52 protein-coding genes, 1 tRNA gene and 1 pseudogene (2 of these 54 cut by a window edge) are annotated in these 57,231 nt (G+C 72.7%); 36 read left to right on the top strand and 18 right to left on the bottom strand.

Annotation, left to right across the window (positions count from 1 at the left end):
* From ER308_RS21330 to proB, 5 genes are all read left to right on the top strand, one after another.
* Positions 1 to 583, top strand: partial view of an Rne/Rng family ribonuclease gene (locus ER308_RS21330; protein WP_165491776.1) — the final stretch only. 1,538 nt of this gene lie to the left of the window's left edge; the window shows 583 of its 2,121 coding nt (coding positions 1,539–2,121); its start codon lies beyond the left edge, outside the window; the stop codon is at positions 581 to 583.
* A 246-nt stretch (positions 584 to 829) separates the two neighbouring features.
* Positions 830 to 1,141, top strand: coding sequence for a 50S ribosomal protein L21 (gene rplU, locus ER308_RS03165; protein ID WP_131153653.1), 312 nt, complete (start codon positions 830 to 832; stop codon positions 1,139 to 1,141).
* A 70-nt stretch (positions 1,142 to 1,211) separates the two neighbouring features.
* Positions 1,212 to 1,463 (top strand): 50S ribosomal protein L27, encoded by a 252-nt coding sequence (gene rpmA, locus ER308_RS03160; RefSeq protein ID WP_131153652.1) that lies wholly within the window; start codon positions 1,212 to 1,214, stop codon positions 1,461 to 1,463.
* Between the two features lie 404 nt (positions 1,464 to 1,867).
* Positions 1,868 to 3,388: a GTPase ObgE gene (gene obgE / locus ER308_RS03155; RefSeq protein WP_131153651.1), complete on the top strand. Its 1,521-nt coding sequence runs from the start codon at positions 1,868 to 1,870 to the stop codon at positions 3,386 to 3,388.
* On the top strand, positions 3,385 to 4,488 hold the full coding sequence (gene proB / locus ER308_RS03150) for a glutamate 5-kinase (RefSeq protein ID WP_240731945.1): 1,104 nt from the start codon (positions 3,385 to 3,387) through the stop codon (positions 4,486 to 4,488). Before obgE ends, proB begins: the two co-directional genes overlap by 4 nt.
* Positions 4,489 to 4,608: 120 nt before the next feature.
* Here the strand turns inward: proB and ER308_RS03145 are convergent, their stop codons facing one another.
* Positions 4,609 to 5,139, bottom strand: a complete 531-nt coding sequence (locus tag ER308_RS03145) for a hypothetical protein (protein WP_131153650.1) — start codon at positions 5,137 to 5,139, stop codon at positions 4,609 to 4,611.
* A gap of 306 nt (positions 5,140 to 5,445) precedes the next feature.
* On the opposite strand from ER308_RS03145, the gene ER308_RS03140 reads away from it, so the two are divergent.
* The 7 genes from ER308_RS03140 to ER308_RS03110 are packed head-to-tail and all read left to right on the top strand — an operon-like array spanning position 5,446 to position 12,086.
* Entirely contained in the window at positions 5,446 to 6,705 is a 1,260-nt protein-coding gene (locus ER308_RS03140) for a glutamate-5-semialdehyde dehydrogenase (RefSeq protein ID WP_420826241.1), read from the top strand.
* On the top strand, positions 6,702 to 7,649 hold the full coding sequence (locus ER308_RS03135; RefSeq protein ID WP_205745872.1) for an AAA family ATPase: 948 nt from the start codon (positions 6,702 to 6,704) through the stop codon (positions 7,647 to 7,649). The genes ER308_RS03140 and ER308_RS03135 overlap by 4 nt, the downstream gene beginning before the upstream one ends.
* Positions 7,646 to 9,031 (top strand): vWA domain-containing protein, encoded by a 1,386-nt coding sequence (locus ER308_RS03130; protein ID WP_131153648.1) that lies wholly within the window; start codon positions 7,646 to 7,648, stop codon positions 9,029 to 9,031. Before ER308_RS03135 ends, ER308_RS03130 begins: the two co-directional genes overlap by 4 nt.
* A 41-nt stretch (positions 9,032 to 9,072) precedes the next feature.
* On the top strand, positions 9,073 to 9,699 hold the full coding sequence (nadD, locus tag ER308_RS03125) for a nicotinate-nucleotide adenylyltransferase (protein ID WP_205745871.1): 627 nt from the start codon (positions 9,073 to 9,075) through the stop codon (positions 9,697 to 9,699).
* Between the two features lie 7 nt (positions 9,700 to 9,706).
* Positions 9,707 to 11,014: an LCP family protein gene (locus tag ER308_RS03120; protein WP_131153646.1), complete on the top strand. Its 1,308-nt coding sequence runs from the start codon at positions 9,707 to 9,709 to the stop codon at positions 11,012 to 11,014.
* Positions 11,011 to 11,442, top strand: coding sequence for a ribosome silencing factor (rsfS, locus tag ER308_RS03115; protein ID WP_205745870.1), 432 nt, complete (start codon positions 11,011 to 11,013; stop codon positions 11,440 to 11,442). Before ER308_RS03120 ends, rsfS begins: the two co-directional genes overlap by 4 nt.
* Positions 11,439 to 12,086 (top strand): histidine phosphatase family protein, encoded by a 648-nt coding sequence (locus tag ER308_RS03110; RefSeq protein WP_131153645.1) that lies wholly within the window; start codon positions 11,439 to 11,441, stop codon positions 12,084 to 12,086. The genes rsfS and ER308_RS03110 overlap by 4 nt, the downstream gene beginning before the upstream one ends.
* 203 nt (positions 12,087 to 12,289) lie before the next feature.
* On the opposite strand, the gene ER308_RS22685 is transcribed toward ER308_RS03110, so the two are convergent.
* Positions 12,290 to 12,421, bottom strand: coding sequence for a hypothetical protein (locus ER308_RS22685; protein WP_276319866.1), 132 nt, complete (start codon positions 12,419 to 12,421; stop codon positions 12,290 to 12,292).
* A 161-nt stretch (positions 12,422 to 12,582) separates the two neighbouring features.
* A tRNA-Ala gene (locus tag ER308_RS03105) sits at positions 12,583 to 12,655 on the bottom strand.
* A 156-nt stretch (positions 12,656 to 12,811) separates the two neighbouring features.
* On the opposite strand from ER308_RS03105, the gene leuS reads away from it, so the two are divergent.
* From leuS to holA, 5 genes are all read left to right on the top strand, one after another.
* Complete coding sequence (gene leuS / locus ER308_RS03100; RefSeq protein ID WP_205745869.1) at positions 12,812 to 15,358, top strand: leucine--tRNA ligase; 2,547 nt, start codon at positions 12,812 to 12,814, stop codon at positions 15,356 to 15,358.
* A 283-nt stretch (positions 15,359 to 15,641) separates the two neighbouring features.
* A complete protein-coding gene (locus ER308_RS21940; RefSeq protein WP_205745868.1) occupies positions 15,642 to 16,427 on the top strand; it encodes a ComEA family DNA-binding protein in 786 nt (261 codons plus the stop codon).
* Entirely contained in the window at positions 16,424 to 19,090 is a 2,667-nt protein-coding gene (locus ER308_RS03090; protein WP_131153644.1) for a ComEC/Rec2 family competence protein, read from the top strand. Before ER308_RS21940 ends, ER308_RS03090 begins: the two co-directional genes overlap by 4 nt.
* A 602-nt stretch (positions 19,091 to 19,692) precedes the next feature.
* Complete coding sequence (locus ER308_RS03085) at positions 19,693 to 20,469, top strand: inositol monophosphatase family protein (RefSeq protein ID WP_131153643.1); 777 nt, start codon at positions 19,693 to 19,695, stop codon at positions 20,467 to 20,469.
* 13 nt (positions 20,470 to 20,482) lie between these two features.
* Positions 20,483 to 21,436, top strand: coding sequence for a DNA polymerase III subunit delta (gene holA, locus ER308_RS03080; RefSeq protein ID WP_131153642.1), 954 nt, complete (start codon positions 20,483 to 20,485; stop codon positions 21,434 to 21,436).
* 158 nt (positions 21,437 to 21,594) lie between these two features.
* Here the strand turns inward: holA and ER308_RS03075 are convergent, their stop codons facing one another.
* Positions 21,595 to 22,413, bottom strand: coding sequence for an HAD-IIA family hydrolase (locus ER308_RS03075; protein WP_131153641.1), 819 nt, complete (start codon positions 22,411 to 22,413; stop codon positions 21,595 to 21,597).
* Positions 22,414 to 22,455: 42 nt separating this feature from the next.
* A complete protein-coding gene (gene rpsT, locus ER308_RS03070; RefSeq protein ID WP_131153640.1) occupies positions 22,456 to 22,722 on the bottom strand; it encodes a 30S ribosomal protein S20 in 267 nt (88 codons plus the stop codon).
* Positions 22,723 to 22,898: 176 nt separating this feature from the next.
* On the opposite strand from rpsT, the gene lepA reads away from it, so the two are divergent.
* The 8 genes from lepA to ER308_RS03030 all read left to right on the top strand — a co-directional run bounded on the left by lepA (position 22,899) and on the right by ER308_RS03030 (position 33,940).
* Positions 22,899 to 24,749: a translation elongation factor 4 gene (gene lepA / locus ER308_RS03065; RefSeq protein WP_131153639.1), complete on the top strand. Its 1,851-nt coding sequence runs from the start codon at positions 22,899 to 22,901 to the stop codon at positions 24,747 to 24,749.
* Between the two features lie 12 nt (positions 24,750 to 24,761).
* Positions 24,762 to 26,018, top strand: coding sequence for a radical SAM family heme chaperone HemW (gene hemW, locus ER308_RS03060; RefSeq protein ID WP_165491775.1), 1,257 nt, complete (start codon positions 24,762 to 24,764; stop codon positions 26,016 to 26,018).
* 215 nt (positions 26,019 to 26,233) lie between these two features.
* Positions 26,234 to 27,301, top strand: coding sequence for a heat-inducible transcriptional repressor HrcA (hrcA, locus tag ER308_RS03055; protein ID WP_131153637.1), 1,068 nt, complete (start codon positions 26,234 to 26,236; stop codon positions 27,299 to 27,301).
* Between the two features lie 164 nt (positions 27,302 to 27,465).
* Positions 27,466 to 28,599: a molecular chaperone DnaJ gene (gene dnaJ, locus ER308_RS03050; protein ID WP_131153636.1), complete on the top strand. Its 1,134-nt coding sequence runs from the start codon at positions 27,466 to 27,468 to the stop codon at positions 28,597 to 28,599.
* Positions 28,596 to 29,351 carry an RsmE family RNA methyltransferase gene (locus ER308_RS03045; protein WP_131153635.1) on the top strand — a complete coding sequence of 252 codons (756 nt, stop codon included), beginning with the start codon at positions 28,596 to 28,598 and terminating at the stop codon, positions 29,349 to 29,351. Before dnaJ ends, ER308_RS03045 begins: the two co-directional genes overlap by 4 nt.
* A 40-nt stretch (positions 29,352 to 29,391) precedes the next feature.
* Complete coding sequence (locus tag ER308_RS03040) at positions 29,392 to 31,488, top strand: prolyl oligopeptidase family serine peptidase (protein ID WP_131153634.1); 2,097 nt, start codon at positions 29,392 to 29,394, stop codon at positions 31,486 to 31,488.
* A gap of 7 nt (positions 31,489 to 31,495) precedes the next feature.
* A complete protein-coding gene (locus ER308_RS03035; RefSeq protein WP_131153633.1) occupies positions 31,496 to 32,053 on the top strand; it encodes a MarR family winged helix-turn-helix transcriptional regulator in 558 nt (185 codons plus the stop codon).
* Positions 32,054 to 32,182: 129 nt separating this feature from the next.
* On the top strand, positions 32,183 to 33,940 hold the full coding sequence (locus ER308_RS03030; RefSeq protein ID WP_131153632.1) for an acyl-CoA mutase large subunit family protein: 1,758 nt from the start codon (positions 32,183 to 32,185) through the stop codon (positions 33,938 to 33,940).
* 54 nt (positions 33,941 to 33,994) lie between these two features.
* Here ER308_RS03030 and ER308_RS21325 read toward each other — a convergent pair whose 3' ends face one another.
* Together ER308_RS21325 and ER308_RS03010 are read right to left on the bottom strand one after the other, a co-directional pair.
* On the bottom strand, positions 33,995 to 35,962 hold the full coding sequence (locus tag ER308_RS21325) for an HNH endonuclease signature motif containing protein (protein ID WP_165491774.1): 1,968 nt from the start codon (positions 35,960 to 35,962) through the stop codon (positions 33,995 to 33,997).
* A gap of 335 nt (positions 35,963 to 36,297) precedes the next feature.
* Positions 36,298 to 36,660, bottom strand: a complete 363-nt coding sequence (locus ER308_RS03010) for a histidine triad nucleotide-binding protein (RefSeq protein ID WP_131153631.1) — start codon at positions 36,658 to 36,660, stop codon at positions 36,298 to 36,300.
* Positions 36,661 to 36,893: 233 nt separating this feature from the next.
* On the opposite strand from ER308_RS03010, the gene ER308_RS03005 reads away from it, so the two are divergent.
* The 7 genes from ER308_RS03005 (at position 36,894) to ER308_RS02975 (ending at position 43,931) form a co-directional block, all read left to right on the top strand.
* Positions 36,894 to 38,531, top strand: a complete 1,638-nt coding sequence (locus tag ER308_RS03005; protein ID WP_131153630.1) for an acetolactate synthase — start codon at positions 36,894 to 36,896, stop codon at positions 38,529 to 38,531.
* Positions 38,532 to 38,976: 445 nt separating this feature from the next.
* A complete protein-coding gene (locus ER308_RS03000) occupies positions 38,977 to 39,927 on the top strand; it encodes a PhoH family protein (protein ID WP_131156870.1) in 951 nt (316 codons plus the stop codon).
* On the top strand, positions 39,920 to 40,549 hold the full coding sequence (gene ybeY, locus ER308_RS02995) for an rRNA maturation RNase YbeY (RefSeq protein WP_205745867.1): 630 nt from the start codon (positions 39,920 to 39,922) through the stop codon (positions 40,547 to 40,549). The genes ER308_RS03000 and ybeY overlap by 8 nt, the downstream gene beginning before the upstream one ends.
* Complete coding sequence (locus tag ER308_RS02990; protein ID WP_131153628.1) at positions 40,546 to 41,829, top strand: hemolysin family protein; 1,284 nt, start codon at positions 40,546 to 40,548, stop codon at positions 41,827 to 41,829. The genes ybeY and ER308_RS02990 overlap by 4 nt, the downstream gene beginning before the upstream one ends.
* Before the next feature lie 68 nt (positions 41,830 to 41,897).
* Complete coding sequence (gene cdd / locus ER308_RS02985; protein ID WP_131153627.1) at positions 41,898 to 42,320, top strand: cytidine deaminase; 423 nt, start codon at positions 41,898 to 41,900, stop codon at positions 42,318 to 42,320.
* A gap of 52 nt (positions 42,321 to 42,372) precedes the next feature.
* Entirely contained in the window at positions 42,373 to 43,122 is a 750-nt protein-coding gene (locus tag ER308_RS02980; RefSeq protein ID WP_131153626.1) for a class I SAM-dependent methyltransferase, read from the top strand.
* Between the two features lie 146 nt (positions 43,123 to 43,268).
* Entirely contained in the window at positions 43,269 to 43,931 is a 663-nt protein-coding gene (locus ER308_RS02975; protein ID WP_131153625.1) for a class II aldolase/adducin family protein, read from the top strand.
* On the opposite strand, the gene ER308_RS02970 is transcribed toward ER308_RS02975, so the two are convergent.
* The 5 genes and pseudogenes from ER308_RS02970 to ER308_RS23050 form a co-directional block, all read right to left on the bottom strand.
* Positions 43,928 to 44,710, bottom strand: a complete 783-nt coding sequence (locus tag ER308_RS02970; RefSeq protein WP_131153624.1) for an exodeoxyribonuclease III — start codon at positions 44,708 to 44,710, stop codon at positions 43,928 to 43,930. The genes ER308_RS02975 and ER308_RS02970 overlap by 4 nt on opposite strands.
* Before the next feature lie 3 nt (positions 44,711 to 44,713).
* Entirely contained in the window at positions 44,714 to 45,160 is a 447-nt protein-coding gene (locus tag ER308_RS02965) for a hypothetical protein (protein WP_131153623.1), read from the bottom strand.
* Positions 45,161 to 45,351: 191 nt separating this feature from the next.
* Positions 45,352 to 47,604: a putative bifunctional diguanylate cyclase/phosphodiesterase gene (locus ER308_RS02960; protein WP_165491773.1), complete on the bottom strand. Its 2,253-nt coding sequence runs from the start codon at positions 47,602 to 47,604 to the stop codon at positions 45,352 to 45,354.
* Positions 47,601 to 48,143 (bottom strand): FIST C-terminal domain-containing protein, encoded by a 543-nt coding sequence (locus tag ER308_RS21320; protein ID WP_165491772.1) that lies wholly within the window; start codon positions 48,141 to 48,143, stop codon positions 47,601 to 47,603. Before ER308_RS21320 ends, ER308_RS02960 begins: the two co-directional genes overlap by 4 nt.
* Positions 48,131 to 48,598: pseudogene (locus ER308_RS23050) on the bottom strand (FIST N-terminal domain-containing protein); the annotation flags it as partial. The gene ER308_RS21320 and the pseudogene ER308_RS23050, both read right to left, overlap by 13 nt.
* Between ER308_RS23050 and ER308_RS22225 the strand changes: the two are divergent.
* Positions 48,543 to 48,821 carry a hypothetical protein gene (locus tag ER308_RS22225; RefSeq protein ID WP_240731936.1) on the top strand — a complete coding sequence of 93 codons (279 nt, stop codon included), beginning with the start codon at positions 48,543 to 48,545 and terminating at the stop codon, positions 48,819 to 48,821. The pseudogene ER308_RS23050 and the gene ER308_RS22225 sit on opposite strands and share 56 nt — an antisense overlap.
* Before the next feature lie 167 nt (positions 48,822 to 48,988).
* Positions 48,989 to 49,891, top strand: a complete 903-nt coding sequence (era, locus tag ER308_RS02950) for a GTPase Era (protein ID WP_131153620.1) — start codon at positions 48,989 to 48,991, stop codon at positions 49,889 to 49,891.
* Here the strand turns inward: era and ER308_RS02945 are convergent.
* Positions 49,888 to 50,418, bottom strand: a complete 531-nt coding sequence (locus ER308_RS02945) for a hypothetical protein (protein ID WP_131153619.1) — start codon at positions 50,416 to 50,418, stop codon at positions 49,888 to 49,890. The genes era and ER308_RS02945 overlap by 4 nt on opposite strands.
* A 314-nt stretch (positions 50,419 to 50,732) precedes the next feature.
* On the opposite strand from ER308_RS02945, the gene recO reads away from it, so the two are divergent.
* Entirely contained in the window at positions 50,733 to 51,455 is a 723-nt protein-coding gene (gene recO, locus ER308_RS02940) for a DNA repair protein RecO (RefSeq protein ID WP_131153618.1), read from the top strand.
* Complete coding sequence (gene uppS / locus ER308_RS02935) at positions 51,452 to 52,204, top strand: polyprenyl diphosphate synthase (protein WP_131153617.1); 753 nt, start codon at positions 51,452 to 51,454, stop codon at positions 52,202 to 52,204. The genes recO and uppS overlap by 4 nt, the downstream gene beginning before the upstream one ends.
* A 392-nt stretch (positions 52,205 to 52,596) precedes the next feature.
* On the opposite strand, the gene ER308_RS02930 is transcribed toward uppS, so the two are convergent.
* The 5 genes from ER308_RS02930 to ER308_RS02910 all read right to left on the bottom strand — a co-directional run.
* Positions 52,597 to 54,204 (bottom strand): hypothetical protein, encoded by a 1,608-nt coding sequence (locus ER308_RS02930; protein WP_131153616.1) that lies wholly within the window; start codon positions 54,202 to 54,204, stop codon positions 52,597 to 52,599.
* Positions 54,195 to 54,968: an ABC transporter ATP-binding protein gene (locus tag ER308_RS02925; RefSeq protein ID WP_131153615.1), complete on the bottom strand. Its 774-nt coding sequence runs from the start codon at positions 54,966 to 54,968 to the stop codon at positions 54,195 to 54,197. The genes ER308_RS02930 and ER308_RS02925 overlap by 10 nt, the downstream gene beginning before the upstream one ends.
* A 105-nt stretch (positions 54,969 to 55,073) precedes the next feature.
* The gene (locus ER308_RS21315; protein ID WP_165491771.1) at positions 55,074 to 56,543 is read right to left on the bottom strand and encodes a fused MFS/spermidine synthase; all 1,470 of its coding nucleotides are present in this window, start codon (positions 56,541 to 56,543) and stop codon (positions 55,074 to 55,076) included.
* Between the two features lie 98 nt (positions 56,544 to 56,641).
* Positions 56,642 to 56,926: a EutN/CcmL family microcompartment protein gene (locus ER308_RS02915; RefSeq protein WP_131153614.1), complete on the bottom strand. Its 285-nt coding sequence runs from the start codon at positions 56,924 to 56,926 to the stop codon at positions 56,642 to 56,644.
* A gap of 70 nt (positions 56,927 to 56,996) precedes the next feature.
* On the bottom strand, positions 56,997 to 57,231 hold the 3' portion of the coding sequence (locus ER308_RS02910) for a EutN/CcmL family microcompartment protein (RefSeq protein WP_131153613.1). 50 nt of this gene lie beyond the right edge of the window; 235 of the gene's 285 nt are visible here — the last part of the coding sequence; its start codon lies beyond the right edge, outside the window; its stop codon occupies positions 56,997 to 56,999.

Here is a 57,231-nt window from a genome sequence, read left to right as displayed (position 1 = left end):
TGAGTACACCGAGTTGGTCGTCGACGACCGCGAGCTCGCCGAGCAGGTCCGGACGTACCTGGCCGACGTCAGCCCGGAGCACGTGGACAAGGTCCGCGTCGAGGAGCCCGACGACGGACTGTTCGAGGCCTACCAGGTCACCACCCAGATTCGTCGCGCGCTCGAGAAGAAGGTGTGGCTGAAGTCCGGCGGCTACCTCATCATCGAGAAGACCGAGGCGATGTGGGTTATCGACGTGAACACCGGCAAGTTCGTCGGGAAGTCGAACCTCGAGGAAACGGTGCTGCGCAACAACCTCGAGGCCGCCGAGGAGATCGCCCGCCAGCTGCGGCTGCGGGACATGGGCGGGATCATCGTCATCGACTTCGTCGACATGCTCGTGCCCGCCAACCGCGACGAGGTGCTCAAGCGCTTCAAGCGCGCGCTGGCACGAGACAAGACCAAGTCCCGCGTGATGGAGATCTCCAAGCTCGGCCTCGTGCAGATGACCCGCAAGAACGTCAGCCAGGGCCTCACCGAGTCGTTCACCGTCGAATGTGACTGCTGTGACGGCCGGGGTGCCCAGATCGTCGATCTCGGGTGAGGTGATCCCGCTGTCTCGCCACATTGACGTCGTGAACTCGACAACATAGTCTTAGCGGTCGGTGCGCTGCGCGCCCGTGTGCATTCATGCCCGCGGCGTGGACCGTGCCGCACCACTCTCACTACCCGCCGCGAACCCGCTCGCGCAGCCGCGCCCGGGCCGCTGGTGGACCGTGCGACGCCGCCGGCGCCGCGCGCGGCAGGAAAGCGACGCAGCCGCCCCGCAGGGACCGAGGAGACGCGCCCGATGTACGCCGTGATCCAGACCGGTGGCAAGCAGTACCGGGTTCAGGAGGGTGACACCCTCGACGTCGAGCGGATCGACGTGGGCCCCGACGAGACGGTGTCACTCACCCCGGTCATGGTCGTGGGCGATGGGGGCGCGGTCGCCGCGACCCCGGACCAGCTGCGCGGGGCCGAGGTCGAGGCGACGGTGGTGGAGCAGATCAAGGGACCGAAGATCACGGTCCAGACCTACCGCAACAAGACCGGGAACCGGCGCAAGCTGGGCCACCGGCAGCACATCACGCGAGTCCGCGTCGACCGGATCGCCGGCTGACCCGGTCGCGCGGCGGCCGAGGGCCCGCGGGCGACGGAGACCCCGCTGACTGATTGAGGAGCGAAGAGCGATGGCCACCAAGAAGGGCGGCGGCTCGACCGACAACGGGCGCGATTCGAACGCGAAGCGGCTCGGGGTCAAGCGCTTCGGCGGACAAGACGTGAACGCCGGGACGATCATCGTGCGCCAGCGCGGCACGCGCATCCACCCCGGTCGCAACGTCGGGCGTGGCAGGGACGACACGCTGTTCGCGCTCGCCGGCGGGACCGTGTCCTTCCGCGACTCGGGCAAGCGCAAGTTCGCCGAGGTCCTGACCGAGTAGCAGCGCCGACGTCCCCGGCAGGGGACACGTGCGAGTCATGATGATGCCCGGGCGCACGCCGCCCGGGCATCAGGGCGTTCGCGGGGGGATCTTCCGTGCGCGACGGACCCGCGGCAAAGGTTCCCAGCCACCGGGCGGCACGAGCGAGGGTCCTACCCGCGCGAGGGACCCGGGCCCTCGCGCAGGACCGGACGCCTGCTGGCCGGAGCGAGGCGCGCGCCAGAGGCAGCGAGGTGCGCGCGAGAGGCACGTGAGGCGCGCGCCAGAGGCAGCGAGGTGCGCGCGAGAGGCACGTGAGGCGCGCAGCAGAGGCAGCGAGGCGCGCACCAGAGGTAGTGAGGCGCGCACCGCGACGCGACCGCCGAGTGTGGGGCCCGCCGCGCTCGGTGGATAGGGTGAGAACGATGTTCGTCGACGAGGTGACGGTCCACGCTGCCGGAGGGCGCGGTGGCAGCGGCGTCACATCGTTCCTGCGGCAGGCGTACGAGCCGAAGGGTCCTCCTGACGGAGGCGACGGGGGACACGGCGGCTCGGTGCGGGCGCGCGCCACCGAGAACGTTCGTTCGCTCGTGGACTACCACCATCGGCCGCACCGACGTGCGGAACGGGGGCGCCACGGCCAGGGGGACCGCAAGCGCGGCGCCGACGGCGAGGATGTCGTGCTCGCCGTCCCGGTCGGCACCGTGGTGCGGGATCGGGACGACGGGGCGCTGTTGGGCGATCTTGTTCGACCCGGCGACGAGGTCGTGATCGCTCGTGGGGGTCGCGGGGGTCGGGGCAACGCGGCCTTTCGGACCCAGCGTCGGCGCAGTCCGGGCTTTCACGAACTCGGTGAGCCCGCCGAGGAGCGCAGCGTCGTCCTCGAGCTCAAGCTCGTAGTGGACGTCGCGCTCGTCGGCTATCCGAACGCCGGCAAGTCGTCGCTGATCGCCCGCCTGTCCGCCGCGAAGCCGAAGATCGCCGACTACCCCTTCACGACGCTCGTGCCGAACCTCGGGGTGGTGCGCACCGACCCCGTCGACATCGTCGTCGCCGATGTCCCCGGCCTCATCCCGGGCGCCAGCGACGGTCGCGGCCTCGGCCACGACTTCCTGCGCCACGTGGAGCGCGCCCGCGTCCTCGTCCACGTACTCGACTGCGCCAGCTGGGAGCAACGCGATCCGCGCGAGGATCTCGCCGCCCTCACAGGGGAACTGCGGGCGTACCGATCCGAGCTGCTCGACCGACCTGCCCTCGTGGCCCTGAACAAGGTGGACGCCGACCCGGAGACCGCCGAGATCGTGCGTCCCGATCTCGAGGAGGCCGGGTGGGAGGTCCTCGAGATCAGCGCCGTCACGGGACAGGGCACCGAGCAGCTCGCTCGCCGCATGGCCGAGCTCGTCGCCGCGAGCCCGTCCCAGGAGGCCGAGGTGGCCCCCGAGCCCCGGCCCGTGCTGCGGCCCACCTCGGCGCGGGACGATCTCGAGGTCGAGACCACCAAGGACGGCTTCCGCGTCGTCAGCCCGCGCGTGGACCGTTGGGTCGCGATGACCGATCTGGACAACGAGGAGGCCGTGGCTCACCTGCAGCAGCGTCTCGCCCGAGCCGGTGTCGAGCGCGCCCTGGTCGCGGCCGGGGCCCGGGCAGGCGATCCCGTCGAGATCGGCGGCATCGAGTTCGACTTCTCCCCCGAGCTCGCCGATCTGCCCGCCGACGAGCGTGCCGCTCTCGCCGCGGAGCTCGACGGGGACGCCTCTCTCGAGGATCCCGACGATCCCGACGGGGACGCCTCTCCCGACGATCCCGACGATCCCGGCGGGGACGCCTCTCTCGAGGAGCCCGAGGAGCCCGAGGAGCCCGACTATCCCGACGTGGGCGAGGAGCTGGAGTTCGGGGCTGTGACGGACGACGGCGACTCGGGGGCCGCGGGTCGGGGGCGGGCGTGAGCGGTGTGCGGTTCTCCCCGCCGACCCGTGCGGTCGTGAAGGTCGGCTCGTCGAGTCTGCGGACCGCCGAGGGGCGCCTCGACGCGGATCTCGCCACCCACCTGATCGATGCCGTGGCCGATCTTCGCGAGCGCGGCGTTCAGGTGGTGTTCGTGTCGTCGGGGGCGGTCGCGGCCGGTCTCGCGCCGCTCGGCCTGCGGCAGCGGCCGATCGATCTGCCGCGGCTGCAGGCTGCGGCCAGCGTCGGCCAGGGGCTGCTGGTGCACACGTACCAGCGGCGCCTCGCGGCCCGCGGTCTCGCTGGTGGGCAGGTCCTGCTCACGCCCGACGACGTCGTCGAGCGGGCCCGCTACCTGAACGCGCGGGGCACCCTCGAGACCTTGCTCGGCCTCGGCGCCATCCCGCTGGTCAACGAGAACGACACGATCGCGACCGAGGAGTTGCGCTTCGGCGACAACGACCGCCTCGCCGCGCTTGTGGCGAGCATGCTCGGCGCGCAGCTGCTCGTTCTGCTCACGGATGTGGACGGGTTCTACGAGGGCGGCGAGGTCGTGCCCCGGCTCACCGAGCTGAGTTCTGCGATCGCCCGGCACTCCCGCCGACCCGGGTCCGACGTCGGCAGCGGCGGGATCGCGAGCAAACTCGAGGCGGCCCGGATCGCGGCGTTCAGTGGCGCGCACTCGGTGATCGCGCACGCTCGCGCCGAGAACGTCGTGCATCGGACGGTCTTGGGCGAGGAGATCGGGACCTGGTGCCCGCCGTCCCGGCATCGGCCCGAGAGTCGGAAGCTGTGGATCGCGTTCGCGCGGACCCCGCGGGGCCGCATCGTCGTCGACAAGGGGGCAGCCAGGGCCCTCATCGAGCGCGGCTCGTCCCTGCTCGCCGTGGGGGTCGAGGAGGCCGAGGGAGCGTTCACGGTCGGGGACGCCGTCGACGTGGTCCACGACGGTCGGGTGCTCGGTCGCGGGCTGAGCGGGCTCGATCGCGAGACCGTGGAGCGGGTCCGCGGTCGCCCCACGGAGGACCTCGCCGAGGCGGGCGAGCCGACCCGTGCGGTCATCCACCGCGATTCGCTCGTCGTGCTCCCCCACGTGCCCTGAGCGGCCCGTTCGTGCTTCGACCGATCTGGGTCGTGCCCGGACTGACCCCCGGGTCGTGCCCTGACGGATCCGGGTCATGCCCTGACCATCCGGGCCGCTGGACCCGAACAGCGGTCGAGCTCAGCCGGGAGCGTCCGTGCGCTCGCCGTCCTCGGCCGTCGGGAAGGCCGGCGGCCGCGACACCGTCCGCCACAGGTCCTGGTCGGCCACCTGCAACACGAGCTGGTCGAGCATCCCGGGCTCGCACTCCAGCAGACGCCAGAGCTCGAGGCTGTTGCCGAGGTCGGAGTGCCAGCGTGCGAGGACCTCGTCATCGTCCCGGTCCAGTTCCACGAGCAGGGACCGCGCCGGACTCAGCTGGCGGGAGGTGATCTTGGCGATGAACTCCTCGCCCGACGCCGTCCACCCCATCCGGACGACGAAACTATCCGGGCTCGCGGCCTTGAGGGCGTTGGCGGCCTCCCGCAATCGAGCCACGAGCTGTTCGTGGCGCTCGGCGGCCGCCCGCTGGTAGGCCGCACGCTCCTCCTCGGCTCGGCGCTGAGCCTCCTGCTGGGCGCGGTCCATCTCCTGCTCGGCCTGGGCCCGCTCCTCGGCCAATTCGGCGTTGCGCGAGAGCTTCTCCCGCAGTGCCGCCTCGAAGTCGCTCACTCGGCTACTCCCATGGTCGTCTCCCGCACACGGTGCCCGCCCGCGACAGGGCTCATGCGGTCTCGTGCATCGGTGTCGGCACCTCCCGGTACCATGCCACGTGTGCGAGGTCGTGCAGGCTCGCGGCCGGTGCGGTCGCTGCCCAGAGGTCACGACCACCTCGCCGCGTCGGTACCCGTGCTGGCCCCGAGAGTGCTGGCTCGCTCCGAGGAGGAAGCTGTGTCCGGATCCGTTGCGCCTGCAGACCCCCCACGCGACGCCGAGCACGAGGGGCGCGTCCGTGGGGACCGTGACCCCGACGAGTCCGTGTCCGCAGCCGGCACCAGCGAGACCCTCGCCGTCTGCTCGGCCGCCAAGTCGTCCGGGCCCGCGATCGCGCGCGCGACGACGGCTCGCAAGAACGCGGCCCTCAACGCCATGGCCGACGCGCTCGACGCGCACCAGGACCGGGTGCTCGAGGCGAACGTCACCGACCTGGAGCAGGCTCGGGCCGAGGGGGTCTCGTCGGCCCTGCAGGATCGCCTGACCCTGACGCCCGAACGGCTCACCAAGGCCGCCGACGGCCTGCGTGAAGTCGTCGAGCTCGCCGACCCGGTGGGTGAGGTCCTGCGCGGGTGGCGTCTGCCGAACGGCCTCGAGGTGCGTCAGGTCCGGGTGCCGCTCGGTGTCGTCGCCATGGTCTACGAGGGGCGCCCCAACGTGACCGTCGACGCGGCGGGGCTGGCGATCAAGTCGGGCAACGCGTGCGTACTGCGCGGCTCGTCGAGCGCCATCCACTCCAACACCGCCCTCGCCGACCTGCTGCGCGAGGCCCTGGTCGAGCAGGGCTTCCCGCGCGACGTCGTGGGGCTGATCACCGACACCCGTCGCGAGTCCGTGCGCGAGCTCGCCCACGCCCGCGGCCTCGTCGACCTCCTGATCCCGCGCGGCGGTGCCGGGCTCATCCAGGCGGTCGTGACCGACAGCAGCGTCCCCGTCATCGAGACCGGCGTGGGCAACTGCCACGTCTACGTGGACAGCGGCGCCGAGCTGAGCAGGGCACGGCGCATCGTGGTCGACGCCAAGACCGACCGCCCGAGCGTCTGCAACGCTGCCGAGACCCTGCTGGTGCACCGCGACGTGGCGGAGGCCTTCCTCCCCGAGGCCGCCGCCGCGCTCGTCGCCGCCGGGGTCGAGCTACGAGGCGACTCGACGGCCCAGGCCATCGCCGAGATGAACGGTGCGACCCCGGAGGACTGGGACACCGAGTACCTCGACCTCGTGCTCGCCGTGCGCGTGGTCGACGGGCTCGACGACGCGATCAGCCACATCGCGGCGCACGGGACGAGCCACACCGAGGCGATCGTCACCGAGGACCGGGCCGCGGCACGCCGCTTCGTCGGTGAGGTCGACGCGGCCGCGGTCATGGTGAACGCCTCGACCCGCTTCACCGACGGGGGCGAGTTCGGTTTCGGCGCCGAGATCGGCATCTCGACCCAGCGGTTGCACGCCCGCGGCCCGATGGCCCTGCCCGAGCTCACGACCTCGAAGTATCTCGTCGACGGTGACGGGCAGGTGCGCGGGTGAGCGAGCTGGCTCACGCGCCGGTCGCCGAGGCCTTCACCGACCCGGCCGAGGCGGCCGCCAGGCTCGAGGAGGCGGGCTACCTCGCCGACGACGCGGCCAGCACCGTGGCCTACCTCGCGGACGCCCTCGGCAAGCCGATCCTCGCGGAGGGGCCGGCCGGGGTGGGCAAGACCGAACTCGCGCGGGCGGCCGCGATCGCCCGCGACGCGCGACTCGTCCGCCTGCAGTGCTACGAAGGGCTCGACGAGGCGAGTGCGCTCTACGAGTGGGACTACCGCAAGCAGCTCCTGGCTGTCCAGGCGCAGCCCGACCGGGACTGGGACGACGCGAGCGCCCACATCTACGGGGAGGCGTTCCTGCTCGAGCGCCCGCTGCTTCGGGCATTGCGATCCGACGAGCCGACCGTCCTGCTCATCGACGAGGTCGACAAGGTCGATGTCGACTTCGAGGCCCTCCTGCTCGAGATCCTCGACGACTACCAGGTGTCCGTGCCGGAGCTGGGCACCGTCACGGCACGGCGCCGACCCTACGTCGTGCTCACGTCGAACCGTACCCGCGAGCTGTCCGAGGCCCTCAAGCGGCGTTGCCTCTACCTGTCGCTGGACTATCCCGACCCCGAACGCGAGGCCGCGATCGTGCGGGCGCGTGTCCCCGACGCGACCGCGGCGCTCGCGGACCGGCTCGCCGCCGTCGTGCGGAGCCTGCGCGAGCTCGACCTGCGCAAGCCGCCGTCGATCGCCGAGACGATCGACTGGGCCCGGACGCTGCTCGCGATCGCCGAGGGCGAGGCCGACCCACAGCGCCTCGCGGCCACCGCCGGGGTCGTGCTCAAGCACGACGACGACCTCGAGGCCGGCGTCGCGCACCTGCGCGGGCAGTCGGCCTCCCGGGTGGGCGACGGGACCCCGAACCCTCGCGGTGTCGCGGGGCCACGCCCGCGATGACGGTCGGCACCGTGACCGGGGACCCCACTGGCCGCATCGATCCCGGCCAGCCCCTGGTGGAGCGCGTGCTCGGGCTCACCCGGGCGCTCCGCGCGGGCGGGGTTCCTGCGAGCACCAGCGACGGCATGGACGCGGTCCGTGCGCTCGCGTCGGTCGATCTGGCCGACCCGCGCCGGGTCCGCGAGGCGCTCGCGGCGACCCTGTGCAGCTCGGTGACCCACCGCCCGCTGTTCGACACGCTCTTCGACGTCCACTTCGCCGGGACCGCCGCCCCGCCCGAGGTCGACGCCCCGCGCGGGGCACCGGCGTTCGTCGCGGACCTCGCCGGCCGGGTCGCTCGCGGCGACGACGTGGCGGTCGCGGCGCTGGCTCGGGAAGCGGTCGGGGCGTTCGGACGTGTGCAGGGCCGTCACGGTCAGGAGGCCCACTACGCGTCGCGGGTGTTCGCGGAGGTCAATCTCGGAGGATTGCTGCGTCGGCTGCTGGATGCCCACGGCGACGACGAGGACGCGTTCGAGCGGCGGCTCGCGGAGGACGTCTACGTCGCGCGCCTGCGGCGATTCCGCGAGGAGGTCGAGGCCGACGCTCGTCGCCGCGAGGTCGCCCGCCGCGGGGCCGACGCCGTCGCACGGGGCGCCGTCTCGCCGCTTCCCGAGGACGTGGACCTCCTTCGGCTGTCGCCCGGCCAGGAGGCGGAGCTGCGGCGCGAAACGAGGGCGCTCGCTCGCCGGATCGCGACGCGCCTCGCCCGGCGTCGACGACGCGCCGCCGACGGGCGGCTGGATGCTCGCCGCACGCTGCGCCGCGCGGCCGGCACCGGCGGAGTGCCCGTCGCGCCGGCCTTCGCGGCGCGGCGGCGGACCCGTCCGCGGCTGGTCGTCCTCGCCGACGTGTCGGGCTCGATGGCCCGGTTCGCGCGCTTCACCCTGCTGCTCTGCCACGCCCTGTCCGACCAGTTCGCGGACGTGCGGAGCTTCGCGTTCGTCGACGCGCTCGACGAGGTCACGGATCTGCTCGCCGAGCCCGACCCCGTGGCCGCGATCGCCTCGCTCGACGCCTCTGCCCGAGTGGTGCGCCTGGACGGTCACAGCGACTACGGCGCGGCCCTCGAAGGGCTCGCCACCGGCTATCCGGACGCGGTCGGCCCGAGGACCACCCTGCTCGTCCTCGGCGACGCCCGCGGCAACTACCGGCCGAGCGGCGAGACCCGCCTCGCCGACCTCTGTCGTCGCGCTCGTCGTGCCGTCTGGTTGAACCCCGAGCCGGCCACCCAGTGGGGCACCGGGGACTCGTACGCCGCCCGCTACACCCGACACGTCGACCTCATGGCCGAGTGCCGGACGCTCCGCCAGCTCGAACGGCTCGTGCCCCGACTCGCATGAGCGCCACGGCCCCGTCCCGATCGATCGCTACACTGCCGCCCATGGGGCGTCCCAAGCGGCTCGGGATCATGGGCGGCACCTTCGATCCCATCCATCTCGGCCACCTCGTGACGGCGGAGCAGGCGCGCGCCGACCTCGGGCTCGACGAGGTCGTGTTCCTGCCGGCCGGCCAGCCGTGGCAGAAGGACGACGACGCCACCAGCGCCGAGCACCGCTATCTCATGACCGTGCTCGCCACGGCCGGCAATCCGTCGTTCAGCGTGAGCCGCCTCGAGGTGGATCGTGACGGCCCGACGTACACGGTGCAGACGCTCCGGGAGTTGCGCGCGGCCCTTCCCGAGACCGTGCTGTACTTCGTGACCGGCGCCGACGCGATCCTCAACATCCTGACGTGGAAGGACGCGGACGAATGCCTCGAACTCGCCGTGTTCGTCGCGGCGACGCGTCCCGGGTACGACCTCGCGAAGCTGGAGGCGCAAGGGGTGCGCGAGCAGGTCCAGGTGCTCGACGTGCCGGCGCTCGCGATCTCGTCCACCGACGTGCGCTCCCGTTTCCAGCGGGGCCGTGCGGTCCGGTACCTGATCCCGCGTGAGGTCGAGGAGTTCGTCCGCAAGCACGGCCTCTACGGCACTCCGGGCAACGGCCTGGAGCTCGGAGGGGTGGTGTAGCAGGGGGATGAGCACCTTCGGAGGCCAGACACCCGATGTGCCCGGCTCCCGGACCGCTCGCCGCCGCGCGCGGGAGCGGCAGCGCCGGGTCCGGCGCCGGGTCATGGTCGGGGTCCTCGTGCTCGCCGCGGCCGCGGCCGTGGCCGGTGCCGTGGTCGTCTACGACCTCGACGAGTTCGTGTTCGACCAGCTCGGGGGCGCGCTCGACCCCGACGGGGCCCCGGCGGACGCCGTTGTCGAGGATGCCGAGGGCGAGGGGCTCGACGAGCAGCGCACCCTGTTGCTCGCCACCGCGCCCGGAGAGGACGAGGACGCGACCACCCTCACCCTGCTGGCCACGCGCGGCCCGGACCAGGAGGCGGCCGTGCTGTTCCTGCCGGTCAACGCTCTGGCTCGCGTGCCCGGCTTCCAGCTCGAGTCGCTCGGGAGCACCTACCGCTACGGCGGGCTCGACCTCCTGGTCGTCACCGTCGAGAACCTGCTGCAGACCGAGATCGACGCGGCCGCGGTCGCGAGCGAGGAGGCGTTCGCGGACTTCCTGGACCGCGCCGCCCCCGTGGAGATCAGCCTGGACCAGCGGCTGATCGCGAGCGATCCGGACGGGGCTCGAGAGGTCGTCTTCGAGGAGGGCGAGCAGGAACTCGATGGTGCGGACCTGGGGGCCCTGTGGGCCTTCGTCGAGGATGACGAGCTCGACGCGTTCGGGCGTCGCCAACAGGTACTCGAGGGCGTGCTCGCCTCCGCCGCCTCCGACGCGACCGTGCGGGACCGCCTCGTCGGGGACGGGGCCCCGCAGCTGCAGACCGACGCCGAGGCCGAATGGATGCGGGGAACGCTCCGCGACCTGGTCGTGGCCCGCGCCGAGGAGGAGCTCCGGTGGTCGTTGCTGCCCGTCGAGCGCGTCGGGGATGGGGAGGACGGGTCCGCCTTCCGGGTCGACGATGACGAGACCGCCGAGACCGTGGCGAACCTGCTCGACGCGCGCGACCCTGCGGACGGTGAGTCGGTGCGCCTGCAGGTGCTCAACGGGGTCGGCACCGCGGGGGTGGGCGCCGAGGTCGAGCGCCGTATCGAGGATCCCCGCTTCCGGATCACGTTGACCGGGAACGCGGCCTCGTTCGACATCCAGGAGACCCAGATCCTCGTGTACGACGAGGAGGATGACACCCGGGACGCGGCGGAGACTCTGCGCGACGACCTCGGGGTCGGTACGATCCGGGTCAGCCGGCAGCCCCAGTCCGTGATCGACCTCACCGTCGTGGTGGGTGCGGACTTCGAGGAGGCCGGGAACGGCAACGCCGACGAGGGGGAGTGAAGGCCCTGACCGGCAGCGAGACCGCACCACAGCACACCTCCGCGACGCAGCCCGGACACGCTGCGGACGTGCCGGCCCGACGAGTCCTCGACGAGGCTGCGGCGGCGGCCGCTGCGAAGCAGGGCCAGGACCTCCGAGCGCTGGACCTCGCCGAGCTGCTCGGCCTCACGGACTACTTCCTGCTGCTCAGCGCCACGAGCGAGCGACAACTCTCGACGATCCTCGACGAGGTCGAGCGCCGGGTGCGCGAGATCGGACGCCGACCCGATCGCCGCGAAGGCACCGCGGACAGCGGTTGGGTCGTCATCGACTACGGGGACGTCGTGGTGCACGCCTTCCTCGAGGAACAGCGGGGTTTCTACGCCCTCGAGCGCCTCTGGGCGGACGCGCCCGACGTGCCGCTCGCGGTATCCGCCTCCGCGCGATGACCGTTGCTCGGCTCGTGCTCGTCCGGCACGGGCAGTCGCAGTGGAACCACCAGGGGCGGTGGCAGGGACATCTCGACAGTCCGCTGACCCCGCTCGGGCACGTGCAGGCGAGGGCTGCCGCATCCGCGATCGAACGCCTCGAGCTGGCCGGGCCGCGCGTGATCCGTAGCGATCTCGGGCGGGTTACGGAGACCGCGGAGCCGATCGTCGCGGCGCTCGGGGCCACCGCCGAGGTGGATCCTCGTTGGCGCGAGCGCGACGTCGGTGTCTGGGCGGGTCGGACGCACGCCGAGGTCGCGGAGACCGATCCCGTTGGCTACGCCGCGTGGCGGGCGAGTGACGACCCACCGCGTGACGGGGGCGAGACGGAAGCGGCGGTGCGCTCGCGCGTGGCCCGCCTGCTCGACGAGCTTGCCGCCGACGGCCGGGACACCGTGGTCATCACCCACGGGGGGCCGTTGCGACACGCGGTGGCGTGCTGGCTCGGGCTCCCCGTCGCGGCTCGCGGCCGGCTCGCCGCCCCGCGCAACGGGGCACTGAGCACCGCGCGGTCGATCGCCGACGGCTGGCAACTCCTCGCCTACAACGAGGCGGGGCACCTCGAGACCGCCGCGCTGGAGGTCCCGGCGGACAGCCCGGCGTGACCGGGCCGTTCCCGGGCGGTACGAGTTCGGGCGGTACGAGTTCCGGGCGCCACGAGTTTCGGGGACCACGAGTTCCGGGGACCACGAACTCGGGCGCCACGAGTTCCGGGGACCACGAGTTCCGGGGACCACAAAGAACGGGGCCACACCCGAAGGTGTGGCCCCGGCGACGATACAAGGTCGTCGGTTCCGCCGATCATGACCTAGAGGTCGTCGTTCTCCAGGCCGTTGTCCTCGATGTCGTCCATGGCCTCCTCGTCGACCTCGCACGCGGCGAGGCTGAAGGCGAGGAGTCCAGCGGTCAGGCCGGCGACGATCTTTTTGGAGAGTCGCATGGCAAGACTCCTTGTCTCCGGGGTCGCGGACTGGTTGCTACATACCCGAGCTTGACAGCCGGCCAAACGGTTCGGGATCGTACCCTTCGGCCAGGGGCTCGTACGAAAGGGAAAGGCCCAAGGGTCGATATCGCCCAATGGGGCGATGGTGGACGGTGCGGTGGAGCCGAGGGGAATCGAACCCCTGGCCTCATCCATGCCATGGATGCGCTCTGCCAACTGAGCTACGGCCCCGTGACGAGCCGCGAGTGTAGCCGCGCCCCCTGAGCCCCGCACGAGCGTGCGGGCGAGTCGGCTGCCACCGCTAGACTCGGGCCCTGCCGCCCGGTGACCGGTAGATCCCGGGCGCGAAACCCATCGTCGACACCGTCGTCCCACGAGGAGTCCGCCGTGGCCACCGAGCCCGTGAGCCCCCCCGCCGCTGGCGCCGACGATCGCCAGCCGGGCCGCGAACGCGGTTACGACCCCCAACTGATCGAGCCACGCTGGCAGGAGAGGTGGGAGGAGGCCGACCTCTTCACCGCCGACGACGCCAGCGAGCGGCCGCCGTTCTACGCGCTGCACATGTTCCCGTACCCCTCCGGGGATCTGCACATGGGGCACGTCGAGGCGTTCAGCCTGGCCGACGCGGTGGCGCGTTATCAGCGGTTGCGCGGCTACGAGGTGATGAACCCGATCGGCTGGGACTCCTTCGGGCTGCCGGCGGAGAACGCGGCGATCCAGCGCGGGGTCGACCCCAAGGAGTGGACCTACGCCAACATCGAGACCCACGTGGCGACCATGCGGCGCCTCGGCTTCGCGTGGGACTGGTCCCGGCGGCTGCACACCTCGGATCCCGAGTACTACCGGTGGACCCAGTGGATCTTCCTGCAGCTGTACTGCGCGGGCTGGGCGTACCGCGACGAGGCGCTGGTCAACTGGTGTCCGTCGTGCTCGACGGTGCTCGCCAACGAGCAGGTCATCGACGGCCACTGCGAGCGGTGCGGGGCCGAGATCGTCAAGAAGCCGCTGACGCAGTGGTTCTTCAGGATCACCGAGTTCGCCCAGCGGCTGCTCGACGACATGGCCGAGCTCGAGGGCCACTGGCCGGACCGCGTGTTGACGCTGCAGCGCAACTGGATCGGCCGCACCGAGGGCGCCGAGGTCACGTTCCGGGTCACCGGGCCCGGCGCCTCCCCGGACGAGGCCGAGCCGATCGTCGTCTACACCACCCGACCCGACACCCTCTACGGGGCGACGTTCTTCGTTGTGGCGCCCGAGCACCCGCGGGCGCGCGAGTGGGCCCGCGCCGGCGGGGCGGAGGAGGCGTTGGACGAGTTCCTCGACCGCGTGCGGACGAAGTCCGACGTGGAGCGCGAGGCCGCCGGGGGCGAGAAGGACGGGGTCCGCCTCGGCGTCGCGGCGATCAACCCGGTCAACGGCGAGCGGTTGCCGGTCTTCGCGGCCGACTACGTCCTCATGGGCGCGGGGACCGGGGCGATCATGGCGGTGCCCGCCCACGACCAGCGCGACCTCGATTTCGCGCGGGCCCACGACCTGCCGGTGCGGGTCGTCGTGCAGCCCGAGGGTGAGGCGCCGCTCGACGCGGCGACGATGACCGAGGCGGCCGCCGGCGAGGGCACGACCACGAACTCCGGCCCCTACGACGGGCTCCCGTGGCCCGAGACGAAGCAGCGGCTCACCGCCGACCTCGAGGCGCAGGGGCTCGGAGCGTTCGCGGTGAACTACCGCCTGCGCGATTGGCTGGTGAGCCGCCAGCGCTTCTGGGGCGCGCCGATCCCGATCATCCACTGCGGGGGCTGCGGGTTGGTGCCGGTGCCCGACGAGGAGCTGCCGGTGCAGCTGCCGGAGCCCCATGAGGTGGACCTGCGGCCCGAGGGGGAGTCCCCGCTCGCGACCAGCCAGGACTGGGTGCGGGTCCCGTGCCCCGAGTGCGGGGGCGCGGCGACGCGCGACACCGACACGATGGACACGTTCGTCGACTCGTCGTGGTACTACCTGCGGTACTGCTCGCCGGGCCGCGACGACGTGGCGTTCGATCCCGGGGATCTGCGTCGCTGGATGCCGGTGGACCAGTACACGGGTGGGATCGAGCACGCGATCCTGCACCTGCTCTACAGCCGGTTCTTCACCAAGGTGCTGCACGACCTCGGGCACGTCGACTTCGTCGAGCCCTTCACCCGCTTGAAGTCGCAGGGGATGGTCCTCAACCAGGGCGCGGCGATGAGCAAGTCCAAGGGCAACGTCGTCGAGCCCAAGGAGGTCGTCGCCCAGTACGGGGCGGACACGCTGCGGGCGACGATGCTGTTCGCCGGTCCCATCGAGGACGACATCGACTGGGCCGACGTCTCCACGTCGGGAATGCACAAGTGGCTCGGACGCTTCCTGCGGCTGGTGGACGACCACGTGGTCGGTCGCGATGAGACGGACGCCTCGGGCGACGACGCGCTGCGCCGCGCCACACACCGTGCGATCGCCGCGGTCGGCGAGGACTTCGAGGGGTTCAAGTACAACACCGCGCTGGCCAAGCTCATGGCCCTCACGAACGAGGTCGGGGCCGCCGTTCGGGAGCGCGGCGCCAGTGGGCAGGACGTCGAGGACGCGCTCGCCGCGACCGCGATCATGCTCTCGCCGATCGCGCCGCACGTCGCCGAGGAGGCCTGGCACCGCTTGGGGCGTGACGGGTTCGTCGCCGAGGCGGGCTGGCCGAGCCACGACCCTGCGCTCCTGGTCGAGGAGACCGTGGACGTGCCGGTGCAGGTGGACGGCAAGGTCCGCGGGACGATGACGGTCGGCACCGCCAGTGACGAGGAGACCGCGGTCACGACCGCCCGCGAACTCGACAACGTGGCTCGCCATCTCGCCGAGCGCGAGATCGTCAAGACCATCTGGGTCCCCGACCGGATGCTCAACTTCGTCACCAAGCCGCGCGAGTAAGCGCCGGCCCCCGCCGATCGCGACGGCCGGTCCACCGACGCCGACGCGACCCGCCGAGGGCCGGCCGCCGGCCGCCGGTCGTCTGCCACCCGCCGACGCGACCCGCCGAGCGACCCGCCGACGGTCGGTCCGCTGGCCGCTGGTTCGGGGACGACCGGTTCGCGCCGGACCGCCGGTTGGCGCGGACCACCGGTGTGCGTCGGCCCACCAGTCGGTCCCGAGTGTCCACAGCGGCCGCTGATCGATCCACCCGCCGCTGCGGGCGTGGCCCTACGGTCAGCCCATGGATCCGGCCGCTCAGCGCCCGTCGTGGCAGCAGCGTGCGCGGCGGCTCGTCACCGGGCTGGGGCTCGCCCCCGTGGACGCCGTCGCATTGGTCGTGCTGCTCGCTGGTGCCGTGGTCGCGACCGGCGTGCTCGCGGGCCTCGTGCCGCCGGGTGGGACGCCGGACCGCGCCACCGGGACCCCGGCCGATGGGGGATCGGAGGAGCCGGGAACCGAGCGAGCGGAGGCGCACGACGAGGGGGCAAGTGGCGTCGGGGGTGGCAACGGCCTCCCGGACGAGGGCGGGGACGTCGGCCCGTCCGACGAGCTGGCCGTCGAGGCGGGGGAGGCGGTCGTGCACGTCGCCGGTGCGGTGGTGGAGCCGGGCGTGTACCGCCTCCGCGAACCGGCCCGCGTCGCTGACGCGCTCGATGCTGCGGGCGGCCCGAGCGGCGACGCGGTGCTCGAGGCGCTGAACCTCGCCCGCGCGGTACGCGACGGGGAGCAGCTCTACGTCCCCGACGAGGAGGCGGTCGATGCGGCCGGCGCCACCCCGGGGGACGGGGCCGAGGCCGGCGGCGGTGCGAGGTCCGGCGGCGGGGCCCAGGACGAGCGCGTCGACCTGAACCGCGCTGACGCGCGAACGCTCGAGGAGTTGCCCGGTGTCGGCGAGGTCACCGCCGCGGCGATCATCGAGTACCGCGAGGAGCACGGCCCGTTCGCCACCGTCGAGGAGCTCGCCGCGATCTCGGGGATCGGTGAGGGCACCGTCGAACGCCTCCGCGACGAGGCCGTGGTCCGGTGAGCACCGCGTCGGCGGTGCTGCTGGCCGCCGCGCTGTGGGTCGGCAGCTTGCTGCAGGCGCCCTGGTGGGCAATCGCCGGGGGGCTGGGCTTGGCTTCGGGGGCGGTGTTCCTCGCGCGGCGGTTCCCGCGGGCCGCCCTCGCGGTCGCAGTGGCGGCCATGGTGCTGGCCGGTGCCGGACTGGCCGGGACGAGGCTCGAGCTCGCCGAGCGTGGGCCGCTCGAGGCGCTCACGGGTGGCGGGGCGGCGGAGGTCCGGGCGACCGCCGTGACCGAGGCGCGACCGACCGATCTCGGTGCCTGGCAGCTCGTGCGCGTCGACCGCATCGACGAGCGGCCGGCTCGTCAGCGGGCCCTGCTGCGCCACGACGCCCTCGCGGACGGTGTCCCGCTCGGGGCTCGGGTACGGATGCGGGCGAGCGCGACCGCGCTCGACGGTGACGGGTTCGATGCCCACCTGCGCCACCTGGGTGCCGTGGCCGCGGTGGAGCCCCACGGCTCCATCGAGCGCCTTGCCCCGCCGGGTCCCGCGCTCGCGGTCACCGGGCGGATCCGTGAGGACGCTCGCGCGTTGTTCGAGGCGACGCTGCCGCCGGAGCGGGCCGCACTGCTCGCGGGACTGACCACGGGGGACCGCACCGAGGCCTCCCCTGAGCAGCGCGATCGCTTCGCCGCCGCTGGCCTCTCGCACCTGGTGGTCGTGAGCGGCAAGCACACCGGTCTCGTCCTCGCGGTGGTGCTCGGCCTCGGCGGTGCGGCAGGGCTCGGCTTCCGCGGTCAGCGGGTCCTCGCCCTCGTCGCGCTGGCGTGGTTCGTCGTCCTCGTGCGCTGGCAGCCGTCGGTGCTGCGCGCCGGGCTCGTCGCCGCTCTGGTGCTCCTGGCCGGACTGCTTGGACGGGGCCACGCTGCCCCCCGGGTGCTCGCCGGAGCCGTAGTGGTGCTGCTCCTGGCCGACCCGCTCCTCGCGCGCCATCTCGGTTTCGTGCTGTCGGTCCTCGCGACGGCCGGCGTCGTGACGGTGGCGCCGGCGGTCGCCGGTCGGGCGCGCGGACCACGTTGGTTCCGGTGGACGCTGGGGGCGACGGTCGGCGCGCAACTCGGTGTGACCCCGGTGCTGCTCGCCACGGACGGCGGGGTGCCGCTGGCGTCGCTACCGGCGAACCTCGTCGCCGCTCCGGCCGCCGCTGTCGCGCAGGTCCTCGGGCTCGTCGCCGCGGCGCTCGCGGGCGTCGCCGAGCCTGCGGCGGCTTCGGCGGCCCGGCTCGCGGATCCCGCGCTGCGGGTCGTCTTGTGGTCGGCCGAGGCCTTCACCGCGTTGCCGCGGCTGGAGCCGCACCACCTCGTCAGCCCGATCGCGGGGGTGGTACTCCTGGCGGCGGCTCTGGCGCCATGGCGGCGGGCCGTGGCCGTGGCCGTCCTGCTCGTCGGTCTCGCCACCGCCGTGGCCGTCGGGGCCCGACCCGCTGGCGCGCCCGACGGCCTACGGATTCGGGCGCTCGACGTCGGGGTCGGCGACGCGCTCCTCGTCGAGGCGCCGGATCCCGCCGGTGGGACCGCGCGGTTGCTCTACGACGGGGGCCCGCAGCCCGACGCCGCCTCCGCTCACCTCCGACGCCTGCGCGTGCGTGACCTCGACGTGGTCGTCGCGAGCCACGGCCACCTCGATCACGTCGCGGGGCTTCCCGAGGTCCTCGAACGCGTCGACGTGGGTGCCCTCGTCGTCGGGGCCTCCCCCGAGCCGCCGGCCAGCGACGTCGCCGCCGCGGTCCACGAGGCCGCCGACGCCGCGGACGTGCCGATCGAGGAGCTCGCCGCGGGCGAGGCCTTCGCGCTCGGCGCGGCCCGGGTCGAGGTCCTCAACCCGCCGCGCGGCGGGCTCGGCCACGACGACCTCAACGAGCACAGCCTCGTCCTGCGGGTCGAGAGCCCGGACGGGTCCGTGCTGTTGACGGGCGACGCCGAGGAGGGCGCGCAGCGTCGCCTGCTCGCGACCGAGTCGCACCGCCTGCCGGTGGACGTGCTGCAGGTCCCCCACCACGGCGCCTCGACGAACGCGGAGGGGTTCCTCGGAGCCGTCGGCGCGCGAGTCGGGGTGATCTCCGTGGGGGCCGAGAACCCCTACGGGCACCCCACCGACCGCACGTTGGGCGAACTCGCCGGCGCCGGGACCGAGGTGGCTCGCACCGACGAGGACGGGACCGTGATGGTCACCCTCGACGGCGGGCGCGTGCACGTCCACCGTCGACGGCGGGCGCGTGCACGTCCACCGTCGACGGCTCCCGATCGCCGTGGGCGTCCACCGTCGACGGCTCCCGATCGCCGTGGGCGTCCATCGGCGGACCGTCAGCGCGGCGGGAGCGACACCCCCCGAGTCTCCATCGACCGAGGAGGCTCGAACCCGTCCCTTCGGGCGCGGTACCGTGACGGCATCAGGCGCAGATCTGTCTGCGGGGTGCCCGATGCCCGTTCCGAGTGTCCCCCCGGTGTATCGCCGCGTGGCCGCCGTCGGGTTGCTCCTTGCCGCGCTCATCGGCTTCGCGCTCGCGACGACCCCGCCCTCCGGGCCGTGGTTGTGGGTCGGTGGCGCACTGGTGATGCTCGTGTTCACCGTGGAGATCCGATGGTGGCTCGCTCCGTCCCGGTCTGCCCCGCACCCGTCCAGTAGTGCCCGCGACGAAAGTCGCGGTGGCCACCCCGACGTTCGCGGGGGTCGGTGACGCCTCGCCCGGGTTGCGGCGGCGCGCGGGGTTCCTGCCTCGATGACGCCTCGCCCGGGTAGCGGCGGCGCGCGCGGGGGTCGGTGACGCCTCGCCCGGGTTGCGGCGGGGTGCGGGGTTCCTGGCTCGGTGACCGACCGCGGCGGGAACCGGAGGGTGTCGGCGATCCGGGGCGGGTGTGGACACTTCCGAGGGCAAGGGCCGAGCGTCGAGTCCACACCCGGCCGGCGGGCGGCGCGACCCGCGTCGCTGTGGACACTTCCGAGGGCAAGGGCCGAGCGTCGAGTCCACACCCGGCCGGCGGGCGGCGTGACCCGCGTCGCTGTGGACGTGAGGGCCGGGCGGGAGGAACGGTCTTGCCCACACCTCGCGATCCTGCGACCTCGCGATCCCGAGACCTCGCAATCCCGGGCGAGCGGTCGTGCGCTGACCGCCCAGAATCCTCTCGTGCGCTATCGTGCGCGGGCTGGTCGGGCCGCGGGCTGAACGCTGCGCGCTTCGCCCCGCACGTCCCGTGACGAGGCACTCCACCACACCGAGAAGGCGCACGATGACCATCGACCCCCGAACGCTGCGCGACCTCGCCGTGGAGGTCGTCGAGTCCGCCGGCGCCGCGCTCCGCGACCGGGCGCTGCCGACCACGATCGCGACGAAGTCGAGCGCCCGCGACCTCGTGAGCGAAGCCGATCGCACGAGCGAACAGCGCATCACCGAGGCCCTGTCCGAGGCCCGGCCCGATGACGCGATACTCGGCGAGGAGGGCACCGCTCGACCGGGAACCAGCGGGGTCCGATGGGTCGTGGACCCGCTCGACGGGACCACGAACTACCTCTACGGACTGCCGAGCTGGTCGGTGTCGATCGCCGCCGAGACCGAGGATGACGGGGCTCATCGCACGCTCGCGGCCGCGGTCCACCAACCCACCACGGGGGAGACCTTCGCCGCCGCGCGTGGGTGCGGGGCGTCGCAGGGCTCGGCGCCCCTGCGGGCGAACGACCCGGTCCCGCTCGGGGAGGCGCTGGTCTGCACGGGGTTCGCGTACGGCACGGAGGTCCGTTCGCGGCAGGCCGCCCAACTGGTCGCAGTGCTGCCGCGCGTCCGCGACCTGCGTCGGGACGGGTCCGCGGCGCTCGAGCTCTGCTGGGTCGCCGCCGGCCGGCTCGACGGCTTCTACGAGGACGACCTCGGCCGGTGGGACTGGCTGGCCGGCGCCCTGATCGCCCAGGAGGCCGGAGCGGTGGTGACCCCGCTGCGCGAGGGGGTCGTCGCCGCGGGTCCGGCGTTGCACGCCGAGCTCACCGCAGCACTCGCGGCTGCGGAGGCGTAGCCTGCTCACCGCCATGTCGACTCCCGCCTACCTCATCGTCGGTGCCGAGGAGGTCCTCGTTCGTCGGGAGGCCGAGCGGCTGCTCGACGAGCTCCGCGCCACCCACGGCGAGCTCGATCTCACCGACGCGCGCGCGGAGGAGCTCCGTGAGGCGGGGCTGCCCGATCTGCGGACCGCGTCGCTGTTCGGGAGTCCTCGCGCCGTCGTGATCCGCGACGCCCACGAGCTGCCCACCGAGCTCGCGCAGGCGCTCGCCGTCGATCTCGAGGGCACGCCGCCCGACGCAACGGTGCTGCTGCTCGCCCGGTCGACGCAGCGGATCCAGAAGCTGGCCAAGGTCGTCAAGGACCTGGGCGGCCGGATCGACTGCAAGCTCCCGGCCGACTGGGACGAGAAGGGCTGGGCCCGGCTGGTGACCGCGGAGCTCGAGCGCCACGGCCGGACCGCCGATCGTGACGCGGCCAACGCGCTGCTCGACGCCGCGGGCCGGGACCTGGGGGCGATCGCCGAGAAGGTGAGCCAGGTCGTGGCCCGGGCGCCGACGGGGACGATCACCCTCGCCCAGGTCGAGGAGACCGTCGTGGGGCGCGGCAGCCGCGGCAGCTTCGCGGTCGCGGACGCGATGTGCGACCGGGATCCGGCGCGCGCGCTCACCGAGCTTCGGGGTGTCCTGGAATCCGGGGTCGAACCGTTGGCGGTGCTCGGCGCCCTGGCTTATCGGCTGCGCGCCTTGGTCGCGGTCGCCGGCAACGTCCACGGGGAGGACACCGGCCTGCGGTTGTCCGACGGGATGATCAAGCGCCACCAGGCGGTGCGGCGCAACTTCGGACCCGGCGAGCTGACCCGTGCGTACCGCCGGCTCGCCGATGTGGACTACGAGGCGAAGACCGGCGCCGGGGAGCCGGTCGAGTTGCTCGAGCGGGCCGTGGTCGACATCGCTACCCCCGCTTCGGGGTCCGCTCGGTAGCCGGATGGCGCCCGCTGGTCGGGCGGGGTCCGCTCGCCGGCGGGGTCTGCTAGCCGGCGGCGTCCGCTCGCTGGTCGAGCGGCGTCGGCTCGGTAACCGGGCGATGTCCGCCAGTCAGGTGGTGTCCGCTAGCCGGGTGGCGCCCGCCCGAGCGTTGGCTACACGGGGGCTTCGGGCGGCGCCGGCGCCAACAGCCCGCCCACGTCGTCGAGGACGTAGGTGGGCGGGGGATCGGCGAGAGAGGCCTCGTCCGCGGTCGTCACCCCCGAGAGCACGAGGGCCGTGTCCCACCCCAGCGCGGCCGCGCCCACGACGTCGGTGTCGAGCCGGTCGCCGACCATCATCACGGGGCCGTCGGGCAGCCGCGCACGGGCGGCCTCGAAGAGCGTGGGCCGTGGCTTGCCGACGATCTCGGGCTGGCGACCCGAGGCGGTCGTCAACGCCGCGAGGGTCGCGCCGTTGCCCGGGACCTGCCCCTCGGGCTCGGGGAAGGTCGCGTCGGGGTTCGTGCCGAGGAAGCGCGCCCCTCGTCGCAACGCGAGCGTCGCCCGGCGCAAGTCGCTCCAGGTGAGGCCACGGTCCATACCGACGGCCACGACGTCGGCGGTCCGATGGTCGTCGACCAGGACGGCGCCGCGGTCGCGCAGCGGCTCGCGCAGTCCGTCCATGCCGATCACCAGGCACCGCTGGCCGGGGGTGACGAGTTCGGCGGTGGCGACGCTGGACGTGACGACGTCGTCGCCGGTGGCGGGGACGCCCAGGTCGCGCAGTTGGTGCGCCACGGCTGCCGGGGTCTTGCTCGCGTTGTTGGTCGCGAACGTGACCGCGACCCCGCGGTCGCGGATGGCCTCGAGGGCGCCGGCCACGCCCGGGATCGGTTCCGCGGCCCGGTAGCAGACACCGTCGAGGTCGAGCACGAGGCCCGCGTAGCACTCGGCGATGCTGGCGCCCGGAGAGGCCGTGCGGCTCGCCTTCACGGCGCCTCGCTCGGCGTGGGCTAGGCCTCGATCGGGCGTGGGCTAGGCCTCGACCTCGGTGAGTCGGCGTGCCATCTGCGACTTGCGGTTGGCCGCGTAGTTGCGGTGCACCACGCCCTTGCCCACGGCTTTGTCCAGCTCGCGGGAGGCGGTGCGGAACTGCTCGCGAGCACTTTCCACGTCGCCGGCCTGCAGTGCCTCGTCGAACTTCTTCATATGCGTGCGAAGCATCGTCCGCCGCCCCTTGTTTTGCAGGCGGCGCGCCTCGTTCTGGCGGTGACGCTTCTCCTGGCTCTTGATGTTTGGCACGGGTTCCTCGCGCGCGCTCGTGGGATGGGAGTCCTTGGCCGGTGCGGTGGCCGCCCTCCGCGCGCGATCCGAGTCTGGTGCCGCGCGGTCGCGACCGTGGCCGACCGCCAAGGCTAGCGTGGCGCACCCGCGTTCGTCCACCGCCCTGAGATCGCGCCGCTAGCATCGGGCACAGCATGACCTATCAAATCGAGCGCATCCGCAACTTCGCGATCATCGCGCACATCGACCACGGCAAGTCGACCCTCGCGGATCGGATGCTGCAGCTGACCGACCTCGTCGAGTCGCGCCAGTTCCGCGATCAGTACCTCGACCGCATGGAGCTCGAGCGCGAGCGCGGCATCACGATCAAGGCGCAGGCGGTGCGCATGCCCTACACCGCCTCGGACGGTCAGGAGTACCTGCTCAACCTGATCGACACCCCGGGCCACGTCGACTTCTCGTACGAGGTCAGCCGCGCCCTGAACGGCTGCGAGGGCGCGATCCTGCTCGTCGACGCCGCGCAGGGGATGCAGGCGCAGACGATCGCGAACCTGTACCTCGCGATCGAGGCCGGGCTCGAGGTCATCCCGGTGCTCAACAAGATCGACCTGCCCGCGGCGCGCCCGGAGCAGATCGCGGTCGAGCTTGGCTCCCTGATCGGCGAGGACCCCGACGACGTGCTCGCGATCAGCGCGAAGACCGGCGACGGGGTCCAGGAGGTGCTCGAGCGCATCGTCGAGCGCGTCGACCCGCCGCGGACCGATCCCGACGAGGCGACGCGGGCCCTCATCTTCGACAGCCATTACGACGCCTATCGCGGGGTGCTCACCTACGTGCGCGTCGTCGACGGCGAGCTGCGACCGCGCCAGGAGATCCGTCTCATGGCGACCGGCTTCCACAACGAGATCGACCAGCTGCAGGTCGTCAGCCCCGAACCGACGTCGATCGACCGACTCGGCCCGGGCGAGGTCGGTCTGCTGACCGCGGCCATCAAGGAGGTCGACCAGGCCCGGGTCGGCGACACCGTCACCGACCACAAGAACCCTGCTGAGAAGCCGCTGCCGGGGTACCGGGAGCCCACCCCGATGGTGTTCAGCGGCCTCTACCCGGTCGACAGCGAGGACTTTCCCGACCTGCGGGACGCCCTCGATCGGCTGCGCCTCAACGACGCGAGCTTCACCTACGAGCCCGAGACCTCCGCGGCGCTCGGCTTCGGGTTCCGCTGCGGGTTCCTCGGGCTGCTGCACATGGAGATCATCTCCGAGCGCCTGGACCGGGAGTACGACATCCCGCTCGTCACCACCGCCCCGAACGTGCGCTACGAGGTGGCGTTGGAGCAGCAGCCCAAGGGCGGCGCCGATCGGGCCCACGACCTCGCGGCCGACGGCGTGATCGAGGTCTCGAATCCCGCTGAGATGCCGCCGCCGCACCAGATCACCGAGATCCGCGAGCCCGTGGTCGACGCCATGGTGCTCACGCCCAGCGACTTCGTGGGGGCGGTGATGCAGCTGTGCGAGCACCGGCGTGGCGAGATGCTCAAGATGGACTACCTCTCCGAGGAGCGCGTCGAGCTGCGCTACCGCCTGCCGCTTGCCGAGATCGTGTTCGACTTCTTCGACCGGCTGAAGTCGCAGACGCGCGGCTATGCCTCGCTCGACTACGAACCGGCCGGCCGGCAGGTCGCGGACCTCGTGCGCGTCGACGTGCTGCTCAACGGGGAGTCGGTCGACGCGTTCAGCTCGATCGTGCACCGCGACAAGGCGTACGACTACGGCAAGGCGATGGTCGAGAAGCTCAAGGAGCTGATCCCCCGTCAGATGTTCGACGTGCCGGTGCAGGCCGCGATCGGGTCGAAGATCATCGCCCGCGAGACGATCAAGGCTCGCCGCAAGGACGTGCTCGCGAAGTGCTACGGCGGGGACGTCACCCGCAAGCGCAAGCTGCTCGAGCGGCAGAAGGAGGGCAAGAAGAAGATGAAGGCCGTCGGGGCGGTCGACATTCCCCAGGAGGCCTTCGTCGCGGCCCTCTCGGTCGATCGGGACTAGGTGGGGCACGCCGTGGACGAGGCGCCGCGTCCGGGGCTCTACCTGCACGTGCCGTTCTGCCGGCATCGCTGCGGGTACTGCGACTTCAACGTCGCGACCGGCAGCGACGCCGCGCAGCGCGCGGACTACGCGCGGGCGCTCGTGGAGCGGCTCGCGAACGTGGCGGCCGCCGGCCCAGCGGGGGTCTCCGCGGACTCGGGCTCGGCGGGGGTCTCCGCGGACTCGGCCGCGGTCTGCCCGACCCCCGCCTGGCCGACGTTCGGCAGCGTGTTCGTCGGAGGGGGCACCCCCACCCTGCTCGAGCCCTCCGACCTCAGCGACGTGCTGCGCGCCGCGGGCAAGGTGCTCCCGCTGGCCGACGACGTGGAGATCACGGTCGAGGCCAACCCCGAGACGCTCGTGCGCGATGACGGTGCCCCCGCCCCCGAGCGTCTCGCCCCGCTCGTCGAGGCCGGGCTCACGCGGCTGTCGCTCGGCGCGCAGTCGACCTCGACGCGGGTGCTCGACGAGCTCGAGCGGCGTCACGACCCGCAAGCCGTGCCGGCCGCGGTGTCGGCTGCCCGGGAGGCCGGCGTCGGGCAGGTGGCCGTGGACCTGATCTACGGGACCCCCGGCGAGACCGACGAGGAATGGCGGGCGACCCTCGATGACGTGCTCGCCCTCGCCGTCGACCATGTCTCCGCCTACGCGCTCACCCTCGCCCCGAACACGCCGTACGCGCGGGCGGTCGCGAGCGGACGCGCACGGTCGCCCGACGAGGACGTCGCGGCCGACAGGATGGAGACCACCGATCAGGTGCTCGCGGGAGCCGGCCTGGAGCGCTACGAGGTGTCGAACTGGGCCCGGCCCGGCGCGCGTTGCCGTCACAACCTGTCGACGTGGCGCGGCGGTGACTATCTCGGGGTGGGGGCGGGCGCGCACGGCCTCTGGGCCGGTCGGCGCTGGTGGGAGGTGCGCGCCACGAGCGCCTGGCTGCGTGCGGTTGCCGGCCGCTCGCGCCACGCCGGCCCCGCGCCGGCGCACGCTCCCGCGGACCCGGTCGTCGGGGGCAGCGAGGTGCCCGACGAGAACGAGCGCCGGCTGGAGCGGCTGGTCACCGGGCTCCGGATCCTCGAGGGGGTGCCGCGCCCGGACGTCGAGCCCATCGACGAGGCCTCGGCGCGTCAACTCGTCGCCGCAGGTTTGCTCACCGACGACGGCGTGCGCCTTCGGCCCACCCGCACCGGGCTCGCCCGCGCCGACGGCATGGCCCTGGCCCTGCAGCCCTGACCGGCGCCGATCGGGCTCCCGCGACCCGCACGTCGTCGGGCTCCGATCGGGCTCTCGCGACCCGCTGGTCGCCGGACGCCGATCGGGCTCCCGCGACCCCTCGTCACCGGACTCCGAGCGGCCTCGTTGAGGTGCGGGTCGGGCGATGCGATCATCATGGGGACGGGGAGGTGGCGGAAAGGAGACGGGGAGGTGGCGGAAAGGAGGTGACGCGGATGCCCACGGTGAGCGAGCGACCGGAACTCGACGCGCGCAAGCGCACGATCCTGAAGGCGATCGTGCAGGGCTACGTGCGCAGCGGCGAGCCGGTCGGCTCGAAGCGCATCGTCGCCGAGCACGACCTTGGCGTGTCCGCGGCCACCGTCCGCAGTGACATGGTCGCGCTCGAGGAGGCGGGACTCATCGAGCAGCCGCACACGTCGGCCGGCCGCATCCCCACCGACCACGGGTACCGCTACTTCGTGGAGACGCTCGCCGAGCACGCGGAGCTCACCCCCGAGCAGCGCACCGCGCTCGAGGGGCTGCTCGTCGATTCGCACGACGTCGAGGACCTGCTGCGGCGCGCGTCCAGCGTCCTGTCCCGCGTGACCCGGTTCGCGGCGCTCGTCGCCACCCCGCGCCTCGACCACAGCCGGCTGCGGCACGTCGAGCTCGTGCCCCTCGGTGCCCACTCGGTCCTCGCGGTCCTGATCGCCGACACCGGCCGCGTGGAGAAGCGCATGCTGGACCTCGCGGACCCGGTCGCCGAGCAGGAGGTGCAGCGGGTCGGCCACGCGGTCAACGAGGCCGCCGCCGGGGTGCGACTCGACCATGCCCGCGAGATCATCGACGGTGTCTCCAGCGGCGCACCCACCGAGCTGCGCCCGCTGCTCGACCGCGTCGGCGAGGCGCTCGCCGCGGACCTCTCCCAGCCGTCGCCCTCCGAGTACGTCTTCGTCGGGGGGACCGCCAACCTCGCGGGCTCCGGCTACTTCGAACGGCTCGAGGAGGTCTCGAGCGTCTACGAGGCGCTCGAGGAGCAGGTCCTCCTGCTGCAGCTCCTGCAGGAGGCGCTGGAGGCCGGGGACCCGGCGGTGCGCATCGGCGAGGAGTTGCCGCTCGGCCTGGATGCCTGCGCGATGGTGGTCGCCGGCTACGAAGCGGCCGGCGACGCGGCCGGGTCGATCGGGGTGCTCGGGCCCAGCCGCATGGACTACCCGCGGACGCTCGGGGCGGTGCAGGCCGTCGCCGACTCGGTCGAGAAGGCGCTCGTCGAGCTGACCGGGGGCCCGTCGACCTCCTGAACCTACCCTGGGGCTCTGATCCGCGGGCGCCGCTGGGATACTGTCGGGGGGTCGGCGCGGCGCCGAGTCGCCGCGCCCGAGCCGTCCAGGGTGGGCTAGTGGACGCTCCGCCCTGACCACCGGAAGACCGACCGCCGACCGCTGTGCGACCTCGAGGACCCCCCGTGCGAGACCTCTACGAGATCCTTGGCGTCGACCAGAGCGCGTCCGAGGACGAGATCAAGCGTGCCTACCGCAAGAAGGCGCGGGAGCTGCATCCCGATGCCGGCGGCGACGAGACCGAGTTCAAGGAACTCACGACCGCCTACGAGGTGCTGAACAACCCCGAGGCGCGGGCCAACTACGACCGCTACGGGGACCCGCGCGGCCCGCAGGGCATGAGCGGTGGCGACCCGTTCGGCGGGTTCGGCGACCTCTCCGACCTGATCGACGCGTTCTTCGGCGGCGGGTTCGGCGCCGCCGGTGGGGGAGGCCGGCGTGGGCAACGCGCGCGCTCCGGTCGCGACGCGGTGGTCGACGTCCGCCTCACGCTCGAAGAGGCCGCGAGCGGCGTCCAGCGCGACATCGACGTCGAGGTCGCCCGGTCGTGCGAGACCTGCTCGGGCAGCGGCAGCGCCCCCGGCAGCGGCAAAGTCACGTGCCGGACGTGCAACGGCCAGGGCGCGGTTCAGCAGGTCGCCAACAGCCTGTTCGGGCAGATGCTCACGACGCAGGTCTGCTCCGACTGCGGCGGCTCGGGCCAGCGGATCGAGAATCCCTGCCGGGACTGCCGCGGCGAGGGGCGCGTGGCCACCAAGGAGCAGGTCACCATCGACGTCCCGGCCGGCGTCGACAACGGGCAGCGGCTGCGGCTCACGGGCCGTGGTGAGGCCGGCCGCCAGGGGGCGCCCGCGGGGGATCTCTACGTGCGCATCCACGTGCGTCCGCACGAGGTCTTCGAGCGTGACGGCCACGACCTGCACGCGCGGGTCGAGATCCCGATCACGCAGGCGGCGCTCGGCGTCGAGCTGCCCATGCCGACCCTCGACGGCGAGACGACCGTGCAGGTGCCCCCGGGCACGCAACCCGGGGCCGTCCTCACCATCCCGCGGGCCGGGATGCCGAAGCTGGGCGCCGAGACCGCCCGAGGGGACCTGCACCTGCACGTCGACGTGGAGGTGCCGCGCAAGCTGGGGTCCGAGGAGGAGCAGCTCCTGCGGCAGCTCGCCGAGGTGCGGGGCGAGCACGAGGCGGCGACCCTGCACGACGGGCGTGGCTTCTTCGACCGGATCCGTGAGGCCTTCGGCGGTGAACGGTGAGTGACGGGTCCGACGAGCGGGTGCCCCGCGAGGCGCCCGGCGGCCCGCACTTCGTCGTCCCACCGGCCGTGATCGGCGACGAGCACATCACCCTCGGGGACGAGGACTCGCACCACCTCGCCACGGTGCTGCGCTGCGGCCCGGGGGACCCCGTCAGCGTCGCCGACGGCATGGGCACCCGCTATTGGACCCGTGTCGCCGAGATCGGGTCGGTCGTTGCCCTCGCGATCACCGCTCACGAGGAGGTACCCACCCCGCGCCCGGCCCTTCGGGTCGTCGTCGGGACACCCAAGGGCAAGAAGCTCGACGACATCGTGCGGCAGCTCACCGAGCTCGGGGTCGACCGAATCGCGCCGGCCATCGCCGCGCACAGCGAGTCGCGGCCGAGTGGCGAGGGGGCCGAGCGCGCGATCGACCGGTGGCGTGCGGTGGCCCACGCGGCCGCGAAGCAATCGCGGCGCGCCTATCTGCCGACAATCGAACCGATCGCCTCGTGGGCCGAGGCTTTCGACGACGAGCGGGGCGTGGTCTGCTGGGAAGGAGCCACGACCCCGCTGATCGATGAGGCCGGGGCGCTGTCCGACCATCGGGCGATCACCCTGGCGGTGGGGCCCGAGGGCGGCCTCACGCGCGAGGAGGTCGCCGCCACCGGCCTGGCGCCCGTGGGCCTGGGCGACACCGTGCTGCGGACCGAGACCGCGGCCGTGGCGGCGGCCGCGGTCACGCTCGCGCTCGTCAGCCGGCTCGGCTGAGCTCGACGCTCCACCCGGTCCGCGGATTAGGTTGGTGGCCATGATCAGCTACCCCGACACTCGCGCCGACGACCACGTCGAGGACCACCACGGCCGCAAGGTCCCCGACCCCTACCACTGGCTCGAGGACACGACGGACCCCCGGGTCCACGCCTGGATCGATGCGCAGAACGCGGTGACCGAGGAGTGGCTCGCCGACGCCGAGGAGCGGGAGGCGTTCCGGGCCCGGCTGCGCGAGCTCACCGACCGGCCGCGCGCCGGCGCGCCCTGGTGCCGCGGGGAGCGTTGGTTCCAACTGCGCAACGCCGGGCTCGACGACCAGCCCACGCTCTGGGTCGCCGATGCGCCGGACGCGACCGGTGCGGTCCTGCTCGAGCCGACCGCCGAGGGTGACGAGACCACCGCCCTGACGGGTGCCGCGGTGACCCGGGACGGGGCGCTGCTCGCCTACGCCCTCTCCGGGGAGGGTTCGGACTGGCAGACGTGGCGGGTGCGCGACGTCGCGAGCGGCCGCGATCACGACGACGTCGTCGAATGGAGCAAGTTCAGTCCCGCCGCCTGGCTCCCCGACGGGTCGGGCTTCTTCTACGGCGCGTTCGACCCGCCCGCCGCGGACGGCGCCTACCTCGCCGCCACCCGCGGCCAGTGGCTGGCCCTGCATCGTCTCGGGACGCCGCAGGCCGACGACGAGGTCGTGTTCGTCCCCGAGGACCCGGACTGGGTCCTCAGTCCGATGGTCAGCGACGACGGCCGGTGGCTCGTGGTGACGCTGTCGCGGGGGACCGACCCGCACAGTCGGGTGTGGGTCGCCGATCTGGCTGCCGGGGAGTCCGAGCCGCGACCGCTGCTCGATGCCGCTGACGCGAGCTACGAGCCACTCGACGTCGTGGGCGGAGAGCTGTACGTTCAGACCGACGCGGGAGCGCCGCGCGAGCGGATCGTCGCGATCGACCTCGCCCGCTCGCGTGTGGCCGACGACGACGCGTCCCGCTGGCGGGAGGTGGTCGCCGAGGACCCCACCGACACGCTCGACCACGCGGTGATCGCCGGCGACCGGGTCCTGACGCTCTGGCTCGCGGACGCGTCGAGCCGTCTCCGCCGTGACCGCCTCGACGGCGAGCCCGACGGGGAGGTCGCGCTGCCCGGCCTCGGCACCGTCGAGAGCCTCGCCGGGCGGCCGGGCGACCCGCTCGTGCACCTCACGTTCGCGTCCTTCACCCGGCCCTCGTCGATCTGGCGCCACCACCTCGAGACGGGCGAGACGACCGAGGTCGGCGTGCCCCGTGCGGGGCCGCTGCCGTTCGATCCCGAGCGCTTCGTGACCGACCGCCTGGTGGCCGAGAGTGCCGACGGGACCCGGGTGCCGTTCTTCCTCGTCCGACGCCGCGACCTCGAGCCCGCGCCCGACGGCGGACCGCATCCCACCCTCCTGTGGGGCTACGGGGGCTTTCGGATCCCGGTGACCCCGATGTTCCGGACCCATTGGCTCGCCTGGGTCGAGCGTGGCGGCGTGCTGGCGGTCCCGAACCTTCGCGGGGGCGGTGAGTTCGGCGCCGCCTGGCACGCCGACGGCCGCTTGGAGCGCAAGCAGCACGTATTCGACGACGCCATCGGGGTCGCGCAGCAGCTCGTCGAGCAGGGATGGACGCACCCCGAGCGCATCGCGATCAAGGGGCGCTCGAACGGCGGGCTGCTCGCCGGCGCCTGCCTCACCCAGCGCCCCGACCTCTTCGGTGCCGCCGTCGTCGAGGTCGGCGTCCTCGACATGCTGCGCTTCCACCACTCGACGATCGGTTGGGCGTGGAAGAGCGACTACGGCGACCCCGAGGACCCCGCCGACGTCGACACGCTGCTGGCCTACTCGCCCCTGCACAACGTGGCCGACGGCACCGCGTACCCGGCGACGCTCGTGACGACCGGTGACCACGACGACCGGGTGGTGCCGGGGCACTCGTTCAAGTTCGCCGCCACGCTGCAGGCCGCGCAGTCGGACCCGTCGTCGCCGGTGCTGCTGCGCGTCGACCGCAGCGGCGGGCACGGCGCCGGCAAACCGACCGCCATGGCCATCGACGAGCGCGCCGACGTGCTCGCGTTCCTCGCCCGCACGCTCGGGCTGCCGGCCGACTCGGAGAGGTAACGCGGACATGACCGCAGACGCCCGCCCGTCCCGGTCCCACGCGCCCGGACCAGGCCAGCACGTGAACCGCCCGGCGCTCGACCCGATCGCCGAGGCCCGCAGGCAGTGGGAGCTGCGGCACGACGCGGCGCTGCCGATGGAGGTGGTCGTCCGCCTCTTCCGCGCCCAGCAGCTGGCGCTGGGCCACATGAACGAGCTGCTCGCGCCGTTCGGCCTCACCTTCGCCCGGTACGAGGTGCTGAAGCTGCTCGCGTTCAGCCGCACGGGGCGGTTGCCCATGGGGAAGATGGGCGAGCGGCTGATGGTCCACCCCACGAGCGTGACGAGCGCGGTGAACCGTCTGGAGGCCCAGGGGCTGGTCGAGCGCGTCCCGGGGGACCATGATCGTCGGACGACGCTCGCGGTGCTGACCGAGGCCGGCCGCGAGCTCGTCGACCGCGCCACCGACGCACTCGTCGCCGACGGGTTCGGAATGTCGGACCTGTCCGATGAGGGCATGCGCGAGCTGGCCGGGGGTCTCGAGCGGTTGTGCGAGGAGCTCGAGGGAGCCTCCACCGGGTCGTGAGGCCGGCCGCGTCCACGACGCGCAGCCACGAATGCTTGGATTTCCAAGTATCCTTGGCGCAGCGTCGTGGGACGCCGGTGAATGCTCCGGAGGTCCCGCCGCGACGATCGTTCGGCGAAGGAGCGCGACATGCGCGACGACGAGGCCCGCCAGCCCCGCGAGTCCCGCCAGCCCCACGAGGCCGACGAGCGCCAGGGGGAGCAGCTCTCGTTGGCGTCCCAGGCGGCGGCGTGGGAGGAGGCCTTCGACCGCTCGCTCGAGGCGCGCGGGGTCGATCCGCAGGAGGAGCGGGAGGCGGCCACGACGCTGTCGGACGTCGAGGTTCCCCCGCTCGTGGGTCCGCACAACTACGAGGTCGACCACGAGCGCATCGGGTTCCCCGGCCAGTTCCCGTACACCCGGGGTGTGTACCCGTCGATGTACCGGGGGAGGCCGTGGACGATTCGCCAGTTCGCCGGGTTCGGGTCCGTGGAGGACACCAACCAGCGCTACCACGAGCTGCTCGCCGCGGGGCAGCACGGGCTGTCGGTGGCGTTCGACATGCCGACGCTGATGGGCCGCGACTCCGACGAGCCCGAGAGCGAGGGCGAGGTCGGCCACTGCGGGGTCGCGGTCGACACGCTCGGCGACATGGAGCGGCTGTTCGATCGCATCCCGCTGGGCGAGATCACCACGTCGATGACCATCAACGGGCCGGCGCCCGTGCTGTTCGCGATGTACTGCGTGGCCGCGGAGCGCCAGGGCTACGAAGTGCGCCAGCTCGGCGGCACGCTGCAGACCGACATCTTCAAGGAGTACATCGCGCAGAAGGAGTGGCTGTTCCCGCCCGAGCCACACCTCAAGCTCATCGGCGACCTCATGGAGTTCACCACCGCCGAGATGCCGCGCTACCACCCGATCTCGATCTCGGGCTACCACATTCGTGAGGCGGGCTCGACGGCGGCGCAGGAGCTCGCGTTCACCCTTGCTGCCGGCTTCGCCTACGTCGAGCTCGGCCAGTCGCGAGGCCTGGACGTCGACGACTTCGGTCCCCGGCTGTCGTTCTTCTTCGACGCGCACATCGACTTCTTCGAGGAGATCGCGAAGTTCCGCGCCGGACGCCGCATCTGGGCCCGGTGGCTGCGCGACCGCTACGGCGCGACTGCCGAGAAGGCGATGCTGATGCGGTTCCACACCCAGACCGCGGGGGTGTCGCTGACCGCGCAGCAGCCGGACAACAACGTGGTGCGCACCGCGGTCGAGGCGTTGGCGGCGGTCATGGGCGGCACGCAGAGCTTGCACACCAATGCGTTGGACGAGGTGCTGGCGTTGCCGACCGAGCACGCGGCGAAGGTGGCGTTGCGCACCCAGCAGGTCATCGCCGAGGAGACGGGGGTGCCGAACACCATCGATCCGCTGGGGGGTTCGTGGTTCGTGGAGTGGATGACCGACAAGGTCGAGGAGGACACCGAGGCCTACCTCGCCCAGATCCTCGATCGCAGCGACGACGGCACGGTGACGCGCGGGATGCTGGCGGGCATCGAGTCGGGCTGGTTCATGTCCGAGATCGCCGATGCCGCGTTCCGCTATCAGCAGCACCTGGAGAAGGGCACCAAACACATCGTCGGGGTCACCAGCCACGTGGAGGACGACGACGAGGAGCTCGAGATCCTGCGCATCTCCGGCGAGGTCGAGCGGGCGCAGGAGCAGCGGTTGGTCGAGCACCGCGCCGACCGCGACGGTGCGCTGGTCGAGGACCGCCTCGAGGCTCTGCGCGCCGCGTGCCGGTCCGACGAGAACCTCATGCCGGTGCTGATGGACGCGGTGCGGGCGGACGCGACGATGGGCGAGATCTGCCAGGCGATGAAGGATGTTTACGGCGAGTACCGCGAGCCCCCGGTGATCTGAGCCCGCGGGACGCGCTTGTGACGCCCGGGTGAGCATGGCGCGACCCTGCATGGCCTACCGCTCGGGTGGTGGTCGATCGTGCAGATCCGTGCGCTGCCGAGGCTCGACACTGGGCGGGGAATGAGCTGCCCCGCACACCGACGGGGTGGCTCGCCACGGGCCGGGGCCCTCTGCTGCGCGGTCTTCACGCGGCGATCTCGATCTCGATCTCGAGCGGGATCGCGTGGCCTGTTCGTCGTGGTCGGTCGGCTGGTCCCAGGGGCCCGGCCATTGCCATGGATCGGGTTCGGGAGGTTCGTCGGCGGGTGGCGGATCCCCGGGTGGCGACGGGTCCGTCTCGGGTGTCCGTGATCGCGCACGTCGCGTGCGGCCGCCGTAGCCGGGATCCGGGCAGCTGCCTGCGCGCGCCACGCTGTCGGCGCGTTCGGGGTGCACGAGCCCGAACCCCTGGTCGGCGTCGCCGACCAGCATGCGCGTGCCCTGATGGACGTGGGTGTGGCAGGTGCGGCACAGCAAGCACAGGTTGGACAGGTCCGTGGCGCCGCCGTCGATCCAGTGACAGACGTGGTGGGCGTCGCACCAGCTCGCGGGCGCCTCACAACCGACGCACCCGCGATCGCGGACCGCGAGCGCGCGTCGCTGCGCACCCGTTGCCGTCCGACGGGTCCGCCCCACGTCCAGTGGCGCGCTGGACGGCCCCGTGAGCACCCGCGAGACCTCGGCGTCGCACGCCAGCCGCCGCGCGGTCTCGCTGGACAGCACTCCGAGCTGGTCCATCCGCCCGGCCGGCGCGCCCGTGGCGCCGCGCAGGGTTTGGAGTGGGACGACGACGGTGACCTGCGGCCGGTGCATCGGAGAGTCTTCCGGGTCGGCATACGAGAGCGCGCGTTCCGCGATGGTGACGAGCGCGTCCGCGCGGCGCTGCTCGGGGGTCCGGTCATCGTGGTCCCCGTGGGGCTTGGAGAACGCGCTAAGCGCGGTCGCGAGTGTCTCGGCGCCGTGCACGTCGAGCTGGTTGAACAGCGTCGGCAGGCCGTCGGGCGTGTGGCCGAGGCTCGCGCGGCGCCCTTGCCAGGCGCGTCGCTCCCGGGCGGCGACCGCGTCCGGATGATGGGTCGCCCGGTAGTCGTCCAGGCGATCCCTCAGGTCGGCGGGATCGGTTCCCGACCGTCCCTCGGCCCCCGGGCTCGGCCCGGGGCCGCCTGCGCCGAGGGAGCCGTTTCCATGGGGTGCGCCGTCACGCGCGCGGTGATCATCGGGCGTGTCGTCGCCATCGGGGGTGTCGTCGCCATCGGGGGTGCCGTCGCTGGTGGTGCGGTCGCTGGGGGATGCGCCGTTGTCGCCGGGAGCATCGTCTCGCATGGATTCCTCGCTGGCGCCGCCGTCTCCTTCGCCTTCGGGGGTATCGGGATGCGAGCCGTCGGCGCCGGATGGCGCGTCGGGTGAGTGCTCGCACGCTTCCTCGGCGGTCGTGTCCACCCAGGCCGGACGGCCGAACCGGTTTGCTGGGGTGGGGCGGCGAGCGGAGATTGAATCCGGGTCGAGTCCGGCGCTGCGGAGGACCTCGCGGTCCAGGGCGGCCAACGCATCACGCGGGAGGTCGGTCGTGGCGCGTAGGGCGACCTGCGCTTGCCCCGCACTGAGAAGTCCTCGCTGCACCGCGGCGCGGGTCAGCGGCAGCCGCGCGAGCTGCTCCGCGTGGCGCACGATGCCGGTGGCCTGCCCGTGGGAGACGTCGAGCTCGTCGCTCACCCACTCCTTCTGCGAGCGAGCCCCATCCCGGCGCCAGCTCCCCCGGGCACGCTGGATCGACAGCGCCTCCGCCGCGAGGCCCTCGGCGCGGTCGCGGGCTGCTCGAAAACCCTGGATCACGGCGTGTAGCCGGACGTCATCGAGCTCGGCAAGCGACACTTCGGTCAGCGCGTCGAGGCCCGCGGTTACCTCGTGCAGCCCCAGCTCCGCGTCCTCCGCTGTGTCGGCGGTGACGTCGGCGAGCGGATCGTCGAGTACGTCCTCGGCCACCGGCATCACCCCCTCTCGATCCCTTGCTCGCCGATGCTCGAATCTCTGTTCGATCGAAGTATAACAGTCGATCAAGAGGATCGTATGGATTCTCTGGAGACGTGTGGACAAGTGTTGTGATAGATCGTCACGTCAGAAAGCGCCAAGGACACTGAGGGTTTGGGAACCGCCGGCCTGGAGCCCGACTGAAGGACCGGGACTCGGCACGAGCAGGGGGCGCGATGGCAGGCCCGCGCGCTCGATGGGGGGCTCACGCGCAGGCCCGCGCTGCTCGATGGGGGCTCACGTGCGCGCTAGCGGGCTCACGCCCAGGCCCGCGCGCTCGATAGGCGGGCTTACGCGCTCTCGGGCACTCTCCCGTCGACGGTGCCGAGCTGCTTGCCCCCGAGCACGTGGAAGTGCAGGTGGAACACTGCCTGGCCCCCGCGCTCGCCGATGTTGGTGACCACGCGGTAGCCGTCGGCGATGCCCTCCTGCTCGGCCACGCGGCGCGCGAGTGCGAAGCAGCGCCCGAGCAGCGCCTCGTCGGCCTCGGTGAGGTCGTGCGCGCTGGGGATGTGTCGTTCGGGCACGACGAGCACGTGTGCCGGCGCACGGGGGCTGATGTCGCGGAAAGCCACGAGACCGTCGTCGCTGGCCACATGGTCGCTCGGGATGTCCCCGGCGACGATCTGGCAGAAGATGCACTCCTCGCTCACGCGCCACCTCCAGTCGTTCGACGCTCGCCCGCCCACCTGGCAGCCCGGGGGCCGCAAGCGGCGGTTTCGGGCGAGGCGTACCCGCGCGGACTCTGCGGCACCCGACCGGCGATGGCAAGCGAGTCGCGAGGATCGCCAGGCCGACGGGGCGAACGGGACCCGACAGGACTGACCTCGGTCATCGTGCGGTAGCCTGCGTCGCCCCGAGCCCGGGCTTGAGCGAGGAGGCTCGCGTGACCGACGAGGTCCCGAGCGGCCATCTCGCGGTGCGCGCGCTGCGTGCCGCCGGCATCGAGCACCTGTTCACGTTGTCGGGCGGCCACCTGTTCCCGCTCTACGAGGGCGCGCGCGACGAAGGCGTGGCGCTCGTGGACACCCGTCACGAGCAGACCGCGGGGTTCGCGGCCGAGGGGCTGGCCAAGCTGACCCGGCGCCCGCAGGTCGCGGCTCTCACCGCGGGTCCGGGCGTCACCAACGCCATGAGTGCCCTCGCGAGCGCGCAGTCGAACGGCTCCCCGCTCGTGGTCCTCGGAGGTCGCGCGCCGCAGGCGACCTGGGGACGCGGCAGCCTGCAGGAGCTCGATCACGTCGCGTTCACCGAGCCGCTGTGCAATCGGGCCGCGACCGCGCAGGCGCCGGGCGCCGTCGCCGGGGAGGTGGGCGCCACCCTGACGGCCGCGGCGACCTCGCCGCGCGGGCCCGCGTTCCTCGACATCCCGATGGACGTGATCTTCACCCCGACGAGCAACGAGTCGATCGCCCCCTGGCATCCGCCGGCGCGGCACCCGCCCGACGACGCGACGATCGCCGTGGCCGCGGAGGCGCTGGCCGCTGCCGACCGGCCCGTCGTGATCGCCGGGACGGACGTGTGGTTCGCCGGTGCCGAGGAGTCCCTGCAAGCCCTCGTCGAGACGCTGCGCGCACCCGTCGCGATGAACGGCCAGGGTCGTGGCTGCGTGCCCGCGGATCACGAGCTCGCGATCAGTCGCGCGCGGGGCGCGGCGCTGAAGGGCGCCGACCTCGTGTGCGTCGTGGGCGCGCCGCTGGACTTCCGACTCGGGTTCGGGGACTTCGGCGGGACCCCGGTCGTGCACGTGGCCGACCATCCGGACGAGGTGGCCCGGCACGTCGACCTGGCGGCGGGGGTCGGTGGCGACCTTGCGGCTGTGCTCGAAACCCTCACCGAGGCAGCGGGTGGCCCGACCGGCGAACGGGCCGAGGCGCGGGCCGCGTGGGCTCGTGAACTGGCCGACGCCGAGGGGGCGACGCGTGCGGAGGACCGAGCCTTGCTCGAGAGCGACGCCGTGCCGATCCATCCGGCCCGGGTCGGGGGTGAGCTGGCGCGGCAGCTCGACCGCGATGCGGTGCTGATCGGCGACGGAGGAGACGTGGTGTCGTTCGCGGGCCGGCACATCGATAGCCATCGGCCCGGCCGCTGGCTCGACCCCGGGCCCTTCGGGTGCCTGGGCACCGGGACCGGGTACGGGCTCGCGGCGCGCCTCGCGCACCCGGAGGCCCAATCGGCGTTGCTGCTCGGCGACGGCGCTGCGGGCTTCAGCCTGATGGACGTCGACACGCTCGTGCGCCACGACCTCGCCCTGCCGATCGTGGTCGCGAACAACGGCGCGTGGGCGCTGGAGAAGCACCCGATGCGCCAGGTCTACGACGGGTGGCACGCGGCCGCGGACCTGCGGCAGGACACCGCCTACGACGCGATCGTCGCCGCCCTCGGGGGTGCCGGCGAGACCGTGACGCGACCGGATCGGCTCGCCCCGGCGCTCGAGCGTGCCTTCGCCGCGCAGGTGCCCTACCTCGTCAACGTCCAGACCGATCCCGAGGCCGCCTATCCCCGGCGCGCCGCGCTGATGTGAACACCCGCGCCCCCGCGCGCGGCGCTGATGTGAACACCCGCGCCCCCGCGCGCGGCGCTGATGTGAACACCCGCGCCCCCGCGCGCGGCGCTGATGTGAACACCCGCGCCCCCGCGCGCGGCGCTGATGTGAACACCCGCGCCCCCGCGCGCGGCGCTGATGTGAACACCCGCGCCCCCGCGCGCGGCGCTGACGTGAAACCCGCGCCCGGCGCACCCCGCAGCCCCGGCCCGGACCCACGGCCCGCGCCCTGACCCGCCCCGATCGGTCGTGCGAGCGGTCCCCAACGGTCCCGCACCCCCTGCGATCCCGTCGCGGGCCGAAGTACACTGACGCCACGCGCCAGTGCCGCGTGAGCCCTCGCGCGGCCGATGTGACCACGAGCCATAGGTCCTGGTTGAGCCAGATCACGAGCGTCACGACCTCGGTCCCGCCGCACCATTCCATGGTGTCGCTGCTCGGCACGCAGGATGAGTTGTTGCGGCTGGTCGAGCAGTCCTTCGATGTCGACATCCTGGTCCGCGGCAACGAGATCAGCGTGTCCGGCCCGGAGGCCGAGACCCGCAAGGTCCAGCACGTCCTCGACGAGTTCGTCAAGCTGCTCGACCAGGGCCACGGGCTCGACGAGGCCGGGGTGACCGCGACGATCCAGATGGTTCAGCGCTCGGACCATCCGCACCCGTCGGAGATCCTCGGCGACGAGGCGCACAGTCACCGTGGCCGCGCGATCCGGCCCAAGTCGGTGGGCCAGAAGCGCTACCTCGACGCGATCCGCGAGAACACCGTGATCTTCGGGATCGGTCCCGCCGGCACGGGCAAGACCTATCTGGCGATGGCCATGGCCGTCGACGCGTTGCGGCGCAAGGACGTGAACCGGATCATCCTCACCCGCCCGGCGGTCGAAGCGGGGGAGCGCCTCGGGTTCCTGCCCGGCACGCTCTACGAGAAGATCGACCCGTACCTGAAGCCGCTGTTCGACGCGTTGCACGACATGATGGACGCCGAACAGCTCACCACCTTGGCCGATCGCGGCGTCATCGAGGTGGCCCCGCTGGCGTTCATGCGCGGGCGGACGCTGAACGACAGCTTCATCGTGCTCGACGAGGCGCAGAACACCACGCCCGAGCAGATGAAGATGTTCCTCACCCGCCTCGGCTTCGGCTCGAAGGCGGTCGTCACCGGCGACATCACGCAGGTGGACCTCCCCGGGCACAAGTCCGGGCTGCGGGTCGTCCGCGACATCCTGCCGGGTGTCGAAGGTGTGTCGTTCATCGAGCTGACCGGCGAGGACGTGGTGCGCCACCGTATCGTTCAGGACATCGTGGAAGCCTACGACCGCTTCGATGCCGCCCGAGCACAGGACCAAGAGGAGACGGGGCAGAACGACGGTGGGTGACGACGGGTCCGATCACGACGCCCCGGCTCGGCCGGGCACCGCGTCGGGAGACAGCAGCGCGCGCATCTCCCTCGTCGACGACCGGGACGGTCCCGACGGTGACGCTACGCTCGACCTCGGCCGGCTCGACCGCCTCGCCCGGTTCGTGCTGGCCGACCGCGCGGTTCCGAGGCGTCTCGAACTCGGCCTGCTCCTAGTCGACCGCGGCCACATGGCCGAGCTGAACGCCGAGCACATGGGTGCCGACGGGCCGACCGACGTGCTCGCGTTCCCGATCGACGCGACCCCTGCCGCGACCGCTGACGCGACCCCTGCCGCGACCGCTGACGCGACCCCTGCCGCGACCGCTGACGCGACCCCTGCCGCGACCGCTGACTCGGCCACTGACGGGGACGCACCCGGCCTCCTCGGCGACGTGGTCCTCTGTCCCGCGGTCGCCAGCGCGCAGGCGGCCGAGCGCGGCACGGACACCACGAGCGAGCTCGACCTGCTGCTCGTGCACGGCATCCTGCACCTGCTGGGCCACGATCACGCCGAACCCGGGGAGCACCAACGCATGTTCGGGTTGACCGACCGCCTGCTCGCGGACTTCGCCGCGGCCGATCAGGGGGTGGGGTCGTGATCGCGTGGGAGCCGGTGGCCCTCGTCGTGGCCGCGGTGCTCGTGTTCGTGGCGGCGCTCCTGGCCGCGGCGCAGGCCGCTCTGTCGCGTCTCACGTTGCCGCAGGCGCAGCGGTTCGCGGCGCACGGTCGGCGCGGCGCCACCGCGCTCGTGAAGCTCATGCTGGAGCCCGCCCGGACGGCGAACATTCTCGCGCTCGTCGTCCTGACCGCGCAGGTTACGGGCGTGGCAGCGGTGACCGGCGCCGTCACGAGCTGGCTCATGGTGGGCTGGGCGGTCGTGGCCGTCGCCGTCGTCGGATCGACGCTCTTGTTCGTGGCCGCCGAGGTCGCCCCCAAGACCGTCGCGTTGCAGGCGCCCGAGCGGACGGCGCTGGCCCTGGCGCCGCTGGTGGCGATCGTGATCCGCCCGCTGGCTCCCGTGGCGGCCGGCCTCATCCGCGTGAGCAACGTGCTCGTGCCGGGGCGCGGGCTCGTCAGCGGGCCCTTCGTCACCGAGGACCAGCTGCGGGCGATGATCGACGCCGCCGAGTCCGACGAGGTGATCGAATCGAACGAGCGGGCCATGATCCACTCGATCTTCGAGCTCGGCGACACCGTCGTGCGCGAGATCATGGTGCCGCGGCCGGACATGGTGTGCGTCTCGCTCGACCAGTCCTTGAGCGACGTTCTCGACGTCGTGCTGCGGGCGGGGCACTCCCGCATTCCCGTCTACCGGGGCGACCGTGACACGATCGTCGGGTTGCTGTACGCCAAGGACGTGCTGCGGCGACTGCACGCGGGCGGGGACGAGAACGGCCCGTGGAGCGACCTGCTCCGCCCGGCGCACTTCGTGCCGGAGCTGAAACGCGTGGACGCCCTGCTGGCGGAGCTGCAGGCCAAGCGCATCCACCTCGCGATCGTCGTCGACGAGTACGGCGCGACCGCCGGCATCGTGACCATCGAGGACATCCTCGAGGAGATCGTGGGCGAGATCGAGGACGAGTACGACCGCAGCGAGCGGATGGTCGAGCCCCTCGACGACGGGCATTGGCGCGTCGACGCCCGGCTGCCGGTCCACGATCTCGCCGACCTCGTCGAGGCCGAGCTGCCCGACGAGGAGTGGGACACCGTCGGCGGCCTGCTGGTCGGGCTGCTCGGGCACGTCGCCGAGCCCGGGGAGGAGGTCGAGGTTGCCGGCGTCCGGCTGTCGGCCGAACGCGTCAAAGGGCGCCGGGTGGCGAAGGTGCTCGTGACCCCGGGGGCGGGGCAGCCGGTGGACGAGGAGGACGCGCGGGCCTGACCGCGCGTGACCTACGAACGTACGCGCGCCCGCGGGACCGCGGGACCGCGGGAATCGAGGGGGTTGATGTGGCCGAGACCGAGCCGGCGGAGACCGCCAGCGACGAGGAGTTGCTGGAGTTGGCGCGCGCCGCGCGGACCGGGGCGTACGCGCCCTACTCGTCGTTTCGCGTCGGCGCCGCCCTCGGCACCGCCGACGGCCGGGTCTTCACCGGGGCGAACGTCGAGAACGCCTCGATGCCCGCCGGCGTGTGCGCCGAACGGGTCGCGGTGCCGCAGGCGATCATGGCCGGCGCCACCGAGCTGATGGTGATCGCGGTCGCCGGGGACGGGGACGGGCCCTGCCTGCCCTGCGGGATCTGCCGTCAGGTGCTCTACGAGTTCAGCCCGGCCCTGCGCGTGCTCGCGACGGGGGTGAGCGGCGCGACCGCCGAGTTCGTGCTGGAGCACGACCTTCTGCCCAACGCCTTCGGACCGGCCGACCTCCGGTGAGCGCGGGACCGTCCCCGGTATCCGTTCGGGGGCGAAGGGGTAGCGTGCCGGCATGGCACCTGAACCGGCGCCCGATCCCACGGTCGCGTACTTCGACGAGCACTGTCCCGAGTACTCCACGGGGCGGCTCGCCTGGGCCGGCGCCTGGATCGCCGAGCACTACGGTCCGGGCGCGAGCCTCGCCGACATCGGGTGCGGGGCGGGCAACATCCTCGCCTACCTGCGGGATCGCACCGGGATCGAGCACGTGGCGGGGATCGACCCCAGCAGCGGCCTGCTCGCGCTCGCGCAGGACCGCCTGGGATGCCCCACCTACCCGGTGTCGGTCCTCGACCCCGAGCTGGAGGCTCGCATCCCCGAGCGGTTCGACGTGGTGGTCGCGGCCGCCGTGCTCCACCACCTCGTCGGGGGCACCCGTCGGGACTCCCGGGAGCTGGCCCGGACCGCGGTCGACCGGGCACTGCGCCTGGTCCGCCCCGGCGGGCACCTCGTGATCGTGGAGCCGGTCTTCTCGCCCCGCGCCCCCATGGCGTTGTTGTTCCACACCAAGCGAGCCGTCGCCCGGTTCACCGACCGGCGGGTGGCGCTCGGCGACTACTGGCGCAACATCGGTCCCCCCGTCGTGTCGTACCTCACCGACGCGCAGCTGGCCGCGAGCGTCCGGGACGCGGGTGGGGAGGTGGTCGCGCACCACGTCGAGCCCCGCGAGGTCGGCAGGCTGCTGCGGCTGGCGGGCATCCGTAGTCGCCACGAGTCCACGTTCGTGGTGCGCCGGCCCGCCGAGGACCCGGCCGGGGCGTAGCACAGCTTGCCGACGACCCGGTCTGGGCGTAGCACAGCTTGCCGACGACCCGGTCGGGGCGTAGCAGCCCCGATAACACGGTCGCGGCGTAGCGGCCCGGGGTCTCGGCCGAGTGAGCCGGTGGCCACTCTGCGAGACTGCGCTGCATGACCTCCCGAAACGGTGCCGGTGCGCGGGCGCGGCTGGTCGCCCACGCCCAACGGCTCGTACCCGACGACCTCGCGGTCGGGACCAGCGGCAATCTCTCGGTTCGCCTCGGCGACGAGATCCTCATCACGCCGGGCGGGATGCCCTACGACGGCATGACGCCGGCCGACATCGTGCGCATCGACGAGCGGGGCGCGCCGGCTGACCCTCGGCGCCGACCCTCGAGCGAGCTCCCCATGCACCGGCTCGCCTACGAGGTCTCCGGCGCGGGCGCGGTCGTGCACACGCACTCCTCGTACGCCACCGCGGTCGCCTGCGCACTCGACGAGCTGCCCGCCGTGCACTACCTCCTCGCCGCGGTCGGTGGCACCGTGCCGGTCGTGCCCTACGCGACGTTCGGCAGCGACGAGCTCGCCCACCACATGGCTCGCGGCCTGGCCGGCCGCCGGGCGGTGCTCCTCGGCAACCACGGGGTTCTGACGGTCGGAGCCACCCTCGAGGAGGCCTACGGGCACGCCGTCACCGTCGAGTGGTGCGCCGCGCTGTACCACCGAGCGAGCCAGCTGGGATCACCGCGGATCCTCGACGATGCCGAGATCGAGCACGTCGGCGAGCGGTTCCGCTCGCTCGGGTACCTGGCTCACCAGCAGGGCGAGCGCTAACCGCGGTTCGCGCCCTCCGGCAGGGCCAGCTCGGCGAGCAGCGGCGCGTGATCGCTCGGCTTCTTGCCCTTGCGGAAGTCACGGACGATGCCGCACGAGCCGACGTCGATGTCGGGGGTCGCGAGGACCGCGTCGATCCGCATGCCCTCGTTCTTGTGGAACGAGCCACCGCGGTAGTCCCACCACGTGAACTGTCGCGTGTCGGGCTCGACGGCTCGGAAGGCGTCGACGAGGCCGGTCTCGAGCAGCGCGCCGAAGCGTTCGCGTTCCGGCTCGGTCACATGGGTCGCGCCGTCGAACACGTCGGGATCCCAGACGTCGGCGTCGGTCGGCGCGACGTTGAAGTCCCCGGCCACGACCAGCGGGGACGAGAGCTCCGCGAACCGCGCGCGCAGCGCGTCGAGGAAGGCGAGCTTCGCCTCGTAGGTGGGCGAGCCGACCTCGCGTCCGTTGGGCACGTAGACGCTCCCGACCGTGAGGTCGCCGACCTCCACCTCGATCCAACGGGCCTCACCCGGATCGGGTTCGTCGGGCAGGCCGCAGCGGACGTTCCCGACCTCCTGATCGGCGGGCACCAGCACGGCGACCCCCTCGCGTGGTCCCCCCGGATAGGCCACCACGCGGTAGCCGCTGGCCTGCAGGTCCAAGTGTGGGAGCTGCTCCTCCGAGCACTTGATCTCCTGCAGGCACAGCACGTCAGGTGCGTGCGCCTCCAGGAACTCGACCACGCGTGGCATGCGGGCGCGCAGCGAGTTGACGTTCCAGGTGACCAGCCGCATGGATCAGGCCGCCTGGCGGCGGGCGCGTTCCTTCTTCCGCGAGCCGGCAAGGAACAGCGCCATGCCGATCGCGAACAACCAGGCGTCCTTGGCCATCGCGGTCCCATCGCTGGTCGGTGCGATCCCGCCCTCCTCTCGCATCCCCGGCGCCTTCCAGTACAGACGGAGCAAGAAGCCGCTGAACGTCATGAGGCCCAATCCGGCGAGCCGGCGGGGCACGAACGGGGCGAGGAGCACCCCACCGAGCGCGGTCTCCGCGATCGCCACGAGGTCGATGAACTCGCGAGGCTCGAGGTCGGCGATCCCCGGGATCTCCGCGGACTTCGCGAACTCCAGCAGTCCTTGCGCGGCCTCGTCCGGCATGTCGCGCTTCGAGAGCCCCTGTTGGAGGATGAAGGCGCCGGAGCTGATCCGCAGTGGCGCCTCCCATCCGGTGAAGCCGATGCCCATCGTGTCGCTCCTTGGAGTCGTCGCCGGTTGCGCCGGTCGGGCGCCGATCGTGCCGGGTGTCCGCACGCTTCGCGACCCGATCGACGGTGTTCGCGTGCTGCGCAGCGGCAGCCTACGTGGTCGGCGCGCCTCGTGCGGTCACCGGCGCCGGGCCGTTCCCCCGGGCGCCACGCGGGCTCGCGTCCGCCAGGTCAGCCGGTGGTCAGGGAGAGTTGCTCGCGGAGGCTCGCGGCGATCTCGCCCGGCGGCTGGGGAGGGCCGAACACTCGCCCCCGCGCGTAGTCGCAACCCGCCTGCCGCAACGCCTCGAGCTGCGCGGGGTCGCCGACCCGTTGGGCCGTGACCTCCCGCCCGAGATCGTGTACGAGCTGGACCATGGCCCGAGTCACCGGGGCGTCGGGGTCCTCGTGGAGCTCGCGCGCGAACTCGTCGCCGAGCGTGACGGATCGGACGGCCCATCCCTTGAGTCGCGTGAGCGATGCGGATCCGGCCCCGAAGCCGTCGAGCGCGGGGTGCATCCCGAGCCGCCGCAACTCCCCGACGACGTGCCGGGCGCGGTCCTCGTCGGCCTGGAGCAACGCGTGTTCGTCGATCTCGAAGCCGAGCGCCGTCGCCGGCAGGTCGTGTGCCTCGAGTGCCTGCCGGATCCGGGAGACGAGGTCCTCGCGGGCGAACTGTCGCGTGGTCAGGGGAAGCTGGACGCGTGGAGGTTCGTGCCCCCCCAGTTCCGCGCGCCAGTCCGCGATGTGCGCGCAGGCGGAGTCGAGCGCCCAAAGACCGAGCTCGACGATCAGCTCGCTCTCCTCGGCGACGGAGAGGAAGTCAGCGGCGGGCACGCAGCGCCCCCGTTCGTCCTCGTAGTGCAACCGGGCCGACAAGGCCGCCACGGCGCCGGTGCGCAGGTCGGTGACCGGCTCGTACCAGAGTTGGAGCCGCTGCTGCGAGAGGGCCGCGCGCAGCTCCTGCTCCACGGTCAGCTGGCCGGTGACGAACACCCGCAGCTCGTCCTGGAAGATCTCGTAGCGGTCCCGACCTCGGGACTTGGCCAGGTACATCGCCGCGTCGGCGTCGCGCAGCAACGTTTGGGCCGTGCTCGCCGGACCGGCGATCGCCAGCCCTTGGCTCGTGCTGATCCGCAGGCTCGTCCCGGCGATCTCGAAGGGCATGGCCATCCGCTCGGCGATGCGCTGCGCGACCGAGACCGCCTCGTCGTCGCTGCCCGGCCCCTCGCACAGGACCACGAACTCGTCCCCGCCGAGGCGTGCGACGAGGTCCCTGCCCCGGACCGTGTCCGATAGGCGCCGTGCTGCCTCCACCAGCAGCTCGTCACCCACGTCGTGGCCGAGGCTGTCGTTGATCAACTTGAACCGGTCGAGGTCGAGGAAGATGACCGCCACCGTGCGGCCCTGCCGCAGCGCCGTTTCGAGCCGCTGCCGGAGGTGCTCGCGGTTCGGCAGGCCCGTCAGCGCGTCGTGGCGTGCCTGCCTCGCCGTCTGTTCGTGCAACAGCATCTTGCCCAGGGCGAGACCGGCCGCGTCGCGCAGGTGGGGGAGCAGTGCCCTCGCGAGGCCGGCGGCCGGCACGTCGCACAGCGCGATGACCGCGACCTCCTCGGCTCCGTCCCGTACGCTGAGGAGTTCGGCCGCCTCGAGGTCGGGTGGATCGTCCAGGTGCTCCGGGAACACCTCGGCCCCCGCGGCGGCGAAGCGCTGCCACTGTTGCCCGTTCCGACGAAAGAGGGCGGCGGCCGCGCCCGGTGCCACCTCCACGACCGTGTCGGCGACGAGTCGGCCCCCCTCGGCCAGGTCGACGGTGCCGGCGAGCGACATGCTGAGCTGGTGCAGGATCCGCAGCTGCTCGAGCTGCTCCTGGGTCCGGCGTTGCAGCTTCTCGTTCTCGACGGTGAGCGCCACGCGTGCCCCCACCGCCCGGAGCTCGTGGGCGTCGGAGTTCGTGAAGGGGGCCTCGGCTTGCCGCCCGAGCAGCAGGTAGCCGGTCGTCTCCTCCGGGCCGTGCAGCCGGATCCACGCGACCTGGCGGACGTCGAAGTTCTCGAGCCCGCACAACAGAGGTGCCTCACCGCAGGGACCGACGAGGGCCGGCTCGGTGGTGGGCGTGGCCACGACCGGGTCGGGAGCGCGGTGGGGCCCGTCGGGCAACTCGTCGTCGGGTACGCCCCAGCGACTCGCCACCATCAGCGCGTCGGGCTTCCCGAGCAGGAGCAGCCCGATGTCGGCCGAGAAGAGCTGCGCGACCTCGCCGGCGATGCGGTTGATCCGCCCCGAGGGGCCGATCTGCTCCAGCGCCGTGACCACCTGCGCGAGGCGCGTGGTGCGTAGCAGGACCGCGTCGGTGTGCTGTTCGGCCCGTGAGAGCTGCTCGCGCAGCCGCGCGTTCTCCGCGCGGAGCCCGCTCGCTCCCATGGACTCGGGATCGGTGGTCATAGCGCCAGTACGGCCACGGTCGCGTTGTGGAAGCCGGTTGCGCCGGTCGTGAGGGCGTACTCGCCGGAGGTGAACCATCCGACCGCGTCGACGCCTTCGAGTTCGTCGCTCACCGCGGTCGCCTCGGCGGGGGCCTCCTCGCCGAGCAGTGCCGCACGCGCGGCGCAGCTGAAGACCAGCACGGCCCGTGGCTCACCGCCCAGCCGTTCGACGGCTCGACGGACGGCCGTGCGGGCACCGTCGAGCATCGCGGTGGCGTCGGTCCCCATGAGCCGCACGATCGACTGGTCGTGGACGTACGAGAACATCTCCAAACCACCGTCGTCGGTGGCGCCCTGGACCATCCGCACCTCGAAGGTGCCGTCGAGGGTGGGCAGGCCCAGGGGCGGTCGAGTGTCCGCCAGCCGAACGGCGCCTCGCCCTCGGCGAGGGGCCCGCGTTGTTCCATGTACACGTCGAGCGCGGGGCGACCGTCGAGCTCGAGGATCACGTTGTCCCGGGCTCGGGTCACCATGAGCGGGCCGCTCACTGGTGCCCACCCGTGTTCCACCGCGACCCCGAGCGGACGCGACGAGTTGATCCAGACCGCAATGACGCCCTGGCCGATCACCTCGCGATCGAGTCCGAGCCAGGTCGGGCTCATCTGCTCGTCCGACGCGGCGGCACCTCCCACCAGCGGCACACGTGCCCCGGCGATCTCGTAGGCGCCCTGCACGACGTCACGTTGCCCGCCGATGTGCCCACTGGACAGGAGGAGCAGCGCCGAGTGGCTCCCGGTCGGACCGGCAGCCGCCTTCGCCTCGGCCGCTGCTTGCCGTGACGCCTCGTGCAGGTCGCCGTCCTGCTCGCGCGCGGCGGCCACCCCCATCCCGAGCTCCCCACCGGGGACGTGCAGCGCGACGGTCCCGTGGATCCCGCTCCCGGCGACGAAGCCGAGGATGGTGTTGCACGCGACGAGCCGCGCCGGGGCTGCCGCCGCCGCGCCGGCGTCCACCAGCGGACGCGGCTCGTACCCGCCGCCGGCGAAGAGGAACACCACATCCTCGGGCTGCGGCGTGGTGTCGCCCAGCGCCGAGACGATCGCCTCGGTCGCTGCCGCGGCGGGATCGGCGGCCGAGCTGTGGCCGGTCCGCGAGGACCGGAGGGGGCTCGTGTCGGTCATCGCTTCGCCAGTGGGCATCGTCTCGCCAGTGCTCGTGGATTGCGGCCTGTTCTGAGCCGTCTCCCACTCCCTGTCGGCTCCTTCGCCCTGCGGCTAAGGTGGCCGAAGTCCCTTTCGGCCGACCGACGTTAGCGCTCGGCTCAGTCCCCCTGGGGGTCGGGGCAACGAGTGGGTCCGGGCGGCGAGGCCCGTGCGCGCTCTCGGGACAGCGAGGAGAACCGCATGCGCTCCGGATTCGTGGCGATCGCCGGCCGACCGAACGTCGGCAAGTCGACGCTGCTCAACGCGATGGTCGGGCAGAAGGTCGCGATCACGACCCCGGTGCCGCAGACCACCCGCCACGCGATCCGCGGCGTGCTGCACCGTCCGGCCTCCTCCCAGGAAGCCGACGACGGTGTGCAGATCGTGTTCGTCGACACCCCGGGCATGCACAAGCCCAAGACCTTGCTGGGCTCGCGCCTGAACGAGGTGGCCCGTCGAAACCTCTCCGAGGTCGACCTGGTGGTGTTCATGGCCGACGCGGCCGCGGGGATCGGCCCCGGCGACCGTTTCATCGCCGGCCTGCTCGCCGATGTGCCGACCCCGGCGATCGCCGTCGCGAACAAGCTCGATCAGCTCGACCGGGAGGCGCAGCTCCCAGTGCTCGCCGAGCTCGACGCCATGGGCGACTTCGAGGAGTTGATCCCGCTCTCCGCGGCCACCGGCGAGGGGGTCGACGACCTGATCGACATGCTCGTGGACCGCCTGCCCGAGGGACCCGCCTGGTTCCCCGAGGAAGCGATCAGCGACCAGTCCACCGAGCAGATCGTCGCCGAGATCATCCGTGAGAAGGCCATTGTGCGCATGCGCGAGGAGGTCCCGCATTCGGTCGCGGTCTCGATCGAGGAGATCGTGCCCGGCGAGACCGAGGGATGGCAGGTCGTTCACGCGGTCGTCTACGTCGAGCGCGAGAGCCAGAAGGGGATCGTCATCGGTCACGAGGGCGTGGTCCTGCGCGAGATCGGCGCCGCCGCGCGCCGCGAGCTCGAGCTGGTCCTCGGCGCGCAGGTCTGGCTCGATCTGCGGGTGAAGCTGATGAAGGAGTGGCAACGCGACCCGAAGGCCCTCCAGCGCCTCGGGTACTAGGGGACCTCGTCGGGTGGATCGGGTCGCGACCGCGGGTGCTGATCGACCGGTGCCGGGTGCTGATCGCTCGGTGGCGTGAGCGGATCGCCCGACGGCGGGTGCGGATGGCCCGGTACTGGGTGCGGATCGCCCGGTGGCGTGAGCGGATCGCCCGACGGCAGGCCGACCTCGGCGAGGACGGCTGCGCGCCTCGACGAGGGCACCACGCGCTCGAGCAGCCGCGCCTTCTCCGGCTTGTAGGAGCGGTAGACCACCCACCAGAGCGCCGGATCGCCCACCGGTACCGACGCCCCCTCCACGTTCACCCACGACGTGGTCCGCGCCGGGATCGCGATGACGCCGTCGGGGTGGTGCAGCGCCATCCCGCCGATCACGTCGACGTCCACGCTCTCGAGCGAGAGCCGCGCGATCCAGGCGCTGGCCCACAGCTCCGTCCCCTCGTGGGAGAGCTCCACGATCCAGTCGCCGGCTGACTCGCGCAGCGCGGCCTCCTGGTCGGCGTCGGTGAGCAGGTCCAGGTCCCCCACGCGCTCGGTGAGACCGTACGCCCACAGCAGCCCGCTCCCTCCGAGGGCGTAGTCGATACCGGCCTGCTCGAAGCGCGCCGCGATCGCTGCCAGCGCGGTGCGGGTCTCGGGTCGCAGACGACCTCCTCGCGTCAGGCGTCGATGCGTTCGCCCGTTCCCGAGCGGCCGGGAGGTTACCGCAGCGGTCCCGGCGGGATCCGCTCGCCCGCGGCACGTGTGGGGTGCGGGCGCGTACGCGCGGCACGTGTGGGGTGCGGGCGCGCACGCGCGGCACGTGTGGGGTGCGGGCGCGCACGCGCACTAGCCTGTCGTCCATGGGCCTGTACCGCGAGCAGGGGATCGTCCTGCGCACCCACAAGCTCGGCGAGACCGACCGCATCGTCACCGTGCTCACGCAGGGACGGGGCAAGGTGCGTGCCGTCGCGAAGGGCGTGCGCAAGCCGGGCTCGAGGTTCGGCGGCCGCCTGGAGCCGCTGGGCCACGTCGACCTGCAGCTCTACGAGGGCCGCAACCTCGACATCGTCAACCAGGCCGAGCTCATCACGCACTTCGCACGACTGCGAGAGGACTGGGCGAGCTCGGCCTGCGCCTGGACGATGGCGGAGGCCGTCGACCGCGTGGCCCAGGAGGAGCGGGCCACCAGCCTGTTCCTCCTGCTCCTCGACGGGCTGCGCATGCTCGCCGCCGCGCCGACCCATCCCTCGCTCGTGCTCGATGCGTACCTGTTGCGCCTGGCCTCCCTCGCCGGGTATCACGCCCATCTCGACGCCTGCGCCGGCTGCGGCACACCGGGGCACCACGCGGTGTTCCACCTCGAAGCCGGGGGCGCCCTCTGTCCGGCATGCGCGCCATCGGACACCCGGCCCCTCAGTGACGGGGTGCTCAAGGTGCTGCACGCGCTGGCCGCGAGCGATTGGGGGGAGGACGCAACGGACGCCGAGCCGAGCGACCGCCGCCTGGCCGGCACGCTCGTGTCCAGCTACCTCACCCACCACCTCGGCCGCCCGCTGACCTCCTGGGAGCTCGTCCCGCGATGACCGAGCAGGTCCCCATCGACTCCGCCGACCTCGACCCCGAGCGCCTGCCCGCGCACGTCGGGATCATCATGGACGGCAACGGCCGCTGGGCTCACGAGCGCGGCGAACCACGGCACGTGGGGCACACCGCGGGCGAGGAGGCGCTGTTCGACACCGTCGAGGGCGCTCTCGAGGCCGGGCTCGGCTACCTCACCGTGTGGGCGTTCTCGACCGACAACTGGAAGCGGCCTCGCGAGGAGGTCCGCTTCCTCATGAACTTCAACCGCGATCTCCTGCAGCGTCGTGCCGGCGAGCTCGACGAGCGGCGCGTGCGCGTGCGGTTCGTCGGCCGACGCGGCCGGCCGGTGCCGCGGCGGCTCGTGCAGATGATGGAGGACACCGAGCAGCGGACCGCTCACCACCGGCGCCTCACCCTGCAGGTGGCGTTCAACTACGGGGGCCGGACCGAGCTCGTCGACGCGACCCGGCAGCTGGCCGCGGAAGTGGCCGCGGGTCGCCTGCGTCCCGACGACATCGACGAGGAGGCGATCGCCGCGCGCCTCTACGAGCCCGACGCGCCCGACGTCGACCTGCTCCTGCGCACCAGCGGCGAGCAGCGCCTGTCGAACTTCCAGCTGTGGGAGGCCGCGTACGCCGAGTTGCTGTTCACGGACGTCCTGTGGCCGGACTTCCGTCGGCAGGACCTCTTCGAGGCGATCGCGGCGTTCCAGGGGCGTGATCGACGATTCGGTCGCGTGCGGTCACGCTGAGTGCTCGAGGGGCAGACGCGGCGTCGTAGGGCGGGCGACCTCGTGACGAATCGAAGGATGAGGCCCGATCGCCGGCTGGTGGATCGAGCGGGATGAGGCGCGATCGCCGACGGTGTGGACCTCATGCGGAGCTGTCACCGATCGTCGTGTCCACACCGGGGGTGCGGCCGTCTCAGCCGTGGCGGGTGTGGACGTCAGCGGTGGGTGCGGCCGGTGATCGTGTCCACACCCGGCGGCGTGGTCGTCTCAGCCGTGGCGGGTGTGGACGTCAGCGGTGGGTGCGGCCGGTGATCGTGTCCACACCGGCGGCGCGGCCGTCTCAGCCGTGGCGGGTGTGGACGTCAGCGGTGGGTGCGGCTGGTGATCGTGTCCACACCTCGATGCCGGGCCTCCTACGGGCGGGTGGAGAGGGTCGTGATCACCCGTTCGCGCTGCGACGAGCCCATCGCGGATCCGGCCACCACGCCGCCCCACCAGATCGCGACCGCGTAGATGGGCACGAAGATCAGCGCGGGAAGGACCCAGGGGCCCTCCAGGAACACCGCGGCAGCGACGAGGGCGGCTGCCGGAGCGAGCACGATCCCGCTGGCCAGCATGGCGATCATCTGGCCGATCATCGTCGCGCAGCCTTGGCCCTGACTGCCGCCGGAGAGGCCCGTCGGCGAGTCCGGCAGGGGATAGGGCGCCAGGATCGAGCTCACCGCTCCCACGGCGAGGACCGGGGCGAGCCCGACGAGGCCTGCTGCGGCGCTCAGCGGCACGTAGACCCAGCCGCCGGTGGCGAGGGCGAACCCCACGGCCGCGACGGTGGCCGGGACGACGGCGAGCAACGTGATCGCGAGGTGCTTGCCGATGAGCTCGGTGCGCAGCCTCCCCGCCATGAGCGGCAACCAGATCCCTCCCCGGTCGGCCCCGAGCAGGTTCAGGGCCTGCAGTCCGACGACGAGGGTGATGCCGACGGTCACGAGGGCGACCTCGGGGGGGAGCTCCGCAAGGGGGGCCGCCGGTGAGAACCCCGCCGCGGTGAGGATTCCGGCACCGATCGCGACGACCGCGGCCAGGGAGACGAGCAGCATGCCGATGCGGCGCTGGGGTTCGCGGCTCCAGCTGCGCAGCTCGCGGGCGCAGGCCGCACCGATCGGGCCCTCGGGCAGGAGCTGGGCCAGCGCGCGCGGCTCGAGGTGCAGCCCGCCCTGGGAGACGCTCGCGGTCCCGCCGCTGGCCACGGCGTGCTCGAGTGTGCGAGCCCACCATGCGAGACACAGCAGCAGCAGGGCCGCGACGCCGGCGAGCCAACCGAGCGCCGCGAGGGCCTGGCCGGCCGCAGCCGCCTCCGCCGCCCTCGCTGCCCAGGCCGTCGGCAGCAGGCTGACCGCCTCACCCACGCCAGCGACCGTCTCCCGCAGATCGACGTCGGCCTCGGTGCGGACCCAGATCTGGGCCAGCACGGCCGCCAGCGGGCCGATGGCGGTCACCCCGACCATGACGAGATCGCGTCCGCGCCGGGAGCGCAGCTTGTCGGCCAGCCACGTCACCATCGCGCGGGACAGCAGCAAGCACAGCGTGAGTTGGGCCACGAGGGCCACCAGCCCGATCGCCCAGCCGAACGGGCCGCCGGCACGGGCGACCGCGATACCGGCGCCCGCTAGCAGCAGGAACGTCACGACGGGAGCGAGGCCGATCGCGCTGGCCGCCAGCAGACCGATGACGAGCGTGCGTGGGCGGAGCGGCGCGGTGCGCAGCCGAGCGGGGTCCAGCGTCTCGTCGGTGCCGAACGCGAAGGGGGCCATCAGACCCCACCCGATTATCAAGGCGGTGCCGAGCGCCGCGAGCAGGCCCGGGGCGTGCGCGGCCTCCGTTCCCGAGAGCCAGACGGCGGCCCCGATGGAGACCGGGATCAGGAAGACGATGCCGAGCGCGAACCCGATCGCCTGCTGGGCGGATCGCTTGAACGAAGCGGCGAGCAGGGCGAGCTTCAGCCGAACGAACGTCAGAGCCATGAGAGCCCGATCTCGCCCTGCTCTGCGTCGACCAGATCGGCGAACACCTCGTCGAGCCGGCGACCCCCGCGAACCTCCTCGGTCGGACCCTGGGCCACGACGCGGCCCTGGTGGATCACCCCGAGGTGGTCGCACAACCGCTCGACGAGCTCCATCACGTGGCTGGAGAGCACGATCGTGCCGCCGTTGTCGACGTGCTGCTGGAGCAGCCCGCGGATCGTGCGCGCGCTCACGGGGTCCACGGACTCGAAGGGCTCGTCGAGGAAGAGGACCCTGGGCCCGTGGATCATGGCCGCGGCCAGCCCGATCTTCTTGCGCATGCCCTGGCTGTAGTCGACGACGAGCGTTCCCGCGTCCGGGGACAGTTCGAGCACGTTCAGCAGCTCGGTGGCGCGGGCGCGGGCCGATTCCCGGGTGAGCCCGAAGAGCTGACCGGTGTAGGTGAGGAGTTGCATGCCGGACAGCCGGTCGAACAGCCGCGGGTCCTCGGGCAGCACCCCGACGATCGAGCGGGCCGCGACCGGGTCCTCCCAGACCTCGACGCCCTCGACGAAGACCTGCCCCGAATCGGGTCGCAGGAGGCCGGTGGCGGCGCGCAGGAACGTGGTCTTGCCCGCGCCGTTGGGCCCGACGAGGCCGAACAGCGCGCCGCGAGGCACGGCGAGGTCGACGCTGTCGGCGGCCACCGTGGTGCCGAAGGTTTTGCGCACCCCCCACGCGGCGATCGCGTGCTCCGGCGGGGGACGTGTCTGTGCGTCGGTCATCGGGGCGGTCTCCGTCTGCGGTCCGGGGCCCGGCCTTCGGGCACAAGCACGTTAACGCGAATGGTGGAGAATCTCACGGGATGAGTGAGCCGGCTGCGACAATCGTCACAGTCCGAGCTCCCGTGCCCCCTGGGGTACCGGCGTCAGCAGTTGATCGACGGGAGCGTGTTCGTCGACGAGGGGGTCGGCGTCCCCCGCCCAATCCGCGGCGTTGCCCCGCACCTCCCAGTCGAGGTCGGCGCGATCGATCGCGGACCCGAGACCGTCGAGGGGCGCGTCGCTCGCCGCGAGCACGAGGTTGCCGCCCTCGGTGCCGTCGAGCCGTTCGGCCGGGCCGAGCACGGCGGCGTGCTCGAAGGCCTCGGCGAGCGTTCGCGCCTGCGCCCGCGCGAAGGCCTGCGGTGGGTGGTCGATGAGGTTCATCGTGTAGAGGCCGTCGTCGGCCAGCGCGGCCCGGACGTCGGCGAGGAACTCCTTCGTCGTCAGGTGCCACGGCACGGCGAGGCCCCCGAACGCGTCGCCGACGATGACATCGAAGTCCGCGTCGCCCCGGCCGGCGAGGTCGAGGCGCGCGTCGGCGACGACGACGTCCACGGGTTCCTCACGGGGCTCGAAGCCGAAGCGGTCGATCGCGAGCGCCTCGAGGGCCGGGTCGATCTCGGCGACGACCTGGTCGGTGCCGTGCTCGGCGGCGAGGTAGCGGGGAATGGTGAGGCCCGCGCCGCCGATGTGGTAGCCGTGCGGTGGGTTGGATGCCTCGGATTCGATGGCCGCGACGATCGCGCGGCTGTAGTCGAACTCGAGGTGGGCGACGTCGTCGACGTCGACGTAGGAGTGCCGCAGCGCGTCCATGACGAGCGTGCGCCCCGACTCCCGATCCGGGTCCTCCTCGATCTGCACGCAGTGGTAGGCCGACTCGAGCTCGCAGGCCACCGGGGTGAGGCCGGTCAGGGCCGCGGCCGCGAGCGCGGCGACGCCTGCGGACGCGAGCCGGCGTCGCGGCGCCAGCCACCACCAGAGCGCGATTCCGGCGACCACGAGCAGGCCGCCGAGGCCGAGGACGATGGGGCGAGTCGCGAACGCGGCGAGGAGCACGAAGCCGGTGAGGAACGTGCCCAGGATCGCCCCGGCCGTGCCGAGCGCGGAGAGGCGTCCCACCACCGTGCCGGTCTCGTCCAGGGTCGACAGCTGGAGCTTCACGACCGTCGGGGTGACCGCGGACAGCACCGCGGCGGGCGCGAAGAAGCCGAGCGCGGCGAGGAGGAGGATCGAGACGACCTCGCGGCCGGCGAGCGCGGGCCCGAACAGGCCCACGATCGGCAGGACGAGGAGCGCGAGGATCCCGCCGAGCGCGATGGTCGGGCCGAGCAGGTGCCGGGGGTCGATCCGGTCGGCCAGCCGTCCGCCCAGCCAGGTGCCGATCGCGATGCCGGCCAGCACCGTGCCGATGATCCCGGTGTAGGTCTGCAGGGTGTCGCCCACGTACGGGGCCAGGACGCGGGCGGCGAGGATCTCCAGCACGAGCACGGCACCGGAGGTGACGAACACGAGGAGACCGGCGAGGAACGCGGGCATGGGCGACAGTATCGGTGCGATGTCCGGTGTCGGCAGCCGGGTCAGGTCCAGGCAGCCGGGTCAGCCCCAGGCAGCCGGGTCAGCCCCAGGCAGCCGGGTCAGGCCCAGCTGTCGCCGTCGCGGTCGACCTCGTCGACGATGCCGACGATCACCGCCCGCAGCGGGCCCCGGTCGAGCCCGGCGATCATCCGCGCGGAGTTGCCCTCGTCGAGGATGAGCACGGTCTCGCCGGCGCCGGCACCGACGAAGTCGCTCGCGATGACGTAGCCACCGGTGGGGTTCCCGTCGTCGTCGAGGAGGTCGCACAGGAGGAGGCGGTGGTCCTCGAACAGCGGCGCCTCCACGGTCGCGACGACCGTCGCCGAGACCTTGCCGATCTTCATGTCGGCCTCCCGCGCTTCGTGTCGCCCCCGTGCTTCGTGTCGCCCCCGTGCTTCGTGTCGCCCCCGTGCTTCATGTCGCGCCCCCGCGCACGTCCTCCACGGCGTCGACGATGCCGACCACGGCGTGGTCGACGGGCACGAAGGTCTCGCGCAGTGCCTGCGCCGCCTCGCGCGCGCCCACGACGTAGACGAGCTCGTCGGGACCGGCCATCTCGAGCGCGTCGGCGGCCACCAGCGGGGTCCCCTTGGGCTGCTGGCGGCGGTCGAGCGGTTGGACGAGCAGAAACCGCACACCCTCCAGCCCG

This window comes from Egibacter rhizosphaerae, assembly GCF_004322855.1.
GTDB classification, from domain to species: Bacteria; Actinomycetota; Nitriliruptoria; order Euzebyales; family Egibacteraceae; genus Egibacter; species Egibacter rhizosphaerae.
Note: the sequence above shows the minus strand (reverse complement) of the source record. Positions and strands in the feature narration are given on the sequence as shown.

Excerpts from the sequence above, each read along its gene's own strand:
- ER308_RS03035 (WP_131153633.1), top strand. The coding sequence starts at position 31,496 with ATGACCGCAGACGCCCGCCCGTCCCGGTCCCACGCGCCCGGACCAGGC.
- holA (WP_131153642.1), top strand. The coding sequence starts at position 20,483 with ATGTCGACTCCCGCCTACCTCATCGTCGGTGCCGAGGAGGTCCTCGTT.
- recO (WP_131153618.1), top strand. The coding sequence starts at position 50,733 with ATGGGCCTGTACCGCGAGCAGGGGATCGTCCTGCGCACCCACAAGCTC.
- obgE (WP_131153651.1), top strand. The coding sequence starts at position 1,868 with ATGTTCGTCGACGAGGTGACGGTCCACGCTGCCGGAGGGCGCGGTGGC.
- uppS (WP_131153617.1), top strand. The coding sequence starts at position 51,452 with ATGACCGAGCAGGTCCCCATCGACTCCGCCGACCTCGACCCCGAGCGC.
- ER308_RS03030 (WP_131153632.1), top strand. The coding sequence starts at position 32,183 with ATGCGCGACGACGAGGCCCGCCAGCCCCGCGAGTCCCGCCAGCCCCAC.
- ER308_RS03120 (WP_131153646.1), top strand. The coding sequence starts at position 9,707 with ATGAGCACCTTCGGAGGCCAGACACCCGATGTGCCCGGCTCCCGGACC.
- rpmA (WP_131153652.1), top strand. The coding sequence starts at position 1,212 with ATGGCCACCAAGAAGGGCGGCGGCTCGACCGACAACGGGCGCGATTCG.
- rplU (WP_131153653.1), top strand. The coding sequence starts at position 830 with ATGTACGCCGTGATCCAGACCGGTGGCAAGCAGTACCGGGTTCAGGAG.
- era (WP_131153620.1), top strand. The coding sequence starts at position 48,989 with ATGCGCTCCGGATTCGTGGCGATCGCCGGCCGACCGAACGTCGGCAAG.
- ER308_RS02925 (WP_131153615.1), bottom strand. The coding sequence starts at position 54,968 with ATGACCGACGCACAGACACGTCCCCCGCCGGAGCACGCGATCGCCGCG.
- lepA (WP_131153639.1), top strand. The coding sequence starts at position 22,899 with ATGACCTATCAAATCGAGCGCATCCGCAACTTCGCGATCATCGCGCAC.
- nadD (WP_205745871.1), top strand. The coding sequence starts at position 9,073 with ATGGGGCGTCCCAAGCGGCTCGGGATCATGGGCGGCACCTTCGATCCC.
- ER308_RS03000 (WP_131156870.1), top strand. The coding sequence starts at position 38,977 with ATGGTGTCGCTGCTCGGCACGCAGGATGAGTTGTTGCGGCTGGTCGAG.
- ER308_RS02930 (WP_131153616.1), bottom strand. The coding sequence starts at position 54,204 with ATGGCTCTGACGTTCGTTCGGCTGAAGCTCGCCCTGCTCGCCGCTTCG.
- ER308_RS22225 (WP_240731936.1), top strand. The coding sequence starts at position 48,543 with ATGGTGTTGCACGCGACGAGCCGCGCCGGGGCTGCCGCCGCCGCGCCG.
- ER308_RS21315 (WP_165491771.1), bottom strand. The coding sequence starts at position 56,543 with ATGCCCGCGTTCCTCGCCGGTCTCCTCGTGTTCGTCACCTCCGGTGCC.
- ER308_RS03085 (WP_131153643.1), top strand. The coding sequence starts at position 19,693 with ATGACCATCGACCCCCGAACGCTGCGCGACCTCGCCGTGGAGGTCGTC.
- ER308_RS03040 (WP_131153634.1), top strand. The coding sequence starts at position 29,392 with ATGATCAGCTACCCCGACACTCGCGCCGACGACCACGTCGAGGACCAC.
- ER308_RS21940 (WP_205745868.1), top strand. The coding sequence starts at position 15,642 with ATGGATCCGGCCGCTCAGCGCCCGTCGTGGCAGCAGCGTGCGCGGCGG.
- ER308_RS02965 (WP_131153623.1), bottom strand. The coding sequence starts at position 45,160 with ATGGGCATCGGCTTCACCGGATGGGAGGCGCCACTGCGGATCAGCTCC.
- ER308_RS02975 (WP_131153625.1), top strand. The coding sequence starts at position 43,269 with ATGACCTCCCGAAACGGTGCCGGTGCGCGGGCGCGGCTGGTCGCCCAC.
- hrcA (WP_131153637.1), top strand. The coding sequence starts at position 26,234 with ATGCCCACGGTGAGCGAGCGACCGGAACTCGACGCGCGCAAGCGCACG.
- ER308_RS02970 (WP_131153624.1), bottom strand. The coding sequence starts at position 44,710 with ATGCGGCTGGTCACCTGGAACGTCAACTCGCTGCGCGCCCGCATGCCA.
- ER308_RS02960 (WP_165491773.1), bottom strand. The coding sequence starts at position 47,604 with ATGACCACCGATCCCGAGTCCATGGGAGCGAGCGGGCTCCGCGCGGAG.
- ER308_RS02980 (WP_131153626.1), top strand. The coding sequence starts at position 42,373 with ATGGCACCTGAACCGGCGCCCGATCCCACGGTCGCGTACTTCGACGAG.
- ER308_RS03130 (WP_131153648.1), top strand. The coding sequence starts at position 7,646 with ATGACGGTCGGCACCGTGACCGGGGACCCCACTGGCCGCATCGATCCC.
- ER308_RS03110 (WP_131153645.1), top strand. The coding sequence starts at position 11,439 with ATGACCGTTGCTCGGCTCGTGCTCGTCCGGCACGGGCAGTCGCAGTGG.
- ER308_RS22685 (WP_276319866.1), bottom strand. The coding sequence starts at position 12,421 with ATGCGACTCTCCAAAAAGATCGTCGCCGGCCTGACCGCTGGACTCCTC.
- ER308_RS02915 (WP_131153614.1), bottom strand. The coding sequence starts at position 56,926 with ATGAAGATCGGCAAGGTCTCGGCGACGGTCGTCGCGACCGTGGAGGCG.